General features: G+C 62.9%; 58 protein-coding genes (2 of these 58 running past the window's edge). 19 read left to right on the top strand and 39 right to left on the bottom strand.

Annotated elements, in window-relative coordinates; translation table 11 throughout:
• From PV760_RS04295 to PV760_RS04305, 3 genes are all read left to right on the top strand, one after another.
• Positions 1-355 carry the 3' portion of an SRPBCC family protein gene (locus PV760_RS04295; RefSeq protein ID WP_354627224.1) on the top strand. Its footprint begins 53 nt before the window's first position, so 355 of the gene's 408 nt are visible here — the last part of the coding sequence; its start codon lies off the left edge, out of view; it ends in the stop codon at positions 353-355.
• 69 nt (positions 356-424) lie between these two features.
• Positions 425-985, top strand: coding sequence for a hypothetical protein (locus tag PV760_RS04300; protein WP_055974535.1), 561 nt, complete (start codon positions 425-427; stop codon positions 983-985).
• A gap of 46 nt (positions 986-1,031) precedes the next feature.
• Entirely contained in the window at positions 1,032-1,271 is a 240-nt protein-coding gene (locus PV760_RS04305) for a PLDc N-terminal domain-containing protein (protein WP_064722006.1), read from the top strand.
• A gap of 89 nt (positions 1,272-1,360) precedes the next feature.
• Here the strand turns inward: PV760_RS04305 and PV760_RS04310 are convergent, their stop codons facing one another.
• Entirely contained in the window at positions 1,361-1,666 is a 306-nt protein-coding gene (locus PV760_RS04310; protein ID WP_055974529.1) for a winged helix-turn-helix domain-containing protein, read from the bottom strand.
• A complete protein-coding gene (locus tag PV760_RS04315; protein ID WP_354627225.1) occupies positions 1,663-2,106 on the bottom strand; it encodes a hypothetical protein in 444 nt (147 codons plus the stop codon). The genes PV760_RS04310 and PV760_RS04315 overlap by 4 nt, the downstream gene beginning before the upstream one ends.
• A 179-nt stretch (positions 2,107-2,285) precedes the next feature.
• Here PV760_RS04315 and PV760_RS04320 point away from each other — a divergent pair, with 179 nt between their 5' ends.
• Entirely contained in the window at positions 2,286-3,473 is a 1,188-nt protein-coding gene (locus PV760_RS04320) for a TerC/Alx family metal homeostasis membrane protein (RefSeq protein WP_018777168.1), read from the top strand.
• 135 nt (positions 3,474-3,608) lie between these two features.
• Here the strand turns inward: PV760_RS04320 and PV760_RS04325 are convergent, their stop codons facing one another.
• Positions 3,609-4,976, bottom strand: a complete 1,368-nt coding sequence (locus PV760_RS04325) for an MFS transporter (RefSeq protein ID WP_110505833.1) — start codon at positions 4,974-4,976, stop codon at positions 3,609-3,611.
• A gap of 167 nt (positions 4,977-5,143) precedes the next feature.
• Entirely contained in the window at positions 5,144-5,881 is a 738-nt protein-coding gene (locus tag PV760_RS04330) for an ANTAR domain-containing response regulator (protein WP_354627226.1), read from the bottom strand.
• A gap of 266 nt (positions 5,882-6,147) precedes the next feature.
• Between PV760_RS04330 and PV760_RS04335 the strand changes: the two genes are divergently transcribed.
• Entirely contained in the window at positions 6,148-6,564 is a 417-nt protein-coding gene (locus PV760_RS04335; protein WP_354627227.1) for a hypothetical protein, read from the top strand.
• Between the two features lie 40 nt (positions 6,565-6,604).
• Here the strand turns inward: PV760_RS04335 and PV760_RS04340 are convergent, their stop codons facing one another.
• Genes PV760_RS04340 through PV760_RS04355 form a run of 4 tightly spaced genes read right to left on the bottom strand, consistent with a single transcriptional unit; the run spans position 6,605 to position 10,493 of the window.
• Entirely contained in the window at positions 6,605-7,627 is a 1,023-nt protein-coding gene (locus PV760_RS04340) for a LacI family DNA-binding transcriptional regulator (RefSeq protein ID WP_354627228.1), read from the bottom strand.
• A gap of 25 nt (positions 7,628-7,652) precedes the next feature.
• Positions 7,653-8,399 (bottom strand): cupin domain-containing protein, encoded by a 747-nt coding sequence (locus PV760_RS04345; RefSeq protein ID WP_354627229.1) that lies wholly within the window; start codon positions 8,397-8,399, stop codon positions 7,653-7,655.
• Position 8,400: 1 nt separating this feature from the next.
• A complete protein-coding gene (locus tag PV760_RS04350; protein ID WP_079581152.1) occupies positions 8,401-9,363 on the bottom strand; it encodes a DUF6807 domain-containing protein in 963 nt (320 codons plus the stop codon).
• Between the two features lie 23 nt (positions 9,364-9,386).
• The gene (locus PV760_RS04355; protein ID WP_079581153.1) at positions 9,387-10,493 is read right to left on the bottom strand and encodes a Gfo/Idh/MocA family protein; all 1,107 of its coding nucleotides are present in this window, start codon (positions 10,491-10,493) and stop codon (positions 9,387-9,389) included.
• Between the two features lie 196 nt (positions 10,494-10,689).
• Between PV760_RS04355 and PV760_RS04360 the strand changes: the two genes are divergently transcribed.
• Both PV760_RS04360 and PV760_RS04365 read left to right on the top strand, forming a co-directional pair.
• On the top strand, positions 10,690-13,035 hold the full coding sequence (locus tag PV760_RS04360; protein WP_354627230.1) for a glycoside hydrolase family 3 N-terminal domain-containing protein: 2,346 nt from the start codon (positions 10,690-10,692) through the stop codon (positions 13,033-13,035).
• A 158-nt stretch (positions 13,036-13,193) separates the two neighbouring features.
• A complete protein-coding gene (locus tag PV760_RS04365) occupies positions 13,194-13,694 on the top strand; it encodes a GNAT family N-acetyltransferase (RefSeq protein ID WP_354627231.1) in 501 nt (166 codons plus the stop codon).
• A gap of 14 nt (positions 13,695-13,708) precedes the next feature.
• Here the strand turns inward: PV760_RS04365 and PV760_RS04370 are convergent, their stop codons facing one another.
• Complete coding sequence (locus PV760_RS04370) at positions 13,709-14,398, bottom strand: hypothetical protein (RefSeq protein ID WP_018777157.1); 690 nt, start codon at positions 14,396-14,398, stop codon at positions 13,709-13,711.
• 257 nt (positions 14,399-14,655) lie between these two features.
• Between PV760_RS04370 and PV760_RS04375 the strand changes: the two genes are divergently transcribed.
• From PV760_RS04375 to PV760_RS04385, 3 genes are read left to right on the top strand one after another with little or no spacing between them, the layout of a single operon-like run.
• Positions 14,656-15,411, top strand: a complete 756-nt coding sequence (locus PV760_RS04375; protein WP_179128332.1) for an SDR family oxidoreductase — start codon at positions 14,656-14,658, stop codon at positions 15,409-15,411.
• A gap of 35 nt (positions 15,412-15,446) precedes the next feature.
• Entirely contained in the window at positions 15,447-15,878 is a 432-nt protein-coding gene (locus PV760_RS04380; RefSeq protein ID WP_079581157.1) for a VOC family protein, read from the top strand.
• A complete protein-coding gene (locus PV760_RS04385; protein WP_079581158.1) occupies positions 15,875-16,360 on the top strand; it encodes a DinB family protein in 486 nt (161 codons plus the stop codon). Before PV760_RS04380 ends, PV760_RS04385 begins: the two co-directional genes overlap by 4 nt.
• 83 nt (positions 16,361-16,443) lie before the next feature.
• Here the strand turns inward: PV760_RS04385 and PV760_RS04390 are convergent, their stop codons facing one another.
• From PV760_RS04390 to PV760_RS04425, 8 genes are all read right to left on the bottom strand, one after another.
• A complete protein-coding gene (locus tag PV760_RS04390; protein WP_354627232.1) occupies positions 16,444-17,025 on the bottom strand; it encodes a hypothetical protein in 582 nt (193 codons plus the stop codon).
• A gap of 29 nt (positions 17,026-17,054) precedes the next feature.
• Complete coding sequence (locus tag PV760_RS04395) at positions 17,055-17,327, bottom strand: matrixin family metalloprotease (RefSeq protein ID WP_354627233.1); 273 nt, start codon at positions 17,325-17,327, stop codon at positions 17,055-17,057.
• A 9-nt stretch (positions 17,328-17,336) separates the two neighbouring features.
• The gene (locus tag PV760_RS04400) at positions 17,337-17,708 is read right to left on the bottom strand and encodes a hypothetical protein (RefSeq protein WP_354627234.1); all 372 of its coding nucleotides are present in this window, start codon (positions 17,706-17,708) and stop codon (positions 17,337-17,339) included.
• A gap of 116 nt (positions 17,709-17,824) precedes the next feature.
• Positions 17,825-18,442, bottom strand: coding sequence for a DUF624 domain-containing protein (locus tag PV760_RS04405; protein WP_229778614.1), 618 nt, complete (start codon positions 18,440-18,442; stop codon positions 17,825-17,827).
• Between the two features lie 74 nt (positions 18,443-18,516).
• Complete coding sequence (locus PV760_RS04410; protein WP_079581160.1) at positions 18,517-20,166, bottom strand: ABC transporter substrate-binding protein; 1,650 nt, start codon at positions 20,164-20,166, stop codon at positions 18,517-18,519.
• A 4-nt stretch (positions 20,167-20,170) separates the two neighbouring features.
• Positions 20,171-21,040: a carbohydrate ABC transporter permease gene (locus tag PV760_RS04415; RefSeq protein ID WP_026267080.1), complete on the bottom strand. Its 870-nt coding sequence runs from the start codon at positions 21,038-21,040 to the stop codon at positions 20,171-20,173.
• Between the two features lie 56 nt (positions 21,041-21,096).
• On the bottom strand, positions 21,097-22,077 hold the full coding sequence (locus PV760_RS04420) for an ABC transporter permease (protein WP_354627235.1): 981 nt from the start codon (positions 22,075-22,077) through the stop codon (positions 21,097-21,099).
• On the bottom strand, positions 22,068-24,149 hold the full coding sequence (locus PV760_RS04425; protein ID WP_354627236.1) for a beta-galactosidase: 2,082 nt from the start codon (positions 24,147-24,149) through the stop codon (positions 22,068-22,070). Before PV760_RS04425 ends, PV760_RS04420 begins: the two co-directional genes overlap by 10 nt.
• Positions 24,150-24,536: 387 nt before the next feature.
• On the opposite strand from PV760_RS04425, the gene PV760_RS04430 reads away from it, so the two are divergent.
• Positions 24,537-25,289, top strand: a complete 753-nt coding sequence (locus PV760_RS04430; protein ID WP_026267078.1) for an ArsR/SmtB family transcription factor — start codon at positions 24,537-24,539, stop codon at positions 25,287-25,289.
• A 70-nt stretch (positions 25,290-25,359) separates the two neighbouring features.
• Here the strand turns inward: PV760_RS04430 and PV760_RS04435 are convergent, their stop codons facing one another.
• Positions 25,360-26,352, bottom strand: a complete 993-nt coding sequence (locus PV760_RS04435; protein ID WP_354627237.1) for a nucleoside hydrolase — start codon at positions 26,350-26,352, stop codon at positions 25,360-25,362.
• 77 nt (positions 26,353-26,429) lie between these two features.
• A complete protein-coding gene (locus PV760_RS04440) occupies positions 26,430-27,881 on the bottom strand; it encodes an MFS transporter (RefSeq protein ID WP_354627238.1) in 1,452 nt (483 codons plus the stop codon).
• Between the two features lie 136 nt (positions 27,882-28,017).
• On the opposite strand from PV760_RS04440, the gene PV760_RS04445 reads away from it, so the two are divergent.
• Together PV760_RS04445 and PV760_RS04450 are read left to right on the top strand one after the other, a co-directional pair.
• The gene (locus PV760_RS04445; protein WP_018777144.1) at positions 28,018-28,791 is read left to right on the top strand and encodes a GntR family transcriptional regulator; all 774 of its coding nucleotides are present in this window, start codon (positions 28,018-28,020) and stop codon (positions 28,789-28,791) included.
• A 33-nt stretch (positions 28,792-28,824) separates the two neighbouring features.
• Entirely contained in the window at positions 28,825-29,733 is a 909-nt protein-coding gene (locus PV760_RS04450) for a ribokinase (RefSeq protein ID WP_354627239.1), read from the top strand.
• Here PV760_RS04450 and PV760_RS04455 read toward each other — a convergent pair.
• On the bottom strand, positions 29,679-30,659 hold the full coding sequence (locus PV760_RS04455) for an SDR family oxidoreductase (RefSeq protein WP_354627240.1): 981 nt from the start codon (positions 30,657-30,659) through the stop codon (positions 29,679-29,681). The two genes, PV760_RS04450 and PV760_RS04455, sit on opposite strands and share 55 nt — an antisense overlap.
• A gap of 77 nt (positions 30,660-30,736) precedes the next feature.
• Positions 30,737-31,339, bottom strand: coding sequence for a TetR/AcrR family transcriptional regulator (locus PV760_RS04460; protein ID WP_354627241.1), 603 nt, complete (start codon positions 31,337-31,339; stop codon positions 30,737-30,739).
• Positions 31,340-31,426: 87 nt separating this feature from the next.
• Between PV760_RS04460 and PV760_RS04465 the strand changes: the two genes are divergently transcribed.
• Complete coding sequence (locus PV760_RS04465) at positions 31,427-31,693, top strand: type II toxin-antitoxin system Phd/YefM family antitoxin (protein WP_039240147.1); 267 nt, start codon at positions 31,427-31,429, stop codon at positions 31,691-31,693.
• Positions 31,690-32,082: a type II toxin-antitoxin system VapC family toxin gene (locus PV760_RS04470; RefSeq protein ID WP_018777139.1), complete on the top strand. Its 393-nt coding sequence runs from the start codon at positions 31,690-31,692 to the stop codon at positions 32,080-32,082. The genes PV760_RS04465 and PV760_RS04470 overlap by 4 nt, the downstream gene beginning before the upstream one ends.
• Positions 32,083-32,088: 6 nt before the next feature.
• Here PV760_RS04470 and PV760_RS04475 read toward each other — a convergent pair whose 3' ends face one another.
• The 3 genes from PV760_RS04475 to PV760_RS04485 all read right to left on the bottom strand — a co-directional run bounded on the left by PV760_RS04475 (position 32,089) and on the right by PV760_RS04485 (position 34,551).
• Positions 32,089-32,373 (bottom strand): acylphosphatase, encoded by a 285-nt coding sequence (locus PV760_RS04475; protein ID WP_064722033.1) that lies wholly within the window; start codon positions 32,371-32,373, stop codon positions 32,089-32,091.
• Between the two features lie 92 nt (positions 32,374-32,465).
• Positions 32,466-33,374: a pullulanase X25 domain-containing protein gene (locus tag PV760_RS04480; protein WP_039240145.1), complete on the bottom strand. Its 909-nt coding sequence runs from the start codon at positions 33,372-33,374 to the stop codon at positions 32,466-32,468.
• Between the two features lie 145 nt (positions 33,375-33,519).
• Positions 33,520-34,551, bottom strand: a complete 1,032-nt coding sequence (locus PV760_RS04485) for an adenosine deaminase (protein ID WP_354627243.1) — start codon at positions 34,549-34,551, stop codon at positions 33,520-33,522.
• An 83-nt stretch (positions 34,552-34,634) separates the two neighbouring features.
• Here PV760_RS04485 and PV760_RS04490 point away from each other — a divergent pair, with 83 nt between their 5' ends.
• From PV760_RS04490 to PV760_RS04500, 3 genes are read left to right on the top strand one after another with little or no spacing between them, the layout of a single operon-like run.
• Positions 34,635-35,549, top strand: a complete 915-nt coding sequence (locus PV760_RS04490; RefSeq protein WP_354627244.1) for an MSMEG_6728 family protein — start codon at positions 34,635-34,637, stop codon at positions 35,547-35,549.
• Between the two features lie 30 nt (positions 35,550-35,579).
• On the top strand, positions 35,580-35,972 hold the full coding sequence (locus PV760_RS04495) for a DUF1622 domain-containing protein (protein ID WP_055974461.1): 393 nt from the start codon (positions 35,580-35,582) through the stop codon (positions 35,970-35,972).
• Positions 35,969-36,988, top strand: coding sequence for an alpha/beta hydrolase (locus tag PV760_RS04500; RefSeq protein WP_018777133.1), 1,020 nt, complete (start codon positions 35,969-35,971; stop codon positions 36,986-36,988). The genes PV760_RS04495 and PV760_RS04500 overlap by 4 nt, the downstream gene beginning before the upstream one ends.
• Before the next feature lie 110 nt (positions 36,989-37,098).
• Here the strand turns inward: PV760_RS04500 and PV760_RS04505 are convergent, their stop codons facing one another.
• The 3 genes from PV760_RS04505 to PV760_RS04515 all read right to left on the bottom strand — a co-directional run bounded on the left by PV760_RS04505 (position 37,099) and on the right by PV760_RS04515 (position 40,628).
• A complete protein-coding gene (locus PV760_RS04505; RefSeq protein WP_354627245.1) occupies positions 37,099-39,537 on the bottom strand; it encodes a Tex family protein in 2,439 nt (812 codons plus the stop codon).
• Positions 39,538-39,636: 99 nt separating this feature from the next.
• Positions 39,637-40,071 carry a CBS domain-containing protein gene (locus PV760_RS04510; RefSeq protein ID WP_018777131.1) on the bottom strand — a complete coding sequence of 145 codons (435 nt, stop codon included), beginning with the start codon at positions 40,069-40,071 and terminating at the stop codon, positions 39,637-39,639.
• A 101-nt stretch (positions 40,072-40,172) separates the two neighbouring features.
• A complete protein-coding gene (locus PV760_RS04515) occupies positions 40,173-40,628 on the bottom strand; it encodes a nucleoside deaminase (RefSeq protein ID WP_026267077.1) in 456 nt (151 codons plus the stop codon).
• Between the two features lie 109 nt (positions 40,629-40,737).
• On the opposite strand from PV760_RS04515, the gene PV760_RS04520 reads away from it, so the two are divergent.
• Positions 40,738-44,361: a TM0106 family RecB-like putative nuclease gene (locus PV760_RS04520; RefSeq protein WP_354627246.1), complete on the top strand. Its 3,624-nt coding sequence runs from the start codon at positions 40,738-40,740 to the stop codon at positions 44,359-44,361.
• Here the strand turns inward: PV760_RS04520 and PV760_RS04525 are convergent.
• From PV760_RS04525 to PV760_RS04580, 12 genes are all read right to left on the bottom strand, one after another.
• Positions 44,348-45,142, bottom strand: coding sequence for a triose-phosphate isomerase family protein (locus tag PV760_RS04525; protein WP_354627247.1), 795 nt, complete (start codon positions 45,140-45,142; stop codon positions 44,348-44,350). The genes PV760_RS04520 and PV760_RS04525 overlap by 14 nt on opposite strands.
• A 17-nt stretch (positions 45,143-45,159) precedes the next feature.
• Positions 45,160-46,509, bottom strand: coding sequence for an MFS transporter (locus PV760_RS04530; RefSeq protein ID WP_018777127.1), 1,350 nt, complete (start codon positions 46,507-46,509; stop codon positions 45,160-45,162).
• Positions 46,510-46,665: 156 nt separating this feature from the next.
• The gene (locus tag PV760_RS04535) at positions 46,666-47,430 is read right to left on the bottom strand and encodes an SDR family NAD(P)-dependent oxidoreductase (protein WP_189075992.1); all 765 of its coding nucleotides are present in this window, start codon (positions 47,428-47,430) and stop codon (positions 46,666-46,668) included.
• A 15-nt stretch (positions 47,431-47,445) separates the two neighbouring features.
• The gene (locus PV760_RS04540; RefSeq protein WP_055974447.1) at positions 47,446-48,444 is read right to left on the bottom strand and encodes a 3-hydroxyacyl-CoA dehydrogenase family protein; all 999 of its coding nucleotides are present in this window, start codon (positions 48,442-48,444) and stop codon (positions 47,446-47,448) included.
• 2 nt (positions 48,445-48,446) lie between these two features.
• Positions 48,447-48,929, bottom strand: a complete 483-nt coding sequence (locus PV760_RS04545; RefSeq protein ID WP_354627249.1) for a ribose-5-phosphate isomerase — start codon at positions 48,927-48,929, stop codon at positions 48,447-48,449.
• Positions 48,926-50,680, bottom strand: a complete 1,755-nt coding sequence (gene dhaL / locus PV760_RS04550) for a dihydroxyacetone kinase subunit DhaL (RefSeq protein ID WP_354627250.1) — start codon at positions 50,678-50,680, stop codon at positions 48,926-48,928. Before dhaL ends, PV760_RS04545 begins: the two co-directional genes overlap by 4 nt.
• Positions 50,677-51,684 carry a sugar phosphate isomerase/epimerase family protein gene (locus PV760_RS04555; RefSeq protein ID WP_354627251.1) on the bottom strand — a complete coding sequence of 336 codons (1,008 nt, stop codon included), beginning with the start codon at positions 51,682-51,684 and terminating at the stop codon, positions 50,677-50,679. The genes dhaL and PV760_RS04555 overlap by 4 nt, the downstream gene beginning before the upstream one ends.
• A gap of 271 nt (positions 51,685-51,955) precedes the next feature.
• A complete protein-coding gene (locus PV760_RS04560) occupies positions 51,956-52,654 on the bottom strand; it encodes a GntR family transcriptional regulator (RefSeq protein WP_039240132.1) in 699 nt (232 codons plus the stop codon).
• Positions 52,655-52,827: 173 nt separating this feature from the next.
• Positions 52,828-53,898 carry an alkene reductase gene (locus PV760_RS04565; protein ID WP_354627252.1) on the bottom strand — a complete coding sequence of 357 codons (1,071 nt, stop codon included), beginning with the start codon at positions 53,896-53,898 and terminating at the stop codon, positions 52,828-52,830.
• Between the two features lie 79 nt (positions 53,899-53,977).
• On the bottom strand, positions 53,978-54,664 hold the full coding sequence (locus PV760_RS04570) for a hypothetical protein (RefSeq protein ID WP_354627253.1): 687 nt from the start codon (positions 54,662-54,664) through the stop codon (positions 53,978-53,980).
• A 55-nt stretch (positions 54,665-54,719) separates the two neighbouring features.
• Positions 54,720-55,304, bottom strand: coding sequence for an SIS domain-containing protein (locus tag PV760_RS04575; protein ID WP_039240495.1), 585 nt, complete (start codon positions 55,302-55,304; stop codon positions 54,720-54,722).
• 60 nt (positions 55,305-55,364) lie between these two features.
• On the bottom strand, positions 55,365-55,431 hold the 3' end of the coding sequence (locus tag PV760_RS04580) for a hypothetical protein (protein WP_055974429.1). Its footprint extends 461 nt past the window's final position; the window shows 67 of its 528 coding nt (coding positions 462-528); the start codon falls outside the window, past its right edge — the gene reads right to left on this strand; the stop codon is at positions 55,365-55,367.

Below are 55,431 nucleotides of genomic sequence, written 5' to 3' on the forward strand. Positions count from 1 at the left end.
AGTGTGGGCCGCCCTCACGACGCCGGAACTGCTCGCCCGTTGGTGGGCACCCGGGGATATCGCGCCCGTCGTGGGGCACCGCTTCACCATGGACATGGGCGCCTGGGGCCAGCAGCAGTGCGAAGTCACCGCCGTCGAGCCCGGCGAGTCGATCACTTTCGTCTTCGCCGAAGGCAGCTTGGATACGACCATCACCTGGACGCTGGAAACGGTCGACGCCGGGACAACACTTCACTTCGAACACGCCGGCTTCAACCTGGACTCACCCATGGGACGGCAGGCCATCGAGGGCATGGGCAACGGCTGGCCGGGCCTGCTGGGGCGGATCGAGCAGGTGTTGGTGAGCGTGGGCTAGGATCGCCGCGGTGACGGGTTCCCGCCTATGGCTCGAAGTAGGTGGAGAATCACTCGTATGGGTGGATCTATGTATCAAGCGGCAAACGACTATTCAGTATCGGAGGATGCCCGCCGAGCTCGCAGCTCCCGCGCGGAGGAATTCGGCCAGTTCGCCTACGGATTCTCTGCTACCGCGCCGAGCCCGCTCTCGATCTCGGGTCCATCGGAAGTCGAGACAGGGCTCGTGGTCGATGCACGCTTCGACCATCCGCCTATTGAAGGTGAAACCAGCCCACCGACAGAATGGCTGATCACCCTCAAGCCCGTTCTCAACCATCCACTGGGTGCCGGGCAGCTTATTGACCTTCTAGCCAAGGAACTTGTTCGATTTGGTCTTGGTCAAATGGTTGCCACGAATCCCACGGAACTGCTCCGGGCACTCGCCAGCGCCAGCGCCCAGCCGACGTCCATAACCATCAACGGCGTCGCAACCGTCGGGTGGAGTCTTGAACTTGCTGAAGTCCGGGGGTTAGTCGCCGGTTCCCATGGTCGGGTGTTCATGTGGCTCGCCACGCGAGTCTCATCAGCTCCCAAGCTCTTGGTCACGAAAGACCTGGGCTCATATGTGCGGGCACTGCTCGGCACCTAGACCGGCTGCTACATTGCAGGGAACCGCATGTTCAAGGGGGAACGGCATGGAAGCTTTGCAATGGATACCAGCGATCTTGGCGGGAGCCGCGGCACTCTTTGTCATGGGATCAATCATTTGGGGCTTGTTCGACGTTCTTGGTGACAAGCGCCTTGACCAAGCAACGCGAACTGTATGGGCGCTACTGATCTTCGCCCTGCCGCTCATTGGCATCTTGGCATGGCTTTACACCAAACCCCAGATCGCCGGCGGCAGTGACCACGTCCGCCTGAAAAAAACCCTTTAGGGGCACTTAGCCGCCGGGCGCTTACCCGCCGGGCGCCCGGCCCCCGCAAGGCGCGTCTCGCCGTCGCACGCCTTCCGACGGGCCGGCCGTCACCCGCCCGCAATCTCCCGCAGCGTCTGCAAGTGCGCAGCCCATACGTCCCGGCCCAATGCCGTCAGACTGGCCGACGTCCGCGGCATTTTCCCCGCGAAGCTCTTCTTGATCTTCACGTACTCGGCCTTCTCCAGGATGGCCAGTTGCTTGCTCAAGACGGAATCGCTCACCTGGATGGCATCGCGGATGTCCTTGAAGTCCATCGATTCCGCGCCGGCGAGCGCAGCCATGATGGAGAACCGGACGGGTGAATGGACCAGTTCGTTGAGCTTGTGGCGCGGGTGTTCTGCGGGGGTGGTCATGCGCGCAGCTCGCGGAAGGCCGCTGCCAGGCCCACTGCACCGAGAGCAATGGCCGCCGGGAGGTAGAACCACAGGTTGCCGTCCCGGAAGAACGAGGAGCCCACCACGAGCGCCACTATGTAAAGGGCAAAGTACGCAAACAGGGACGTGAGGAAGCGCCTGGTGTAGCCGGCCTTGGTGGACCGCTGGAACATGGGCCAGACGGAGGCTGTGACGGCAGCCCAGGCACCCACCGAAATGGCTAACAGGGCTGCGCCGTAACCGGTCACGAGCACGATGTGCATACCGATCATGAGCAGCGATCCAATGATCGCGAGGCTGGTAAAGGTGACGGCAACCGGCCAGGCCGCTGCGTTGGTTGAGGTGGCGCTGATGGCCTCTGCCTTGGCAAGGAGCTCGCGTGCTTCTGCAGCGGAAGGGCCGCCTGTGGTGTCGTTCATGGTTCCCCCAAAGATGCGTTTACTTGATAGAGCAACTCTAGAAAGTACTTTCCACTCTGTCAAGTACTTTCCACTGCCCTCCCGTTACCACCAGCCCCACCAGACCCGGTAAATTTGATTCCACGAGTTTGACCCTCGGTGAGCAACACCACTCGCGCGCCTCACGAAAGCAGGATCATATGACCGTCTCTCCCCTCATCTGGGGCATCACCATCGTCGTCATTCTGGCGCTCTTGGCCTTTGACTACTTCTTCCACATCCGCAAGGCCCACGTTCCTTCCCTGAAGGAAGCAGCCATCTGGTCGTCCATCTACGTAGGCCTGGCAGTCGTCTTCGGCATCCTGGTACTGGTCTTTGGCGGAGCACAGATGGGTTCGGAGTACTTCGCCGGATACATTACGGAGAAGGCCCTCTCGGTCGACAACCTGTTCGTCTTCCTGATCATCATGGCGAGCTTCCGGGTGCCGCGTGAAGACCAGCAGAAGGTCCTGTTGTTCGGCATCGTGTTCTCACTGATCGCCCGCACCGGCTTCATTTTCCTCGGCGCCGCGCTCATCAACTCGTTCGCCTGGGTCTTCTACATCTTCGGCCTCATCCTGCTCCTTACGGCCGGCAACCTCCTCAAACCCGGCGACCACGGCGACGACCAAGCGAACAACTTCATCATCCGGCTCGCCAAAAAGCTCTTCCACACCACGGATAAATACGACGGCGACAAGCTCTTCACCATGGTCAACGGCAAGCGTGCCCTGACTCCCATGCTCCTGGTGATGGTGGCCATCGGCGGCACGGACATCCTCTTCGCCCTCGACTCCATCCCCGCTATCTTCGGCCTGACGCAGAACGTCTTCATCGTGTTCACGGCGACGGCGTTCTCGCTGATGGGCCTGCGCCAGCTCTACTTCCTGATCGACGGACTGCTGGACCGCCTCATCTACCTCTCCTACGGCCTGGCGGCCATCCTCGCGTTCATCGGCGTCAAGCTGATTCTCCACGCGCTGCACGAGAACAACCTGCCGTTCATCAATGGCGGTGAACACGTCAACGTCATCGAGATCACCACAGGCCTATCGCTGAGCGTCATCATCGGCGTCCTGGTCATCACCGTGGTGCTCTCACTGATAAGCCCGGCAGGCAAGGCCCAAACTGCCATCAACAACGCCCGCCGCCACGCCGTGGACTACTTGGACCTCGACTACACCGCCGACGCCAATGAGCGCGAGCGTATCTACCGGGCATTGACCGCGGAGGAAGCCCAGATCGTCCAGATGCCCCTGAAGTATCGGAACAAGGCAAAGGACGTGGAGAAGATCCGCGAACAGGTGGCAGAAGCCCACCGCCAGCACGAGGCGTTCCTCAACCGCTAAGCACAGCCCTCGTATCAGCATGAAAACGGGACTCTGGTACCACTGCCAGGGTCCCGTTTCGATGTTCACCTGCACATTCGATGACGGGCAACGTCGAATGCGCAGCGGGCCATCGAATCGGGCCCAACCGATCCGCTAAACGGCCGCCGGTTTCCGCCACATCACCGCGAGCACCAGCACCAAGGCACTAAGCCCGAGCATCACCAGGACCATGATGCCCCAGTTCGCCTGGTTCACACCCGGTCCATACAGCACACCGATCAGCACGGTTGCGGTGATCGCGCCAAGGTAGCGGCACGTCTGGAAGATGCCAGCCGCCACACCCCTCTCCTCGGGACGGGCCGAAACATACAGGCCTTGGTTCGACGCCGTACTGACCACGCCATACGGAACACCCATCAAGGCAGTCAGCACGAACACCACCGGAGCCCACAACGTCATCGTCAGGACGCCAAGTGTTCCTGCCGCGAGCGTCAGGATCCCGACGCCGGCGATCAGCACCGAACGCACACCGAACCGCTCAATGAACCGCACCGTCAGCGGCGTCACCACAACCGACAACGCCGCAAGGGGAAGCATCAGCAGGCCTACCACACCGGCGTCGTAATGGCCCGCTTCCTGCAGCAGCTGCGGCAGGCCGAAGAACGCAAAGTAATACACGCCGCTGAAAACAATGAACAGCATGTAGACCAGCAACAGCGGGCGGTTGCGGCCCAGCAGCCGGAGGTCCAGGAACGGCGGCCTGAACCGCAGCTCGCGCCAGGCAAAAAGAGCGCCAATCACGGTAGCCGCTCCCAGAAGGTACCAGCGGTAGCCCGGCATCACGTTGAGCAGCGCCATCATGGCGAGCATGAGGGAGGTGACGAACGCGAGGATGCCGGGGATGTCGGAATCCCGTATCAGCGTTCCCAGCGAACCGGTCTCCCTGCCCGAATCGGCAGGTGCAGTTTGCCGGACAACAAACAACGCGAGCAGCGCGATGGGCACGTTGATCGCGAACAGCGCCTGCCACCCCACCAGGCTCACCAACAGGCCGCCCACCACGGGACCCACAGCAGCGGCCGAGGTGTTGGCCATCTGGATCCGGCCCAGCGGCCGGGTGGACGGCAAGTTCGCCAGCCGGCTTAGTTCGGTGACCATCACGACGGCGGACGGGTACGCCGTCGCGGTCCCTACAGCCATGAGCGCGCGGGCCACACAAACCAGCGCAAAGTTGGGCAGGAACGGCGCGATCGCACAAGTAACAGCAACCAAGGCCATGCCGAACATGAACAGCCGCCGGGGCCCGAAGCGGTCAGCCAGCCTGCCCATGAGGGGTTGCCCTGCCGCGGACGCCAGATAGAACGAGGTGATCACCCAGGTGACTGTTGCGACGTCGAGCTCAAAATGCTCCCGAAGGACCACCAGTGCAACAGCGATCATGGACGAGTTCAGCGGGTTCAGTGCAGTTCCGAGGCTCAGCGCAGCAATCGCGAGTCCGGGACGGGGTTTCTTGGCGGTCACCCAACCCAGTCTGCTCCATGGTTGCCTCGGGTTACGAAACGGGTTCGGTGGGCGGACTTACTGGTTCGGGCAAATTTTGCTGGATCATCCGGCGTGGCACCGGCACCCAACCCTGGAATTCCGCGGGTGCACCGATGTGCGGGCGACGATGATCCAGCAGAATGTACTCACTCCTCGAAGTGCGTGGTGATCTTCCCGGAAGACACAGCCGCGATGATGGACTTGGCCAGATGCCGCAGCTTGATGTTCCGGTTGCTGGAGGCCGTCCGCAGGATAGTGAAAGCTTCCTCCTGGCTGCAATGGTTTTGCGCCATGATCGCCCCGACCGCGAGGTCGATGACGGTGCGCGACTGCATCGCTGTTGCCAGGTCGTTCCGGGCATCGCTGAGTTGTGCGATTTTCAAGGCGAGACGCAGCGACTTGGAGGCGTGGGAGGCGAAAACCTCGGCCCGCTCCATGTCCTCGGCTTTGAACGCATCCGGTTTCTCGGAGTACAGGTTCAGGGCAGCGCGCGTATCGCCCTCGACCAGGAGCGGAACGCTCAGGATGGAGCGAAGCCCTTGGTCGGAGGCGGCCTGGATATAGGCCGGCCAACGCTGGTCGCTCAGGAGATCCGGGACCAGTACGGGGGTGAGCTTGTCCATGGCAGTGAGGCAGGGACCTTCGAAGGTGCTTTGGAGCTGATCCATGACGCGGGCGCGCTCGTCACTGCTTGCGGCAGTTGCCGACTTCTTGCGACGTAACACTGTGATGCCGCTGTATACGGGGCTCTCCGGGTGAGAGAGGCTCTCGGCTGAGAAAGCCGCGAGGTCGCTGAGAAAAGCCTCAACGTCCTCGCTTCCCAGGACGAGATCCAAAAAGTATCCGTTCTGGAGAGCTTCATGCTCGGGGAGGGGGTTGACCATGCACGTTCCTACTGACTGAAATGCGTCCCCAGCAGACAGCAAAGGAGCGAAAAGGGCCGCCCTCTGCAAAACGGTCTGGCAATACCTTATCGCCCAACGATCGACGGTACAAAGTGCGGCGCAAGAGGTGCTGACCTGCGGGAACAATCACCGGTACAAGCCATTTTGTCAACCCCGTCCGGGCTTTTACACGACAAAGAAAGTAAGTAGGCTTATTATGCAAACGGGGTCCCACCACGGGGCCATTCGCGCAAAGGAGTCATCAGATGGGCGTAGAAGACAGCATCCGCAAAGCCACAGAAAATGCCATGGAAGACCTGGCCGGAACCTCCGACCCCGCAGACAAGGGCCAGGTCCCTGAACCCGGCGGGAAGGACAATGACATCCAGGTCCACTCGTCCATCAGCGAAGGCTCCAACGCCATGGACGAGGACCTCTCCCCGAAGGAGGACCGTCCGACCGGTCGTCGGCGCGCCCCGGGAGAACCCGACGGCGGAACACAGCCCCGCAGGCAAGATGACGACGGCGGGACCCGCCAAGACAGCCAGGAAGACACCGACGTCCCGGCCAGATCAGGCGACGTCCCGGGACCGGCTGGACTACCCAGCGACGATCCCAATGACCTCCGGGCAGACCCTTCCGAAGGCGGCGGCGACCCCTCCACAAGCATGGGCCGTGGCTAGCAGCCCTGCCGTAGATGTCCACAGCCCAAAGCAGTAACGGCTAAGACGCCGGCCCCGCCGTCGAGCCCCTGACCACAAGCTCAGTCCCCAGCTCGATCCGCTGCGGCAGCTCCTCATCTCCTTCGAGGTGACGGAGGAGCGCGCGCATGGCAGTTTCGGCCATCTGCACCACGGGCTGGCGGATGGTGGTGAGGCCGGGCTCTATCCATTCAGCTGCGGGGATGTCGTCAAAGCCGATGATGGAAAGATCCTCGGGAATGCGAAGGCCTGCTGAGCGTGCAGCCCGGTAAGCACCGAGCGCCTGGGCATCGTTGCCGGTAAAGATCGCGGTGGGCCGGTTGGAAAGGGCCAGCAACGCTTCCGTCCCACTGGAACCGGACTCGGTGGAGAAATCGCCCGGCACCATAAGGGAATGATCCACCTCAATACCACCCCGCCGCAGCGCTGCCACGTAGCCGTCCTCACGGGCGCCGCTGCATTGGAGGTCCTCGCGGCCCCCGATCATTCCGATCCGGGTGTGGCCCAACTTCAGCAGATACTCGGTGGCAGAGAAAGCGCCGTCCCAGTTGGCGGCACCCACGGTCATGAGGTCCGGCCCGGGTTGCCCCACAGGATCGATCAGAATGACGGGGATACCCAAGGATTTGATGCGCTGAATCTGCTTCTGGTCCAGACCGAAAACGGCAAGCAGCACGCCGTCGGACTTCCGCTCAGCGAGGTTCGCCAGCCAAGGACGGATCCTGGAACCGTCCAAGGACAGGCTGCTGACGACGGTGCCGTAGCCGGCTTCCTGCGCCACGCGCTCTACGCCTTCGATAATCTCGCAGGCCCATTCGGAGCCCATGCCTGGGAACACAAGATCCACGAGCCCGGCCTTCTTGCTCCGTTTGGCCGGCCGCCGCGCATAGTCACGCTTGGCGATGATCTCTTCGACCCTGGCACGTGTGGCTGCGGCAACATGGGCATGGCCGTTGAGAACCTTGGATACGGTGGGCACCGAGACTCCGGCCTCACGGGCGATCTCGCTGATCGTGGCCCGTCCAGAGTCCTGCTTGGTCACCATGGGTCCCCACCTTTCCAGCCCGGGATCACCCCGCGGCGATGTCTGTTTCGGAAAGTTCCCACGCCTGGATCCGGCCGCACATGCCATAGATCCTGCGGGTTTTCCGTTCGCCCATCGTAGTCCTCGCATCCTGCAAGTAGAAACTTTCCATGGACTCGAGAGACTCCAACTGCCGCCCCGTCAGCTCCGCCTGCCGCGCAGCGCCCCCAACCAAGTAGTCTCGCCAGTTTCCGGTCTTGCCGCTCACCAACCTCGCGGCCGCGGCATGAAATTCCGCCAGCGCCCCGACCCCCGACTCCTGCACGGCCGCCTTCAGGGCCAGATAACCCTCCAAAGCCAGGTCCCGACGACGGCGCGCGGCCGCCTCCGCCGCCGCGTCACCGCCGTCGGCATCCCGGGACGGAAGGGACGCAACACGCGCGTAAGCGTCAACGTCCACCAGGTGCACGGGCGGAAAGGTCATCACCGCGTCGCCGTTCTCCGGAAGGCCGGCGTTCTGCATGACAATCAGCACCCTCAAATCGCCCGAGTCGTTGATGGCACGGTGGACGGTACCCGGCGTGAACCAGACCACCGTTCCGGGGGCCAACGGCGTGGAGGTGAACCCTCGCGAGTCCAAGGTTTCCAAGCGACCAGTCCCCTGCTGCACCACATATGCCTCCGTAGAGGCGGTGTGCACGTGCGGTGAGCCGCCGGCTCTGCCATCCGCCCCTAGCCAGTCATAGATACTGACCTCGGATACGGCGGTGGCCCCCGGAAATGTGTTGCACATGTCAGGCCCAGCCCTCCAGTGCTGCCTTGGCGGCAGCCGCGAGCGCGGCAGCTTGCCCGCCTTCCAGGTCGCCGTCGGCAATCACGACGGCGTACCGGTACGTGAGCGGCTCGGCCTCCGTGAGCGGGACTACTTCGCTGAAGAATGGAGCCGACCCGAGGCAGGCGAACATGGAGGAGCGGGCGAACCACTGGTTGGAGGCACCAGGGTTGGCTTGGTCCTCGACGAACAGGATGCTGGACTTCCGGCATGTGACGTCGTGCTGACCGGTGAACGCGATCCACTCTGAGCGCGTGCCCATGAATTCGTCAGCACCGGTCCCTGCTTCGGAGCGGAATTCCCCGCCTGTGAATGAGCGCGGCCCGCGCCAGAACAGCCCGCCGTAACCTGCGTTGTCGCGACCCTCTGTTGTGGGGCTCCCGATCCCGATCTCGGCGCCGGAGACGTTGCTCATCTCTGTTTCGAAGAGGAGTGCCCACGCATTGAGGGTGGGAAGGAGCTGAATGCCGAACCGGCGCTTCTCGACGATGAGCGGCTGACCATTCTGCCCGTCGCCGGAGGGTTGCGCACTCCAGAGCAGTGTTTCCGCAGCGGTGATGCCTTCGCCGGAGTCTTCAATGGACGTGAATGCCCGGTGGTTCATGGCACCGTTATTGTCCAGGTTCGCGTAGCCGGTGTCCCGGGTGTAGGTGGCACCGCCCCAGAAGTTGTGCTCTCCCACGTTCGGCAGCGCCCAGGACAGGCCTTTGTGCCAGACGTGGTCCCACGGCCTGGAGATGGTAACTTCATCGCCTTCCAGTGTCTTCAGTGGGTGGAAGAAGGGTCGGGGGCTCTCGTACTGCTCATCTACAGGCAGATAGGTGTACGTGGCGATGTCCTGGGCGCCGACCGTGAAGGTCAGGGCACGGCCGTCGTCGGTGTAACCAAGGGTTTGAGTGTAGGAGCTTTGGGCTGTGCTGGTCATGGTGTTCTCCGTTTACGTGGTGGTTAGGCGCGGGCGGTGGCGGCCAGGACGCGGGTCCCCCGGCCTTCCCCGTCCATGCCCTCATAGAAGGCGTGGCCGGGGACGATCTCTCCGCGACGAACGGGGGCACCTGTGAAGGCCGACGCGTAAATCGCGGCAGCGAACTCCAGTGTCTGCCGGGCTGAGTCCGCCCCGGCTGGGAGCGGCAGGCCGGCGTCGAGCGCGTCATACATGGCGAGGAACTGCGCAGAGTGCCCGCTGCCCCGCTCCAACGGTTGGCTGGACCAGGCGGCGGAGACGGCGGCCTCGTGGCCAGGCGCGGGCGTAATGGTCCAGTCCTTGGTGCCGTAACCGTAAAGGTGGCTGAGTTCGACGGTGGCGTATTCGCAATCCACGCGGATGTCCGAGGTTTCGCGCGGCGAGAGCAGCGAGTTGATGACCGTCGCGGCCGCGCCGTTTTCGAAGCGGACGAGCGCGGCGGAGAAGTCCTCGGTCGACGTGGCCCGGGCTTGCCGCGAGGCGATTGCGTGCACCTCGTCCCATGGCCCCAGGAGGTGCAGGAGGAGATCGAACTGGTGGATGCCGTGGCCCATCGTGGGCCCACCGCCCTCCGCTTTCCACGTGCCGCGCCACGGAAGATCGAAATACTCATCCGGCCGGTACCACAGCGTGTCGCAGCGGGCTACGAGGGGTCGTCCGAAATCGCTGCCACCAATCAAACCCCTTGCAGCTGCCGAGGCGTCACCGAAGCGGTGCTGGAAGACGCACGAGAACTGGGCGCCGCCCGTGGCCTCTGCGGTGTTGAGCCTGTCGAAGTCGGCAAGGCTGAGTGCCGGAGGCTTCTCGGACAGGACGTGCACACCGGCCTCAAGGCACTCGATCGCCTGGTCAATGTGCATCATGGGCGGAGTACACAGGTGCACGATGTCCGGTTTGGCCTCGGCCAACAACTCCGTGAGGTTCTGGTAGCGGCCGGCGATCCCATGCTCATCCGCGAAGGCCTGCAAGCGTGCGTCTTCGACATCGCACGCGGCGATCAACGTCGCTCTGTTGTCGGTGCGGGCCAGGTTGGACGCGTGAACAGCTGCGATCCCGCCTGTTCCGATGATGGCCACCCTGTAAGTCTGCATATGGGTCTCTCCGTTGAGCGTAAGCAATTATGTCCGAAAGTTTCTGATTTTTTAGTGAGCAACTTATCCACAACTGCCCACCAATGACACAACGCTATGGAGAAAATCCTCATAAATCAACAGAAAATCTGCCTAGCAAGTTGATTAAAGTTTCTGATACTTTCTAAGAACCAACCCAGATCCCGAGGAGAAGCTTGTGAGCACCGGTGCCGCCGATCAGCACGCACTCGCCCGCGTTCCAGCGTCCGGCATCGTGGAGCATCTCATCCGTGAAATGACTCTGGAAGAAAAGCTGGCACAGTTGGCAGGCGTGTGGGTCAACGCCTCCACAGATGGTGATTCCGTTGCACCTTTGCAGAGCCAAATGGCCGGAGACGACCGCTCCTGGGACGACATCATTGCCGATGGCCTGGGACAGATCACCCGCATGTACGGGACTGTTCCCGTGGAGCCCGCGGAGGGTGCGCGACGGCTGGCCGCAGCCCAGGAACAGATCATGGCCGCATCCAGGTTCGGCATTCCCGCCCAAGTCCACGAGGAATGCCTGGCCGGGTTGGCCGCCTGGAAGGCCACAGCCTTCCCCGTCCCCCTGGCTTGGGGCGCCACTTTCAATCCTGGCCTGGTGAAGGAGATGGCCTCCCGGATCGGTGAAAGCATGCGCTCCCTCGGGGTGCATCAGGGCCTGGCTCCGGTGCTGGACGTTGTCCGTGATCTCCGCTGGGGCCGGGTCGAGGAGACGATCGGTGAGGACCCTTACCTGGTGGGAACTGTAGCAACCGCTTATGTTCAGGGCCTGGAATCAACCGGGATCGTTTCCACCCTCAAGCACTTTGTGGGCTACTCGGCCTCGCAGGCCGGCCGCAACCATGCCCCTGTCTCCATGGGTCCCCGGGAACTCGCCGACGTCATGCTGCCGCCTTTCGAAATGGCCCTCCGGCATGGTGGCGCCAGGTCGGTGATGCACGCCTATACCGACATCGACGGCGTACCCGCCGCCGCGAATCGTGCCCTTTTGACCGGGCTGCTCCGTCAGGAGTGGGGTTTCAACGGCACAGTGGTGGCGGACTACTTCGGCGTCGCGTTCCTCGATGTCACCCACGGCGTTGCAGCAGATTCCGGAGAGGCGGCCATATTGGCCCTCTCCGCGGGCGTTGATGTGGAGCTCCCGACCGTGAATTGCTTTGGCGCGCCGCTCGTCGCCCGTGTCCAAGAGGGCGCCCTGGACGTAGCTGTGGTTGACCAGGCACTCCGCCGGGTCCTGACGCAGAAGGCCCAGGTGGGGCTCCTGTCCCCCGACTTCTCCCCTGCTCCGCCGGCCTTGTCAGCAGCTATTGAACTCGATCGCACCGAAGACCGGGCCCTTGCGCGTGAGTTGGCAGCGCAGTCCTTGGTCCTGTTGAGCAACGGATCGTTCGACGGAGCTCCAGCGCTCCCGTTGCCATCCGGCGGATCTCTGGGTGTGGTGGGTCCCTTGGCCGATGACCCGTTCGCCATGCTGGGTTGTTACTCCTTCGATGCCCATGTCGGCGCATCGCATCCTGATGTTCCCATGGGCATCTCAGTTCCTTCGGTCGCGGCTGTTGCGGCCGAGCGTTTCGATTCTGTGCTCAGTTCCGTGACCGGAAATTGTGAGGTGGCCACGGAGACTGAAATTGCCGAGGCATGCCAGATAGCCGCCTCCGTGGACACCTGTGTGGTGGTGGTCGGTGACAACGCGGGACTCTTTGGTCGCGGCACCTCAGGCGAAGGGAACGACGCCGCCGACCTCCACCTTCCCGGCGATCAGCACCGGATGCTTGACCGGGTCCTTGCGGCCTGCGCGAATTCCGGATCCCGTGCCGTGGTGGTCGTCCTGAGCGGGCGACCCTATGCACTCGGCGACTTCGTCGACCGGGCCGACGCGATCGTTCAAGGGTTCTTCCCTGGCGAAGCCGGCGGCGAGGCACTCTGGGACGTGCTCACCGGCGTCGTCAATCCCTCCGGCAAGTTGCCAGTCTCCGTGCCGAGGTCGTCCGGTGGCCAGCCCGGCACCTACTTGCACTCCCGGCTTGCCGGTCGCACTGAAGTCAGTGCGCTGGATCCCTCGCCGCTGTATGGGTTCGGGCACGGTTTGTCCTACACCAGCTTCGAATTGTCGGATCACCAGAGCAGCGCACCGGCGATGTCGACGTCGGACTCGGTCACCGTCAGCTGTACGGTCACGAACACCGGTCTCCGTGATGGCGCCGAGGTTGTCCAGCTGTATCTGGAAGATCCCGTGGGTGAAGTAGTGCGTCCGGTCCGCGAGTTGATCGGGTATGCGCGGGTGGAGTTGCCGGCGGGAGCTTCTTCCGAGGTGGAGTTCGTGGTCCATGCGGACCGCACGTCCTTTACCGGATTGGACCTGCAGCGTGTCGTGACGCCCGGCCTGGTGAAGCTGCACGTTTCCACCTCCTGCGCCTCAGATGCGGCCACCCACGAAGTAATCCTCCACGGGCCACGCCGTGTGGTCGGGTTCGAACGGGAGATGCTCACTCCGGTGCGGGTGCGGGCTACGGCTTGAACGGGTACCCACGTGGGCTGTCTGTAGGTTCACGACCCACTTTGGCATTCGTTGGCCCCAAATTCAGCCGATTCCGGTTGCATAAGCGTCCAACGGAGTTCAAAGAAGGTAATGGAAGCACGGCCCACGGCGGGGTCGGCTGCCGGTAGGCTTCGGAGATGCTCCCCCTCCCAACCAAACGATTGCGCTTTCGCGAGATGACGCCTGCTGACATCGACGGGATGAGCAGCCTGCTCGGTGACCCCCACGTCATGACGTACTACCCGGCGCCCAAAACCCGGGAAGAAGCAGCCGCCTGGATCGACTGGAACCGGGCGAACTATGCCCACCATGGGTACGGGTTGTGGATCGTGGAAACCCACGACGGCGATTTTGTCGGCGACTGCGGGTTGACGTGGCAGAACGTCAATGGCCGGTCCGAGCTTGAGGTTGGTTACCACGTACGCCTGGATCTTCAGCGGCGGGGCTATGCCACGGAAGCCGCTTTGGCATGCCTCGAATACGCCCGGGATGTGGTGGAAGTTGATCGCCTGGTAGCCATCATCCACCCCGACAATGTTGCCTCCAGGCGCGTTGCCGAACGGATCGGAATGCGGCACCTTGAGGACGACCTTGCGGGCTCCACGGTTCGGACCGTGATGGGTGTCGAGCTCCGTTAGCCGCCTCTCCGGCCTCACGCGAACTTCACGTCCGTGTCCGGGTCCTTCCGGGTATCCAGCATTCCGGCGATCTTGCCTTCCAGCGCGGCAACTGTTGCTTCGGGAAGGACGATCAGGCCGTCGAGTTCCTTGCGTGCGCGCTTGTACGCAGTTTGCCGTTCCGCAGGTGTAGCTGCGGTGTCCTCGGCAATGCGCAGCAGTTTCCGGGCCGTAGCCAGGCGCTGCCGCTCCGGGCCGCTGAAGTTGCCGTCCTTGATGCGCCGGGCCTCCCGCTCCGCGACATCGAATGCCAGTTCGTAGCTGTGGACTGCCGCGCGGTACTCGGCGAGCCGGGCCGGCGTCGAGATCTCCTCCGGCGCTCCGGGACGCAAGCCGTCGGCTTCCTTCTTGGCGCGCAGGAAAGCGACGGTCAGCGGCTCACGGACGTCGGTCATCAGCGGAAAGTCGATGAGATTGCCGACGTCGAGTTCGTACTCCAGCCATCTGTGATTGACCGAATCGTGGGCGGTCATCAGTGAGACCACCTCAGCCTGGTTTGCTTCCTCGTGCACCGCCAGCTGGTTGCGCAACTTCAGCAACTCGACCTTGCGGCGGTGCCGCTCTTCACTCGCTTTGGACCACGATCTCGCCCAGCCGCCAGCCATCCCGCCGATGGGGAAGATGAGCCACCAGTAACTGCCAAGGAAGTCGAAGAGGGGTTCCACCGCTCCATCCTCCCACCGCTGCCGACGGTGCCTCAACAGGCCATGGCGAGTCGCTCAATCATCTGGATTTTTGGGCCCGCAGACGCTGCCACCGATCGGAACTTCAACGTCAAGCAGCCACACTCACTGGCTTGCTTAGAGGACCCAATAAGCACTGAGCATTAGATCCTCTATCTCTAAGCGAATCTAGGCATAAGCCAACCTTGTCCACCGGATATGCTCCTTCCGACCGTGATTACGTCTTGGAAGGACACACCTTGCCTACTACGAATGACCACAACGACGTGGCATCCACACCGGCCCTCAACATTGTGGTGGCAGGATCAACCAGTGCCGCCGGCCAGGCAGCGGTGGCGGCACTGCTCGCTGCGGGAGCCCGGGTTGCCGCCGTCGACCTCGACGCCGCCCGCTTGGAAGAACTCGCCAAGAACCACGATGGCGTAGTCCCCTACACCTGCAACCTGGCAGACCTAGAGTCGGTGGAGAAGCTGGCGGCCTCGGTCCGGAACGACCTTGGTCCCGTTGACGGGCTCATCCACTTGGTCGGCGGTTGGCGCGGAGGCGAAGGAATCACGGGCCAGAGGGACGAGGACTGGGACGTCCTGCACACCAGCATCATGACCACCCTCCGGAATACCTCCCGCGCTTTCTACCCGGATTTGGAGGCATCGCCGCGGGGCCGCCTCGCCATCGTTTCCGCCACGGCGGCAGCGAACCCCACCGCCGGGGGCGCCAGCTATTCGGCCATCAAGGCCGCCTCCGAAGCATGGGTCCTCGGCGTCGCCGACGGTTTCAACGCAGCCCAGTCCGGCCACAAGACTGAGCCCAAGGAACAGACCTCGGCCGCCGTGGTTTTCATTGTGAAAGCCCTTTTGGACGATGCCATGAAGGAGGCCGCGCCGCACCGCAAGTTCCCCGGCTACACGCATGTCAACGAACTTGGCGAACACATCGCCGCGCTCTTCGACGCCCCGGCTTCCCATCTGAACGGCACCCGTCAGCGCCTGAGCTAGCTTCCGGCGTCGTACCCTGTCGCTAGCATGTCCGTATGGACCAGCGACTGCACTTCATCACGTTCGCCACGCCTGACCTCGACCGGGCCCGCGCCTTCTACAAGGACGGGCTCGGTTGGGAGCCGCACATGGACGTGCCCGGCGAAATCCTCTTCTTCCAGGTTGCGCCGGGTTTGATGCTCGGCCTGTTCGACGCCGAAAAGTTCGATCAGGACCTGGCCAGCGGCATCCAAACCCCTGGCGTGAGTGGGGTGACGCTCTCCCATAACGTCGGCAGCCCAGATGAGGTTTCCAAGACCATCGACGCACTTGTGAAGGCCGGCGCCACGCTGATCAAGCCCGCACAGGCAGGTGCTTTCGGCGGCATTTTCCACGGGCACATCAAGGATCCCAACGGCATCGTCTGGGAGATCGCGCACAACCCCGGCTGGCGGATCGACGAGGACGGAACGGTGGTTTTCGCATGAGCGCCTCCACGCAGGACGTCACCCACGACGACATCCGGACGCAATTCGAGGCTTTCCTGGACGAGCACCGCCGCGCGCTGAACGCCAGCTTGGACGGACTCACCGAGGAACAGGCACGACGGCGGCTGGTCCCCTCACGTACGACGCTGCTGGGTCTCGTGAAGCACGCCACCTTCGTGGAGAAGGTGTGGTTCGACGAAGCCATCACCTGCAGGCCTCGGGCCGAGATTGGCATTCCGGCCACACCGGATGAGTCCTTTATCCTCGGTGAAGAAGACACCATCGCCAGCATTCAAGCGGCTTACTCGGCGGCCTGCGAGGCTTCGCGGAAGGCTACGTCGGACCTGGGGCTGGACGACCTTCTCCCCGGCAACCGCCGCGGCCCCCTCCCCTTGCGCTGGGTGTATCTGCATATGCTGCGTGAACTGGCCCAGCACTGCGGGCACGCGGATATCCTGCGGGAACAGGTCACAGAAGATTGAGGGGGCTGCCACCAAGACTGCTTACCCAAAAATCGGATAGGACAGCAGTTCCCGGCGACATGCCCCCTCTGAGTTTTGACGACCTAGGAACCCTTCACCGCCGCGGCGAAGTCTTCCAGGGTGCCCTCAAACTTTGTTCCCTCAGCGTCGAAAGGTGTGACCCTTCCGTTGATGACTTCAAAGCGCCCTGACGGTCCACCGATTACATAAAATAGGCCAGGCTCCGGCTCTTTGAGGAACAGGACGGCATTTTCAGAAATCTTGAACAACGGGTCGTCTGAGATCTGATGAAGAACCCCGTCAACAGACCCGCCGGTCTGTCGCACGGTTATGCGGGTCCCCTCTTTCAGGGTGCCCGCGGGATCATGGATTACTTCGTCAACGGTGAACTCAAAATCCGTGATAGGGACAGTTTTGATCTTGGATTCGTCTATGATTCGCGTGAAGCTTCCCTCGACAGCCAGCGCGCTGTGCGCTTTTAGATCCGTCAAATTGTCGTAGCTCTCCGCCCAACTGGCGTCCATGCCTACGGTATTGACGGAGCTGCTTGAATTAGCCACCTCGGGCGAACCTGCGCATCCCGAGAGACCCGCAATAGTTACTAGGGCGATTACCGTTGAAGCCATACGTGGAAATGCGGTCTTCTTTATGAATTGTGTCCTCATGATTTCAGCATCCTCTCTGAACAGAGCAATTAGTACAGGGCAATAGTGCCGTTGTTGTCATCATTGGTTGGCCCAAATACCCCACAGCTATTTCGTGTGGAGGTGGAGGAAGTCATGAGAATGCAGCCGCCGGCGTGGCCTAGTCCGATAGCGTGACCCAGCTCGTGAGCTGCGACTCCTTGGATCGTGGCCGAAGAGTAGCCTGACGTGTAGTAATAGTTCAGATACGCGTTGGCATAAGCAAAGCAGTTTCCTGTCGAGCAGCTGTGCCAGCTGTAATAGGTGACACCATCCCATCCCACGGTAGAGGCCTACGCATCGTCAACCGTCAGCGCGCCGGGTCCGCTGGGAAGGTAGATGTTGTCCGGAGCGACGTTCCATGCATAACGACCATTATCCCAGCCTGCTATGTTGATGCTGTACATACTTGGCTGGTACTGAATGTAAATGGTTGCGCAACAACCGCTGGTCGGCGTGCCTTCCCACCGAACGCCCTCAAGGACATATGCCTTTGCAGGGCTCATGCCAAGTGCTGTCATCAGAAGTATCACCAACCCTACGGTCAGCGATTTAAGCCAAAGCGACGTCGGCCCTTTTGTGCCGAGTTGAAATTTGATCCGCGGACGCAATTCTCCCTGTTCATATTTTTCCCCATCACTTGCCACAGAGGACGCCCATTGCACCCCCTACTCCTTCTGTGGGGCCGCCCTCGAGAACGTGACGCAGATCTCTTGAAAGAGTGCTGATTGATTTCTGTCGGTTCGGATAGGACACCGCCAGGCAGGATCCTGCGCCGTCCTCAGGTGAACCTGGCTTCAACGAACCTCAGCATTGAAAGGGAATTGAGGCAGACGAGGTACAGCACCAAACCGGCTGTAAAGAGCATCAACCAGACGGTGGTCATTCCCAGAATGAAGGCGGTCACGAACAGGATCCCGGCGGTGCCCAACGACACCCTCTTCTCCACGCCCAAAGCGTAGAGGGACAACCGGTAGACGTCCCGGGCGCGGAAGCTGAAGCGGGAAAGGATGAGCATCGCGTTCATGGCGGCAGTGCAGACCAGGAGCGCGAGACCCACCAGACCTATCCGTGCGGCGAACTGCATCCCGAATCCTGAGGCAGCGTCCGGTGAGCCGGGGAGGACGCTCAGGTTGAAAGCGATGACACCCAGGAACAGCATGTAGGGCAGCCACACGAGCAGTGCCTGCTTGAAGTTCAGACGGTACGAAGCCAGGAAGTCACGGAACACTCCCCTGTCCCCGCCTGCAAGAAGTCGATTGAAGGCATAGCAGGAAGCCACAACAGAAGGTCCCACTAGGACAAACCCCAGCAGCGCACCTGGCCCGAGTACACCGACCAGCAACGGCATGAGAACCGCCGGTGCATTGGCCAACACCAACAGAGCACTCCCGGTCATGATGCCATATACAGTGCCGGCGGCTTTGAACAGTGGTCCCGTTCCGAATTCTGGCTTCCTGCCTGCCATCGGATCTACTTCTTGTCCGCGTACGCTTTGTAGGCCTTGTTCGCCAGCTCCACGTATTTTGTCTGGCCTTTGCTGTCGAGTTCCTTGACGTAGGCGTCGAACTCGCCGAGGGGACGTTGGCCGGTGATGAACTTGAGGGTGTTCTGCTTGACGTGGTCCTTCAGCGGGGTGAGGGCCAACGTGGCTTGTTCGCGATCGACGTCGTTGAATGGGACCGGCGGCGCGACCGGGCGTGGCTTCTTCGACTTCATCGCTTCCTGGAAGGCCAGTTCTTCTTCATTGAACGTGGACTGCAGGAGTTCCGTCGTGCCGCCGTAGGCGAAGTTGCCGCCGGAGAACCCGTAGTCAACACGAAGATCCTTGGTGCCTGCAGGGTTGAGCCCCTGGAAGTTGATGTCGGCCGCAAGCTTGCGCTTACCGCCTTCCTTGGTGAACGTGGTTCCTTCCACACCCCATTTACTGAATTCCTGCCCGGCATCACTGTAGAAAAGCCAGTCGATGTACTGGATAAGCGCCACGAAGCTGTCCTTATCCTTCACCGAGGAGTTCAACATGATGCCGTTCTCCAAGCGACTGCCGCCAATAATGTCGCCCGCAGGGCCTCCTGGAACAATGATCTTGCCGATCTCGAAGTTGCCCTTGCCCAATGACTGTTCCATGGAGGTCCGATAGGTAATGACATTCTGGGAGTTGGCGCTGATGACGAAGGACTTCCCCGAGACAAACTTCTGGATAGCGGAATCGTCCGTCTGGGTGAAGCTTTCGGGATCCATCAGTCCTTCGGATATGAGCGAGTTGAAGTACGTCACCAGGTCTTTGAACTTGTCCGACCCCGCGGCGAATGCGAACTGCTTCTTACCTTCATCGAACTGGAGCCCGTCAACCAATCCCCAACCGGCCACCGTCCCGAACGCTGCGCTGGCGATGTTGAGGACGCTGTCACCCTTGAACCGGTCGGAGAAGGGAACAACGTCCGGGTAGGCCTTCTTCAGCGAGCGCAGCACATCGCGGAACTCGTCCCACGTCTTCGGCTCGGAAAGACCCTCCTTCTTCAGCACATCCTTGCGGAAACACAGGGAATAGTCCGGCCACAATTCCTCATGCAATCCGGGAAGAACGTAGTACTTGCCGTCTTCCTGGGTCAGCGCTTCAATTTCCGGTTCGAGCTTCCACTTCTTCACTTTCTCCTGGAAGTGCGGCATCAGGTCCACATAGTCGCTGACGGGCAGCACCGCTCCCGCGGAGACAAACGCCGACTCCTGTCCCGGGTAGGTCTTGGCGATGATTTCCGGTGCACTGCCGGAGCTGATGAGCAGGCTGCGCTTCTGCTCGTAGTCACTGTTGGGGACGATGGTCGGTTCCAGTGTGACGTTGTTGTCGCTGGCCATCTTGGTGAACAGCAGCCAGTCCTTCTTGTAGGGATAGGTGGGTTGGTCGGAGAACAGGAACGTGAACGTCAACGGCGTCGTCGCCTTGAATGTGTCACCAACCTTGAAACTCTCCATCGCACCGTTGCGGGATTTGGAAGTGTCCACCTTCTCGGAGGTGTCGGAATCACAACTGGTCATCATCAGGCCGATGGTGACAACGGATGCGAGGCCGAGGAAGTCCCTCCTGCGGAACTCTCGTGTGCTGATCATGGGGTTTCCTTTCATAGGTTCATTCCTTGACGGAGCCGAGCATGACGCCCGAGAAGAAGTACTTCTGGACGAAGGGGTAGACGCAAAGGATGGGAATGACGGTGAGCACGATGGTGACCGACTGGATGTTGGCTGCGATCTGCCCGACGTTTTCAGCCGTCCCGCCAGCCGACCCCGCTGTGGTGACACCGGCAATCATGTTGCGCAGATAGATGGTGACCGGGAAGAGGTCCGGGTTGTCGAGGTAGAGGAAGGCCTGGAACCAGGAATTCCAGTTGGCCACCGCGTAGAACAGCACCATGGTGGCCACAATGGCTTTGCTCAGCGGCAGCACTACCCGGAAGAGGATCCCGTACTGGGTAAGCCCGTCAATCGATGCCGCTTCCTCCAGCTCACGGGGCATATTCTCGAAGAACGACTTCATGATGAGCAGGTTGAAGACGCTGATGGCGTTTGGCAGCACCACCGCCCAGATGGTGTCCCGCATTCCCAAGGAACTGATGAGTACGTAGTTCGGGATCAGGCCGCCGTTGAAGAACATGGTGAAGACTGCCAGGCCGATGAACACACTGCGGCCCTTGAGGTCCTTCTTGGCAATGGCGTAAGCGAAGGCCGTGGTCAGCACCATGGAAATAGCCGTTGCCACCACTGTGTACAGGACCGTATTTCCGTAGTTGGTCCAGAACGTGGAGTCGGCCAGGATCAACTTGTAGGTCTCCGTGTTGAAACCCATCGGGAACAGGTTCACCTGCCCGGCGTTGATGAAGCCTTCACTGGAGAACGACTGGGCAATGATGTTCAGGAACGGATACATCGTCAGGAACACCACGAGCAGCAGAAACACCAGGTTGAAGGCCCGGAAGATCCGCATCCCGCGGGAAACCCGCATGTTCTTCAAAAGGACCCCTTGGGCCGCAGCGCCCTTGTTGGCAGTAGCTGACTTGTTCACCACAGGCTCGTTCCTGCGAGGCGCTTGGAAATCGCGTTCGCTGAGAGGATCAGCGTGAGGCCGATGACGGATTCGAACATTCCGATCGCGGCCGCGTAGCTGAAGTTGCTGGATTCCAGGCCTACCCGGTACAGGTAGGTGGAGATGACGTCTGAGGTTGCGTAGTTGAGCGGGTTGTAAATGAGGAGGATCTTCTCGAAACCCACAGCCATGAACGTTCCGATGTTCAGGATGAGCAGGGTGATGATGGAGGGTCGGATGGCCGGCAGGGTCACATGCCAGGTCTGCTGCCAGCGGTTGGCGCCATCGATCCGTGCCGCCTCGTACAACGATTCATCGACCCTGGTGAGCGCGGCGAGGTAGAGGATCGCTCCCCAGCCCATGGTCTGCCAGACTTCCGAGCTGATGTACATCGGCCGGAACCAACCTGGGTCCTGAGTGAAGTTCACCGAAGTTCCGAACAGGGACTCCGCGATCTGGTTTACGGTTCCCGTCATGGAGAAGTTCTGCAGGATCATCCCGGCGATGATCACCACGGACATGAAGTGCGGCAGGTATGCCACGGTCTGGACGAACTTCTTGAACTTCTGCGACCTCAATTCGTTGAGCATCAGCGCGAAGATGATGGGCATCGGGAAGCAGAACACCAGGGTCAGGACACCCAGGACGATGGTGTTCTGGAATGCCTGCCAAAAGCTGGGGTCATTGATGAAGAGGGTGACGTACTTGAGGCCAACCCACTTCTCCCCGAAGATACTGCCACCGGGCTGGAACTGACGGAAGGCAATCACATTGCCGGCCATCGGCAGGTATCTGAAAATCAGAAGATACAGCAGTGGCAGCGCCAACAGCGTGTAGAGTCGCCAATCGCGTTTGAAGGCCAGCTTCCAGCTCCCGGGCTTGTCACGCCGCCTCTTCGCTTTGCCTGGCTGGTCGCCCGGCACCACCTTTGGTGGAACATCCAGTCTTAGTGCCATGGTCCCCGCCTCTCCTGCTGTTCTTCGAGGATCAGCACGTCGTACGCAGGGAGCTCAACCGCCCCCTGAACCGCACGACCGCTGATCAGGTCCGTGCCGCCGTCGAGGACGTCCACCCGGGACGGCGCATCATTATGGTTCAGCACCATGAGAAAGCTTTTGGCGGTGCCGTCGCCGCTGGTGCCGGCACGACGGCGGATCTGGACTCCTGTGGGTGCCTTCAGTTCCGGCTCAACGCCTGCGGTCCGCAGTTCGTCGTCGAGAAGTTGCTTGAGGAGTCCGTCGTCGACGCGGGCCGACACGTACACGGCCGAGCCTTTTCCGAACGAGTTGCGCGTCACTGCCGGTGCGCCGTTCAGGCGACCGGACGCGTACCGGGCCAGGACCTCCGCGGTTTCGGCGTGCAGGTGCTCGGTCCAGTAATCCGCGGAGAAAGTACCGCCGTCGGCCGTGGTCAGCTTCACTTGCTCGCCGTCCCCTGCCAGTGGATGCATCTCCTCGCTCCAGGCACCAAGGACATTTCGCAACGCGCCCGGATACCCGCCCAGGCGGATGGTGTTGTCGCGGTCCACGATGCCGGAAAGGTAGGACACCACCAGGCGTCCACCCTCGGACACGTAGTCTTCGACCTTCTTAGCGGCTTCGTCCGTGAGGAGGTACGACGCCGGCATGAGCACCACGCCGTAGGCGGAGAGGTCGCTGTTGGCATTGACGAAGTCAACAGTGATGTTGGCGTCAAAAAGCGGGCGGTAGAAGCGCAATACTTCCTGCGCGTAGTTCAGGTCCGAGCGGGGGGAGTTACCCAGCTCCAACGCCCACCAGCAGTCCCAATCGAAGACAATGGCCACTTTGGCAGCGGAACGGGTCCCCGTCAGCCCGCCCAGTGCTTTGAGTTCCTGGCCCAGCTCGCACACTTCGCGGAAGATCCTGGTGTTGGGGCCCGCATGGTTCACCATGGCCGAGTGGTAGCGCTCGGTCCCACCCTTCGCCTGCCTCCATTGGAAAAAGAGGATCGAATCGGCGCCTTGGGCAATGGCTTGGTAGGAGCCGAGCCGCATCTTGCCAGGAAGCTTGGACACATTCACGGACCACTGGCTGACCGCGCCCGTGGCTTGTTCCATGACCATCCACGGTTGGCCGTGGCGGAGGGAGCGCATGAGGTCGAAGTTCAGGGCAGCCGCGATGTGAGCGTCTTCTTCCCGCGGGTCCGGGTAGATGTCCAGGGCGGCGGCGTCTTCTTCGGCTGCCCATGCCCAGTAGTCGTTGGTTTTGTAAAAGCGCATGAAGTTGGTGACGATCGGCAAGTCCGGGCTGTGGCGCCTAAGAATGTCACGTTCGGCTTTGAAATGTTCCAGCATGCTGTCCGACGTGAACCGATGAAAGTCCAGACGCCGTGACGGGTTGGACCACGTTCGGGGCTGGGCCGGGACCCGGACCTGGTTCCAGTCCGAGTAGAGCTGGCCCCAGACGGTAGTGCTCCAGGCCTCGTTCAGTTCATCCAGTGAGGAGTACTTCCGCTGAAGCCATTCCCGGAAGGCCTTCTCAGCCCACGGTCCGTAGGAAACGGGCCCATATTCGTTGCCCACATGCCACATTCGCAACGCCGGATGGTTGGCGTATTGCTCCCCCATCCGCCCGGCCAGTGCCAGCGACTTGGCCCGATACACGGGGTGTGACACGTCAAAGTGCTGGCGGGAGCCGAATCCGAAGATGCTCCCGTCCGGGCGTTCCGGCATGATGTCCGGGTGCTGCTCCACCAGCCAGGCCGGCGGGACGGCATCCGGTGTTGCCAGGTCCACGCCGATGCCGTGCTCATGCATGAGATCCATGACCTCGTCCAGCCAGCCAAAGTCGAAAACGCCATCGCTGGTTTCCAAGCGGCTCCAAGAGAAAACCGCAAGCGTCACCAGGTTCACCCCTGCCTGCTGCATGAGTTTGGCATCTTCCAACCAGACTTCGCGCGGCCATTGCTCAGGGTTGTAGTCCCCGCCGTACGCGATACCGCCTAATCGCTGATGCAGGTGCTGCAGCCGCGTTTTTGCGGTCCGCAAGTCCTCAGGGTGGATGGTCATCATTGTCCTTCACTCGGGGTTCGTCGCTCCGACTTACAGTGCGACGCACATCACAGAGAGAAACTATCGTAAAGTTTCAGCAATAACAACAGTCCAGTATCCGAAACTCGCAAGTAACTTAGAGGCCTGAAATCTGGGTTCGAGTACGGCTTTCGGGCGTATGGCCTCGAGTAATTGATTCGAAATCGCGGAATAGTTTTGAAACGAGCAGGCTTGTTTCGACAATAGTTCGGAAACTTTCGGAGGTTGTTAACAACTGTCTTGAATTCGCGGGAGGCCTGCGAGCGACCAGGGGATGTTCAGCGAACTCGACCGAGCACCCGCGATCTCGCCTCTCCCTACGAAAATCCGTTGACACGTGACCAAAAGGTCACCTATCCTGATCCCATGGACGCCGTGTTCAAGGCCTTGGCTGACCCCACCCGCAGGGAACTCCTGGACGAGTTGTTCCGCGCGGATGGCCAATCTGCCACCGCCCTCGGAGCCCGGTTCGAGATGACCCGTTTCGGCATCGCAAAGCACCTCAAACTGCTTGAGGATGCCGGGTTGGTGGTTGTCCGCCGTCGAGGACGCGAGAAGCTGCACTTCCTGAATCCGGTCCCCATCCGCCTCATCCACGATCGCTGGGTGAGTAAATACGCAGAACCATGGGCCGCTGCCCTCAGCGACCTCAAATCCAGATTGGAAAGTCCCATGGAAAAGATCTTCGAGATTTACATCAAGACCACGCCGGAAAAGCTTTGGGAGGCCATCACCGACAGCGATATCCGCAGCAAATACCAGTTCGGGAACACCTTGACATCGGACTGGACGCCGGGCAGCCGCTTCGAGATGCGCAACCCCAAAGCGGACGCGCCGCTGGGTGAAGGCGAGAACATCGAGGTCGATCCCCCACGCAGGCTCGTCCAGACCATGACGGCGCTGTGGGGCGAGGACGTCAAGGCCGAGGGGACGTCGCGGATCACCTGGGAAATCGAACCTGTCGGGGATTCCTGCCACCTTACGGTCACGCACGATCAACTCCGCGAAGGCGCGAACGACCAGCTCTACGGCGGCTGGCCCATGATCCTCTCCGGCCTGAAAACCTGGCTGGAAACCGGGGAAAAGCTCACCACGCCCGGTTCGCTGATGTACGCATAAGCCCCTTAAAGAAGGACGACGACGGCGGGCCGCTGCCGCCGTCGTCGTCGATACCTCAGTCTCCCGCCCGTCAGGCGACGGGCTGTGCTACCTGCTCTTCGCTGAGCCAAGCCGCCTGCAGGGTGCCCAGCAGATGGGGAGCGAAATCCTCGTCGATCTCCAGGACGACGCGGCATCGCGCGCCGCGCTGCTCCGGGAACCCGGCGTACTGTCCTCGGAGATCGCAGACCGTCTGGCCCCGGCCCGGGCCGTCGGTGGTGTCCACTTGGACCCGGACGGTCGGGGCCAGGGTGGGTTCTACTCCCCTGACGGCGATGGCGGCGGCAAGGGGATCGTGCATGGCCGAGCAGGCCCGTCCGAAAATGTCGATATAGAAGCCGAAGTAGTAGCCCAGCATCTCCCCCAAGGCCTGGGACACCGGGTGTTCGGTGGACAGCAGCTCCTGGCGGTGGTTTTCCTCCAGGACGTTGGTCATGGTGACATCCAGGGGAACCAGCGTCACGTTCCAGTCCGCGGCCAGGACCTCGGCTGCGGCCTCGGGGTCGTTGGCGATGTTGGCTTCGGCCACAGGAGAGATGTTTCCCGGTGCCAGCGCAGCGCCGCCCATGATGGTCACCTCGGCAATAAGCTCAGGCAGCTTCGGTTCCAGCCGCAACGCTTCGGCGATGTTGGTCAGCGGGCCGATGGCCACCAACCGCAGCTCCCCGGCGTACTGGTGGGCCAACTGGACCAACAGTTCGGCAGCCGTGGCCTTCACCGGTTCGCGGTCGGACGGAGCCAGGTCCACGCCGCCGATGCCGTTGTCGCCATGGACGTGCGGAGCGCCCCCATGGAAGGTGCCCACCTGGGGATCGTGCGCGCCGACTGCCACGGGGATGTCCGGGTGGCCCGCAAGGTTCAGCAGGTCCAGGGTGTTGCGGGCGCCGCCGGCTGCACTGACGTTGCCGCTCACGGTCCCTATTCCTACGAGCTCGGCCTTGGGTGAGGCCAGGAGGTAGGCGAGGGCGAGGGCGTCGTCGATGCCGGTATCGCAGTCAAGGAAGAAGGGTGCAGGCTGGTTCACAGGTCTCTCGTTTCAGGTGTAGCGGTGATGGGGGTTCTGCTGGGTGTCCGCGCGAACCGGCGGACCGGCGTCGCGCGTTAGATCTTTTCGCCCTTCGGCGCGGCGATGAACAGGCTGACAATGAACGCCAAGGCAGTGATGGACACCGAAATCCAGAGGGCAGCAGAGTACCCGGCGGCGGTGCCTTGGCCTGCGAACGGCGCAACAACCACGACGCCGAGACTCGCCCCGATGCCGAAGGAGGCGCCGTTGATGCCCGGCAGCGCTGCGGGTGCTTCCTTGGGCGAGAGCAGGACGGACAGGCCGTTGATGGCAGTGAGGAAGAATCCGTTGTAGAAGATACCCAAGGCGGCGATGGCGATGAGGACCGCGATCTGGTTGTGGGCGAACAGGGCGGCGATGATCGCGCAGGCGAGGCTGGTTGCGGTGCCTACACGGACGGTCTTGATCCAACCGCGGCGGTCGGCGATCCAGCCGGCCAGCGGAGCGGCGAACACGCCAATCAGTGCTGCAGGGGTGAGGAACAGCAGGGCTGCCACCGACGCGGACAGTCCGAAGCCGTTGTCCTTGTCCTGGCTGAGCAATACCACGGTGAAGTTGATGATGGCGAAGATGCCCGCAAGTGTCAGCACGGTGGTGGCGATGACGGGCCACACCTGGCGGGAACGGAGGTGGTGGACTGCAACCAATGGGGTTTCGCGCTTTTTCTCGATGAGCCAGAAGGCCGTGAACGATGCAACACTGCCGGCCAGCAGTCCGAGGGCTGCCGGTGAAGTCCAGCCGGCAGAGGAACCCGTGGACACGAAGTAGGTGATGAACACCAGGAACACGGACAGGGAACCCGCTCCCCACCAGTCCATCCGGCCCGGAGCCACGCTGGACCTACCGCCCGGGACTACCTTGATGACACAGACGACGGCGATGGCTGCCAGCACCAGCACGGCGACGAAGATCGACTGGAAGCCCAGGGTCTCGGCCATGAGCCCGCCGAAGTAGCCGTCCACGCCACCAACTCCACCGTTGATGGCGGCAATGATCCCAATGGAGGTGCCGAAGAGCCGGGCGGGCAGGTACTCGTTCAAGACGATGTAGGAGAGAGCGAAGATCGCGCTGGAGACGCCCTGCATGAAGCGGCCCGTTACCAGCAGCGGCAAGGTCGGGGCGAAGATGCACAACACGGTTCCGGCGCCCATGATGGCCAGCACCAGCAGCAATGCGTTGCGGCGGCCTATGAAGTCGCTCCACCGGCCAATCACAGGACCGGAGATGGCGCCGGCGAGGAAGAACATGGATTGAACCTGTGCGACGGCTTCCGGGGTCTCGCCGAAGAAGGAGCCGATATGCGGCAGTGCGGGGGTGATCATGCTGGCATTGAGTTGGAACGCCAGGACGGCCAGGACCAGGGTGGTGATCAGCAGTGCGGCAGCTTTGCCGTGCACCCTGCCTTCATCGGGGGCGTCAAGATCGTCGGCCGGGGTTTGCGGGTCTACGTCTGCAGCCTGCTGGCCTGTGGCGGTGGGGATGTTCACATCAAACTCCTTTGTCCAGGGGCGCGGGGCGGCGCCACGAGATGTGAGTTGTTATACAAGCATGTATTACGAGCTTGTGCAACCTGTCACATTCATCCGGTACAGTGTCGGTAACCCATTCCAAGTGAGGCCTCCCTTGACCGACAAAGCCGTCCAGTTCCTGTCCCGCCCCATAGCTACCCAGCCCGGGCAGCCCCTTCGTGTTGCCGCGTACTCGCGCATCGCAGAGGCGATCCGGACAAAGATCCTGCCGCCGGGTTCGCTGCTCCCCACCGAGACCGAGCTGGGCACCATGATGGACGTCAGCCGCACCGTGATCCGGGAAGCGTTGATGTTGCTGGAAGAAGACGGCCTCACCCGGGCACGCCGTGGAGTCGGACGGTTCGTGGCTGATTCACTGCCCAGGATCGGCATTGAACACATCCGCCCGTTCGATCAACTCCTTGGCGGGCCGGACCAGGACATCCAGGTCAAGCGCGTGGCAGCCATCAAACAACCGGCGTCGGAGTTCGTTGCGCCGGGTATCGGAGTGGAGCCCGATGAGGACGTCTGGTTCTGGGAGAGCGTGCTCATCCGCAACGGCGAGCCCGTGGCCCACCTCCAGGAAAACGTTGCACAGAGAATTCCCGAAGCCGACCAACTCGCCGAGGCCGCAGAGGCGCCCACGCTTTCCGCGTCCACACTCCTGGAGGTGCTCAGCGGACTACCCGGCGCTTCCCTGGGACCCGGCGAATGCGAGATCAGCCTCAGTACGGCCGGGCCAAGCCGTGCAAAGCTGCTGGGACTGCGCCCCTCTGATCCGGTGCTGGTCCTCACCCAGTACGTGCGCCGGAACGGCTCCCCGTTCTACCTCGCAAAATGCCTCGTAGCCGCGAAAGCCGGCCACCTCTCCGTCATCCAGTCCTCCTGACATTCAGCTGACTTCTTCCAAAAAGGACCTTCCATGAGCACTCCCCTGCACTCTTCCGCGCCCATTTCCAGCTCCACGCTCACGGTGGTGGGCAGCATCAACCTCGACATCACGGCAACGGCCAGCCGGCTGCCCTCCCCCGGTGAAACCGTCGGTGGAGCAGTCCTCCGCCAGCAGCCCGGTGGGAAGGGCGCCAACCAGGCAGTTGCTGCGGCCCGGCTTTCCGGCCGCTCCCGCATGGTGGGGGCCGTTGGCCAGGACGACGCCGGCCGGACACTTCTGGACGCAATGGCCGGTGCCGGCGTCGACATCCACAGCGTTGCCCGCGTGGAAGCGGCGACGGGAACTGCCTTGGTGCTGGTGGACAGCGACGGCGAAAACCAAATTGTGGTGTGCCCCGGCGCCAACGGCTCAGTGGCCTTGGACGGGGTGTCATTCGGCGAAGAAGAAGCCCTGCTGTGCCAGCTCGAAGTGGACCAGGACGTGGTTCTGGAAGCTGCCCGCCGCGCACCGGGATTCTTCGCACTCAACGCCGCACCGGCTGCGCCGATCCTGCCGGAACTCCTGGAGCGCTGCGATCTGGTAATCGTGAACGAAACCGAATATGAGCTGATCCCCGCCCTCAAGAATGCGCCGCTGGTCGCGGTGACCTACGGCGGCGAGGGCTCGGCAATCTTCGTCGACGGCGAACGCGTCGCCGAGGCTCCGGCGGTAAAGGTGACGGACATCGCCAACACCATCGGCGCGGGCGACGCCTTCTGCGCAGCCCTGGTCCTTGCCTTGCAATCCGGCTTGGACCACAGCCATGCCTTGGCCGTAGCCAACGCCGTGGGCGCTGACGCTGTCCGCGATGCCTCGTCCCAGCCCGCCTTGCAGTCATTGGAACACTACATTGAGGCGACGCGCTTGCCTGATGCAGCGGGTTCCGCCGCCACCAAGTAATCCGCCCACCGCTTCAGGGCAGTCTCCACAGGCGGATGATGCAATCCGTGTGCCTCAGCCAAGGCGAGCGCCGCCGCGGTGGGATACCGCTCTTCCGAGAGGAACGACAACGTCTCCGGATCCGCGCCGGTGAGTTTGGGCGGGAGACTCTTCAGAAGAGCACTGGGGATTCTCAACCACGGGACCCTGACCTTCAGGTGCTTCCCGAGCATGCGCAACAGTTCCGGCAACGGCGGCGTGGCGTCGTCGAGCACCCAGTACGAGGCGTCTTCCGCCTCGGATGTGATGGGGACCAGCGCCATGAATGACGCCAGGTAGTCCACAGTCACCACGGGGACGAACGTGCGGTTGTTCCCGGGCAGTGCGGGCAGCTTTCCACGGGAGAGGTCCATGACGCTCGCCGCGAGGCCCAGACCCTGCTGCGACTCGCCGTTGACGGAATCTCCGATCACGGAGGCCGGATTGACCACGGTGAAAGGGACGCCCAGGGAACGCGCTGTCGCTTGCACCACGGCGTCGGACTCCACCTTGGAGCCTTCATAGGCGCCCAGGTGTTTGTATTCCCTGGCGCGGCGCGAGTCGTCCCACGGCACCTCGTTCGGGTCTTGGCCGCCCACCCGGTAGCCGGACAGATGGACCAGCCTGGTCAGCGCCGGCAGCTGCGAGGCGAAACGAACCACGCGTTCTGCGCTGGTCACGTTCGCGGAGTAGGCATCATCGGCCGTCATGCCAAACGCGAACGCACCGGCGACATTGTGGACTTCAGTCACGGTCCGGAATTCGTCCGACCCAGGATCAACACCCAAGCCGGCGTCGTTGAAGTTCACGAGCACGTGCTTTGCGGTGCCGTCGGCATCGTGACGCGCGAGCCAGTCCGCCAGCCGGTGGAAGGAATCTTCGCTGCGCACCGCGGCTGTGACGGTCACCCCCTAGTGCAGGAGTTCCCGCACCAGCCACTGCCCGATGTGGCCCGTGGCTCCGAAAACGAGGGCATGGCGGAGGCTCATGCGCCTGTTCCGGCCTGGGTTGCTGCCAGCAATGTTTTGAGCGTCCCGGCGGCTGCGTCCATTGGCTGGGTGGACTTGTGGGCGCGGGACAGGATGAGCGAGCCCTCCACCAGGCAAATGATCGATGTCGCCAGGCTATGGGCGTTTCCCTCTTCCACCCCGAACGTGGACAAGTAGCCGGATACGGCCTGGATCCATCCGTCGTAGACGCGGCTGCACGCCTCCCTCAGCGGCTCATTCTCCGATGCCGCGTCCAAGGCGACGGAGGAAACGGGACAACCTGCCTGATAATCGCTGGTTTCCAGGATGTTTTTGAGTTCGGCAATGAGTGCGTCCACTACCGCCGCAGGTGAGGTGGCCGTCGTCGTGGCCTTGCCAATCAGTTCTCCGAAGTGATCGCCGGCCAGCGCCACGGCGGCAACGCCGAGCCCCGTCTTCCCTTCGGGGAAATGGAAATAGAGCGAGCCTTTGGGAGCACCGGACCGGGCCAGGACAGTGTTGAGTCCGGTTCCGTGATAGCCGTGAAGTTGGACCAGATCAAGCATGGACTCGACCAAACGCTGCCGGGTTGCGATTCCCTTGGGGTATGAAGAAGACATATCTAGATAATAGACCAGTCTATATATTACTTCCACAAACAGCCGGGTTAGGTGCTACAGTTGCTACGATTGCTACGGAGGATCATCATGACAACTATTCCCCACCGGGAACTGCGCAACCAGAGCAGCAAGATTCTGGAACGCGTCAAGAATGGCGAAGTCATCGACGTCACCAATAACGGCCAGGTCGCGGCCACCCTCATTCCGCCATCCGCTTCGCCCTTTGAACGATTGCTCCAAGCAGGAAGCATCCGGCCTGCGATCGAGTCACCCGTGGACTTCCGCCTTGTGGCGCGTGTCAGCAGCGATATGACCACGGCCGACATCCTGGCTGACCTCCGCGGGGACCGGTGATCGTTTACGCGGACACCTCCGCGATTCTTAAGCTTGTTGTGGATGAGCAGGAATCTGAAGCTCTGGCCGCGCATCTCCAGGGAGTCCGGTTAGCTGGAGGTCACTTGGTGGCTTCCATGCTCCTCTACACCGAGCTTCACTGCGCTGCACGCCGACGCAGCCTTCCCTTTGACCAAGTCAACGACGTCCTTGCCGGCCTCAACCTTGTTGATGTCACCCGTTCGGATCTAATGTATGCCTCAGCGCTGCCCAGGCAACTTCGGAGCGCAGACGCCATTCACTTGGCAACCGCCATCCGGCTTCAAGTGGACTCCGTGGTGGCCTATGACCAGGAACTGTGCTTGGCCGCGAAGGAATCCGGGCTCACGACCACGTCGCCCGGAACCTAGCCAGACCTACCCCACGATCCGGAAGTCATCGAACTCCCCTGTACCGTCGGAGAGTTCGAAAGCCACCTTCTCAACGTGGCCCGGCGCCTGCGTGGACTGGAGCCACTTCACGAGGCGGTCAACGTCGGCTGCCGAACCCTCGGCAAGCAACCGGACGGAGCCGTCGTGATCATTGCGGACCGTCCCAGTCAGCAGGAGTTCGTCGGCCTTCCGGGCAGTCCAGTAGCGGAAGCCCACCCCCTGGACGATGCCGGTGATGCGGGCTGTGAGCCGAAAGGTCCCGTCAGTCATGGCTCCACTTTAACCAGCCCCGCCCTCGTCCGGCCCGTTCACCGTATAAGGGCGTGCGGGCCTGACAAGGGCGGGATCCAGCAGCAAACAAGCTAGCCGATCACGATGTCGCGCGTTTCGTGGCTGTAGGTGATGGTGACCGTGCCGCCGTCGTGGTTCAACTCGTGGTTGGCGCCGTCACGGACGCCGAACGCACCGTAGTTCTCGTCCCACGAGCGGTTCAGGGCCACTTTGTAGGTGTAGAAGCCGGCAGGCAGTTCAGCCGTCAGCGTCCATACCTGGACCAACGGGTTGAACGTCATCTGGGCTTCGTCATACTGCGGCGCCCAATCCTCGGGGGCGCCAAGGATCTTGTTGAAGTCCCCGGCAATCGCGACGGCGTCCGGCTGCGGCAACGTCTCGACGGCGGTGGCCGCCTTGCCCTTGGCCGGCGCCTTGCGCGTGGTGGCCTTCTTTGCAGCAGGTGCGGCTTTCGCCGCGGCAGCCTTGGTGGCAGTGGCCTTCGGGGCCGACACCCTGGCGGCGGCAACCTTCGGCTCGGCCACGTCGGTGGCCGCTTCCTTGGGTGCGGTCACTTTCTTCGCAGCAGCACGCTTGGTCGCCGCTGCCTTCTTCGCCTGGGGCTTCACCGGCGGCGCGGTGGGAACCGGGACGTCGGCTGGTACCGGCGTTCCGGCGTCGAGCGCTGCTGCAAAAGCTGCAACGTCGCCGAACGCGACCGTCGCACGCAAGCCGTCCTCGGGAATGGTCCAGCCCGAACGTCCCTTGACCAGCCAGCCGGCCTTGACCAACTTGGCCGAGGCGGAGGTGAGCGTCTTGTGGCCGCGCGGAATTCCGCCACTGAGCAGTTCGGCCTCGTGGTCGTTGAAAGGAACGCGCGCAGTCGCTTCGGCCAGCACTTCGCCGGCGTTCAGCGTTGCCCCGGACCATACGCCCTCTGCGAGGATGTCCAGGACGGCCTTCAGACGAAGGTTGGTGTTCTCGGCGGTGTTCGCGCCCATGCTTCTCCTTCTACGGTGGTTATTCCCTTGCAGTTTGCCAATGAATTGTTAATTCCCGCGACTGCAGTTGGTAAACACCGTGTGTCGTGACTGAGTGTGACATCACAATCGCCGCAAGTGATCTACGGGTCTCGGCTGGAGCGGTTCAGGCCCGCGTCACCGATGATTTGACCCACTCTGTGACCTCGTCCAGGAGCTCTGTCTTGCACGCCTCGCTGGCGAAGGATGACCGGATCGAATTGGCAGCCAAGGTAGCCTGCTCGGGCACCGAGAACTTCAGGACCTCAACCAGCTTCCCGAAGTTATCGTCCACGTACCCGCCAAAGTAGGCGGGGTCGTCCGAGTTGACGCAGACGTTCAGGCCGATCGCCAGCATTTCGGGAAGCGGGTGGTCCTCAAGCTTGTCCACGGCGCGAAGCCGGACGTTGGACAGGGGGCAGACCGTCAGGGGCACCTGCTCGGCCACCAACCGCTGCACCACGTCGGTGTCTTCCATGCACCGGATGCCGTGATCGATCCGCTCAACATGCAACACGTCCAGCGCCTCCGTGATGTAGGAGGCGGGGCCTTCCTCGCCGGCGTGGGCGATCCTTCGCAGCCCGGCCTCGCCTGCGCGCTGGTACAGGCGCTCAAATTTCGACGGCGGATTGCCCACCTCGGCCGAGTCCAGGCCGATGCCAGCAATGGGAGCATGCATGGCAAGGAGCTGGTCCAGCACTTCCAGCGCGGATTCCTCGGACATATCCCGCAGGAAGGCGGCAATGAGGAGGGTGGAGACACCAAAGTCCTCTTCCGATGTTGCCAGGGCCTTGGCCACGCCGTTGACGCAGGTCTCCAAGGCCACTCCGCGTGAGATGTGGGCCTGGGGGTCCATCATGATTTCCGCGTGCCGTACTCCTCCGGCGGCGGCGCGCTCCAGGTAGGCGCGGGTCATGTCCGTGAAATCCTGTTCGGTCTGCAGGACGGCCATGTTTGCGTAATAGAGGTCCAGGAAGGACTGCAGGTCGGAGAATTCATACTTCCCGCGCAGTTCTTCGATGTCTTCATAGGGCAGTTCAATGCCATTGCGTTCGGCCAGGGCAAAGATCAGCTCTGGCTGGAGGGTCCCTTCGATGTGCAGGTGCAGTTCGGCAACCGGGGGTGCCGGGGTGGTTGTTTTCTCGCCAATAGTTTCCACCCTGCAACTCTAGGCCCGAACACGGGCACGTGTCCCGGAGCACTCAACTTGGTTCTCACGCCCGGCACCCTCAAACTGAAAGGATGCAGACTTTCCTCCCTTTCGCCGATTTCCGTCAGAGCGCTGCGGCACTCGACACGTCAAGGCTCGGCAAACAGCGCGTCGAAGCACTCCAGGTCCTCCGCGCGTTGGTGATCCCGGAGTACGGCTGGCAGTCCCACCCGGCGGTCCGCATGTGGATGGGCCACGTTCCGGCACTCACCATGTATGGCCTGGCCATGGCCGACGAATGGATGGAACGCGGCCACCCGGACAACACCCGCACCAACATCGCGGAGTTCGCACCGCAGGCCGCCCACCCGGACTACGCGTCCAGGATCATCATGCCGCCGTGGCTGGGACACGAGGACCTGCACCTCAGCCACCGTTCAAAACTGATCAGCAAGGACCCCAAGCACTACACACAGATCTTCCCGGGTACCGAGGAAAAGCTGGAATACGTGTGGCCGGAGCCCAAGCATGAGTTCCACCCGGAAGATCCCGAAGAGGACAGCCTGTGGATCCTGCGCTCCAACGTCGAGGATCTTCGTCCCGAAGAGCTCACCACCGTCAGCATGCCTCCGCATGGCAAGGCCCGTTCCACGGCGCCGGCAGACCCCGACGAGTACCAGTTCGTCTACGCCGAGGAAAAGTCGCGGCGGCAAGTGAAGGGCCCCAAGAAGCGCCCGGTGAAGCAGCTTGAGAAGAAGCCCACGCGCAAGCGCCAGGCCCAGGAGCAGGCGTTCAACACCCTGCCCGGCAAGACCGAACTGGCCGTCCCGTTCGACGGCGGCCAGACCTTCGCCGTCGGCCTTATCCATGGGCGCCCCATCACCGTGAACGGCCGCTTCGCACGCAACTTCGAGGTCACCAGCGTGATCAAACGCTCCGACTTCGACTACCCGGCGCTGTTGCAGGATCCCCGGGTGTTCTTCCCGGTCCCGACACCCGCGCAGTAGCGGCACGTTTCCACCAAGGCAGGGAGGGCCATGGATTTCCAGCACATCATTGAGGCCGTTGGCAGGTACATGGATGCTGCGGGGGTGGCCGTCATGGTGGTTGGAGCTTTGGTTTCCATCCCCATGGCCCTGCGCGGCTACCAGCCGGAACGGGCCAGGGGCTTGGCACCGTTCACCCCGTACCGGGCCTACCGGCAGTTGCTGGGCCGCTCCATCCTGTTGGGCCTTGAGCTCTTGGTGGCGGCGGACATCATCCGTACCGTCGCGGTGACGCCAACTTTCGAGAGTGTCGGCGTCCTGGCGATCATCGTGCTCATCCGGACCTTCCTCAGCTTTTCGCTCGAGCTGGAAATAACCGGCCGCTGGCCGTGGCAGAAGGAAAAAAGCCCGGACGCCGCCGAGCCGCTACGATCGGATGCATGACGCAGCCGTGGGGACCGGACATTCTTGGCGAAGGCTTTGAACAGCAAACGCTGAAGCTCGACGGCGACGCTGTCGCCACCTTGGTGCGTTACGTCGGTTCCGGTCCGCAATGGCTCGATGCTCCGGAGGGCGTTGGCCTCGACGCAGACGTCCTCTACGTTCATGGCTGGTCCGACTACTTCTTCCAACGCCACCTCGCCGAATTCTGGCACCGGGCCGGGGCGCGCTTCTACGCCCTGGACCTGCATAACTACGGCCGCAGCCTGCGGCCTGGACTGGTACCGGGGTTCGTCACCAACCTCACGGATTACGACGCCGACATCGCGGCCGCCTTGGACGCCATGGGGCGTTCAGGTGCGCCGGGTGAAGACCGTCCACTCATCCTGCTGGGACACTCCACCGGCGGGCTGACACTAAGCCTCTGGGCGCACCGCCATCCCGGTATGGCCTCGGCACTGGTCCTCAACAGCCCGTGGCTGGAGTTCCAGGCCACCGAACTTGGCCGCCGCGCGATTGCGCCGCTTGTGGGTCTCCATGCCCGGCTCCACCCGCTGGCGCCGCTGCCGCCCGTGGATCCGGGAATTTACACCCGTGCAGTCTCAGCAGCCCTCGACGGCGAATGGGACTACAACCTCGACTGGCGCCCCGACCGGGGATTCCCCATCACGCCGGCATTCCTGGACGCTGTGTTCCGCGGCCAGGCAACAGTCGCCGCAGGTCTGGGCATCGACACACCCGTGCTCGTGTTGCTCTCCGACAAGAGCTACCTGCAACCGAAGTGGTCCGCCGATGCGCTCACTGCGGACGTGGCACTGAACGTGGACGCCGTGGCCCACCGTGCCCTGTCCCTGGCGGACACAGTCACAGTGAGCCGGCTGCCGAACGCCTTCCACGACATCTTCCTCTCCCCGGAACCCATCCGCAGGGAAGCGTTTGAGCGCATCGGCCGCTGGCTGCCCATGGCCCTGCAACCGGCCGACGCCATGGAGTGGGAAGCCAGGACTGCGGGCTTGTAGCCCGCGCCCGGTCACGCCGTTGTTGGCCCGCTGCAGTGGGCCATGCAGCCCGCAGCAGCACGGAGGGTACGCCAGCGAGGGCAGCACGCGGGGATCCGTAGGCGGCAGGCCTACTTGCCAAGCCCCGCCCGGCGCAAGGCCTCAGCCATGGCGGTGTTGGCCGGAGCTGCTGGGGTCTGCTGGGGTTTGCCCTGACGCGGGTTGCGTTGTTGCGGGCTGCCCTGGTCTTGCCGCTGGCCCGGCTGACCGCCGCGCTGACCCGACTGGCCGCCGCCCCGCTGGCCCGGCTGACCGCCCGAGTCGCGCCCTCCTGCTGCACGCCCACCCGAGGTGCGGCCACCCGCAGAGCCGGGTTCGTCGTCGAGCCTGAGCGTCAGGGAAATGCGCTTGCGCTCCGGGTCGGCCTCCAGCACCTTGACGCGGACCACTTGGCCGGACTTCACGATTTCGCGCGGATCAGAGACGAACTTGTTGGAAAGGGCCGAGACGTGCACCAGACCGTCCTGGTGCACCCCGACATCCACAAAAGCGCCGAACGCGGCAACGTTGGTGACCGTACCTTCCAGGATCATGCCCGGCTTGAGGTCGGAGATCTTCTCGATGCCCTCGGAGAACGACGCCGCCTTGAACGCCGGACGGGGGTCGCGGCCGGGCTTCTCGAGTTCGGACATGATGTCCTTGACCGTCGGCAGGCCGAAGGTACCGTCAACGAACGCCTGCGGATCCAGCGCCGTGGCGGGACCCCCGCCGGCTGCCACCAGGATCTTGCGGGCCACGGAATACGCTTCGGGGTGCACGCTGGAGGCATCCAGGGGCTCCGCTCCCCCGGTGATCCGGAGGAAGCCGGCGCACTGTTCGAACGCCTTGGCCCCCAAACGGGGAACCTTCTTGAGGTCGCTGCGCTTGGCGAACGGACCGTTCTCGTTCCGGTAGGCCACGATGTTTTCGCTCAGCAACGGCCCGACGCCGGCCACGCGGCTCAGCAACGCAGGCGAGGCGGTGTTCACATCCACGCCCACGGCGTTCACGCAGTCCTCCACCACCGCATCCAAGGACCGGTCCAGCTTCGCGGCAGTGACATCGTGCTGGTACTGGCCCACGCCGATGGACTTTGGCTCGATCTTCACCAGTTCCGCCAAGGGGTCCTGGAGGCGCCGTGCGATGGACACAGCGCCACGCAGCGAAACGTCCATCCCGGGAAGTTCCGAAGCCGCCAAGGCAGATGCTGAATAAACAGAAGCCCCGGCCTCGGAGACAACAAGCTTCTGGATCCCCTTGGAGCCGGCAGCTTCAAGGGACTTGATCAGCTCGGTGGCAAGCTTGTCCGTCTCACGGGATGCCGTTCCGTTGCCGATCGCCACGAGTTCCACGTTGTGCTGCTTGGCGAGCCGGCCCAGGGTTGCCAAGGCTTCGTCCCATTTCCTGGCGGGAGCGTGGGGGTAGATCGTGTCCGTGGTGACCACCTTGCCGGTGCCGTCCACCACAGCCACTTTCACACCCGTCCGCAGACCCGGGTCCAGTCCCAGGGTGGCCCGGTTGCCGGCCGGGGCGGCGAGCAGGACGTCGCGAAGGTTGGCCGCGAAGACGCGCACAGCCTCGTCCTCTGCGTCAGCGAACATGCGGCCGCGAAGATCCGTGGTGAGGCGGTCCAGGATCCTGCCACGCCAGGCGAGCTGAGCCGTCTGCATCAGCCAAGCATCGGCGGGACGGCCCTGGTTGGCGACGCCGAGGCACTTGGCCACAGCGTTCTCGTACTTGCCGCGGGCGGCGGCCAGGGCGTCGTCGTCGGCCGGGTCTGCTTCGGCGAGATCCAGCTCAAGGACGCCGTCCTTCTCGCCTCGCAGCAGGGCAAGCACGCGGTGCGACGGCATCCCGGACGGCACCTGCGTGAACTCGAAATAGTCCTTGAACTTCTGGCCCTCGGCCTCCATGCCCTTCTTGACGCGGGAGACCATGCGGCCTTGCTTCCACAGGCGTTCCCGGAGGTCCTCGGCGAGGTCCGGGTCCTGCCCGACGCGCTCCACCAAAATGGCACGGGCACCGGCGAGCGCCGTGGCGGCGTCCTCGATGGAGTGCTCGCTGTTCAAGTACTTGGCGGCTTCGGCGGCGGGGTCCAGCTGCGGGTTGGCGAGAAGGACGTCGGCCAAGGGCTCGAGACCGGCTTCGCGGGCGATCTGCGCTTTGGTGCGCCGCTTGGATTTGAAGGGAAGGTAGATGTCTTCGAGCCGGGCTTTGGTATCGGCCCCGACGACGGCGGCCTCCAGTTCCGGGGTCAGCTTGCCTTGCGAGGCAATCGCCTCGAGGACGGCCTTGCGACGTTCTTCCAGCTCACGAAGGTATCTGAGGCGCTCTTCGAGGTCACGCAGCTGGGTGTCATCGAGCGTCCCGGTGACTTCCTTGCGGTAGCGGGCGATGAAGGGGACGGTGGATCCGGCGTCGAGCAGTTCCACCGCGGCCTTGACTTGCCAGGCTTTGACGCCGAGTTCTTCTGCGATTTGTGCGTGGATGGCGGAGTCGGCTGACTGGTGTTGGAGATTTGAAGTCACCATGACAGTTTGCCTCACGAGGGCTTGCCTGTGGGAACGGGCCGCGAGGCGTTCCCGTGGCGGGAGTGCCTCGCGGCAGCTGGCCTTGCCCTCCGGCGTGGTTTAGTGCGCCATGTGCTCCTTGGCGGAGATGTGCTCCACCATTTCGCCGAGGCGCTGCTCGGCGTAGTGGTTGCGGGCAATGTCACCCTGGCTGATGATGCCCACCAGTTTGTGGTCGCTGATGACGGGCAGGCGGCGTACCTGGTGCTCCTCCATCATGGCCACGGCGTCGTCAACGCTGGCATCGGCGTCCACCCAGTAGGGCTTGCCGCCGGCGAGCTCGCTGGCTAGGACTTGCCGGGCGTCCTTGCCCTCGGCCAAACACTTGACCACGATGTCGCGGTCCGTGATGAAGCCGGTGAGCTTGCCGTCATTGCCGCAGATGGGAAGCGAACCGCAGTCCAGGTCCCTCATCAGCACGGCGGCTTCCTGGAGAGTCTTGTCCTCGGCGATGCACTGGGCATTCGTCGTCATGAATTCACGCACGGCACTCATGGGTCCTCCTTCATCGATTGGGATTATCGACGCGGGGCCCTTCGGCTCCAACGCCGATGATGCCAGACTACGCCCGCCAAGTAGCCGTGACCAGAAGGATTTCAGTCCTCCGCGATGTCCTCGGCCCAGAGTTCCGGATGCTCATCCTGGAAGGTGCGCATCATGTCCACGCAGCGTTGGTCATCCAGCACAATGACCTCCACGCCTCGTGAGCGCAGGAGCTCGAATTCGCCCGGAAACGTCTCGGCCTCACCAACCACCACGCGCGGAATCTTGAACTGGATGATGGTCCCGGTGCACATCGCGCACGGGGCAAGGGTGGTGTACAGGGTGGTGTCGCGGTAACTCTTTTGCCGGCCGGCCGCACGCAGTGCCGACATTTCCCCATGCGCAATGGGGTCGCCGTGCTGGACGCGCTCGTTATGCCCGCTTGCTATGACTTCTCCGGCCCTCGCCAAGGCGGCTCCGATGGGGATTCCGCCCTCGTTGAGGCTCTTCTGCGCGGCTTGGTAGGCGGCTTCGAACGCGGGATCTGCTGTGGGCATTGTTTCGGTCATGGGTGCAGTCTAAATCGGAGGGAGGCTACATTGCCGGGCTATATTGTCGGGGCCCGCTGATAGCTTGGCTTGCAAGGGTATTCACAGCAAGGAAGGCAGGTGGCCCGCGGTGTTCTTTCTCGATCCGGAGCCGGCAGGCGCCCCGCAGGATCTGGTCTTCTCGGCCAGCGATCTGGTGATCGCGGCTACCTGCGAGTACCAATTGCTCCGCAAGCTCGACGAAAAACTGGGCCGCACTCCGAAGCCGGATTTCCCTGCCGATGCCATGCTGGAACGAACTGCGGCACTCGGCGACGTCCACGAACACCGGGTTCTGGAGGAATTCGTGGACCGGTTCGGCCAGTGGGACCCGGCCACGGGAACCGGGGTTTACGACGTCGTTCCCGCCACTGCGATGGACCGCGGCACGCTGAGGGCCAAGCATGCGGAATCCCTCGATGCCTTGCGTGCCGGTGCGGATGTCGTTTTCCAGGCCGCCTTCTTTGATGGCACGTTCCACGGTCGATCCGACTTCCTGGTCAAGCGGCCAGGCGGTCAGTATGCAGTGTTCGACACCAAGCTGGCGCGCCACGCCAAAGTCACAGCCCTCCTGCAGCTGGCCGCCTATGGGGACCAACTCATTCAGGCCGGCATCACACCGGACCCCCAGGTCACCCTGGTGCTGGGCAACCGGGTCCAGAGCGATCATCCGCTTTCCCAAATCCTGCCCGTGTTCAAGGAACGCCGCGAACGGTTCCTCGGAATGACCGCTGCGCACCGTTCAGGCAGCGAACCGGTTGCCTGGGGCGACCCCCGGTACTCTGCGTGTGGCCGCTGCGACTACTGCGCGGAGCAGGTCCAGCTGCACCGGGATCTGCTCATGGTCGCGGGCATGCGTATCAGCAGACGCAAGAAGTTGATCGAGGACGGCGTCACCACCATCGACCAGTTGGCCGCCCTGCCGGCCACGGGCGATCCCACCCTGCTGCGGCTCCGGGAACAGGCGAGGCTCCAAACGGGAACCGGGACCCCGGACGGCACTGTCGAGTACACGGACGCGTCCGGAGAAGCCAAAGCAATCAGTTACAACGTGCTGGCTGACAACACGCTGGGACGCCTCCCGACGCCGGACCCCGGCGACATCTTCTTCGATTTCGAAGGCGACCCCCTGTGGCAGGATCCAGCTACCGGAAAATGGGGCCTGGAATACCTGTTCGGTGTCGTGGAGAACCCTGTTGAGCCCGGCGCATCTCCGGTGTTCCGTCCCTTCTGGGCGCACTCCCGGACGGAGGAAGGCCAGGCGTTCGTGGACTTCCTGGAATACGTCGCCAAGCGCCGCGCACAATATCCGGGCATGCATATCTACCACTACGCTGCTTACGAAAAAACTGCACTGCGTAATCTTTCCCTGACACATGTGGTGGGTGAAACCGCCGTCGACGACCTCCTGCGCGAAGGCGTCCTCGTGGACCTTTACGACACCGTACGGCACAGTATCCGGATTTCCTCGAACTCCTACAGCATCAAGAAACTTGAGCCCTTGTACATGGGCCAGCACCTCCGCTCCGGTGACGTGACCGACGCTGGCGCGTCCGTGGTGGCCTATGCGGATTTCTGTACGGCCCGGGACACCGGACAGGCTGCCGTAGCCGCTGAGATCCTGGAAGGTATCCGGGACTACAACGAGTACGACTGCCTCTCCACGCTGGAACTGCGCAACTGGTTGCTTGCGCGGGCGGCGGAACGCTCCATCACTCCCGGATCGTTCCGCGACGAGACCGGTGACACGCAGCCAGGGAACCCGAAAGACCGGGACGCGAACAGGTACGAGGCCGCACCCGAAGAGACGGCACTGTTCGACTACCTCGCCGGGCTCCCGGAGGCCGAACGAGCCACTCCGGATGCCCTGGCCATCCGCATTGTCGCAGCGGGTGTCGGCTACCACCGGCGTGAAGACAAGCAGCATTGGTGGGGCCACTTCGATCGTCTTGAGAAACCCACCTCCCAATGGGACGACGCCCGTGACTTGTTCATCGTGGACCATGCCGAGTTGCTGCAGGACTGGGCCAGGCCAACGCCCCGCAGCAACCCGGTCCGGATCGTCAAACTGCTTGGACGTTCCGGTGACGGTGCGGGGTTGGATCCGGGCAAGAGCTACTTCAGGATGTACGGCTCCCCGCTGCCGGAGGCCCTGTCAGCGAAGGAATCATCAGTTCTCGGCCGCGCCGGCTGGAGCAACACGAAGGTCACCGAAGTGGGCGAAGACGGGGACTTCGAGTCAGTCGTCATCGCCGAAAGCCTCCGCAAGGACTCCACGGAGTTCACCCAACTGCCCATGGCCTTGACCCCTGACAGCCCCATTCCGACGAACGGTCAGAGGGCAGCGCTGGCAGCTTTGGCCACCAAGCTCCGGGACGGGTTGCCCACATGGCCCAAGGACGCGGCGCTGGATCTGGTCCGCCGACAACCACCCAGGCTGCGCAGCCTCGACGCACTGCCCGCTGTTGGGTCCGGGCCCGACGGATACATTGACGCAATTACCGCCGCAGTGAAGGACCTTGACCATTCCTACCTGGCGGTCCAGGGCCCTCCGGGGAGTGGAAAAACCTACGTTGGCGCGCACGTCTTGGCCCGGCTCGTGGCCGAGGGCTGGAAGGTCGGCGTCGTGGCACAATCACACGCCGTGGTCGAGCACATGCTGTGCGCCGCCGTGGAGAAGGCCGGGGTGGACCCGATGCGGGTGGCCAAAGAGGTCAAACACAACGACCCCGTGCCGTGGAACGGGTGCGGGAAGGCCGACGTGGCGGAGGCGTTGTCCATGCCCGGCGGTGCCCTGATCGGCGGCACAGCCTGGGCCATGGTGGGCAAGGAGGTCCCTGCGGGAGCCCTGGACCTGCTGGTCATCGACGAAGCAGGCCAGTTCTCCCTGGCCAATACCATGGCCGTCAGCCGGGCAACCAAGCGGCTCCTCCTGCTGGGTGATCCCCAGCAGCTCCCGCAGGTCACTCAGGGGACGCACCCTGAGCCCGTTGACGAGTCAGCACTGGGCTGGTTATCCGACGGATACAACACATTGCCGGCTGAGCTTGGCTACTTCCTGGCGCTGTCATGGCGCATGCATCCGGATCTGTGCAGTGCCGTGTCCGAGCTCTCGTACGACTCCCGGCTGGAAGCGGCACCCGCAGCCTCAGAGCGCTGGCTGGAAGGTGCCGGCCCGGGAATTTCGTGCGTTTACGTCCACCACACCGGGAACTCGACATCCTCAGCCGAGGAAGCGGCGGAAGTCCTCCGGCAAGTGCAGGCCCACCTCGGCCTGACATGGCACGACCCCTCCCACTCCCCGAAAAGCCCATCCCCGGAGGGCCGTGCTTTGGAGGGCCGTGCCCTGGACGAGAGCGACATCCTGGTGGTCGCGCCCTACAACGCGCAGGTACAGCTCATCAAGCATGAACTCCACGCTGCCGGCCTGAACAAGGTCCGGGTAGGGACAGTGGACAAGTTCCAAGGCCAGGAAGCTCCCGTGGTCATCGTGTCCATGGCTGCATCCGCCGCCGGAGAAGTCCCTCGCGGCATGGAGTTCCTGCTCTCACGCAACCGGATCAACGTGGCGGTCTCCCGCGGACAGTGGCGGGCCGTCGTCGTGCGTTCTCCCGAACTGACCAACTACCTGCCGACACATCCGGAAGGACTGGAAAACCTGGGCGGCTTCGTGGCCCTCTGCCAGCGGAGTTTTTGTACACTTACTGCCCTTTAGAGGACGTCTTAAGGGCGTCTGCTGTACAAAAACTCAGGGCCTCATCCAGGACACGGCCAAAGTTCGCTGCGTCGTGCGCGAAGCGGCCAAGGAAGAGGCCGGAAACACCCGTAAGTCGGGGCAGGAGGCCGGGTTTCGCCGAGCCCCCGTAGATCACGGGAAGGCCCGGCAAAGCGTGCTGCGCCAAAGCCTCCCGCAAGGCGCCGACCACCTGGGAAACGTATTCGGCCGAGGCCGGTTCGGGAGCGCCAATGGCCCACACCGGCTCATACGCAATCACGAGCCGGGCAGCCACGGCCCAGTCGCCGGACACGGCCGCCTTGATCTGGTGGAAGACAATCTCTGCTGCGGCCTCCGGCGCGCAGGCCTCGGTCTCGCCAACGCACAAGAGCGGAATAAGGCCGGACCCGACGGCGGCGCCCACCTTCAGTGCCACCACCGCATCGTCTTCGGCAAAGTGCCGGCGGCGTTCGGCGTGCCCGATTTCCACCAGGCCAACACCAAGCTCAGCGAGCATCGACGGCGCTACCTCACCAGTCCAGGGCCCGTCGGACCAACCACAGTTCTGCGCGCCGAGGACCAGCGGCGAGTCAGCCACCAGCGCAGCCGCTGCAGGGAGGACCGGGAACGAGGGGATGACAAACGGGACTACCCGCCCGGCCGCGAGGGCCGGACGGGCGTCCACTTCTGCCACCAACTGCTCCAGCCACGCGAGGCTGCGGGCGTACCCCATGTACATCTTGGTACTGACTCCGATGTACAGGGCGTCCTGAGAGGTCATGGCTGCTGCGTTCATTACTACTTGTCCAGCAGCTCGTCGGCCTTGTTGGAGAAGACGCGGGTGCCGAACATCATCACCGCGGCCAGGAAGGGCAGGACCCCAAGGGCGTAAACACCCATGGTCCCCGTGTCCGAGGCCGTCATCTGGTTGACTGAGGTGCGCAGGATCGGTGCGACGAAACCGCCCAGGTTACCCAGGGAGTTGATGAGGCCGATGCCTGCAGCTGCAGCCGTTCCGGTGAGGAACGCCGTCGGGTATGACCATGCGATCGGACCGATCGCCAGGAAGCTGCACACCGCCAGGGTGATAAAGATGATGCCGAGGACCGGCTGGTGGTTGGCGCCGGCCCAGGCGGAACCGAAGATGCACAGACCTGTGGAGACGAACAAAGCCGTGCCCCAGCGGCGCCGGCGGAGGACCGTGTTGGCTGCCTTCCCGATGAAGAAGCAGGCAAAGATGCCAAAGAACCATGGGATGGCGGTCAGCAGTCCGACGGCGAGCCCTACCTTTTGTCCTGTCAGCTGGGACACCTGTTGGGGAAGGTAGAACGTGACACCGTACACCGCGATCTGCAGGCAGAAGTAGATGACGGTGAAGTACCAGACCTTGCCATTCTTCATCGAAGCCATGACGCCGCGGGGGCCGGATTCTTCCTTCACGGTGTCTTCCAGCGCCATGACATCGGTCAGGGCCACCTTTTCTTCCTTGCTCAGGAACTTGGCATCCTGGGGGCTGTTGATGAGGAAGAAGAAGGCAGCAATACCTGCCAGGACAGCGAGCATGCCTTCGACGAAGAACATCACCTGCCACCCGGCAACCCCCGGAACCTGGTCACCAATGTTGATGAGCCAGCCCGAGAGCGGGGCGCCGATCATCTGCGAGAACGGCTGGGCAAGGTAGAAGATGGCGAACATCTTCACACGGACCTTGTTGGGGAACCATGCGGCGAGGAACATGATCACGCCGGGGAACAGCCCGGCTTCAGTCACGCCCAGCAGGAACCGGAGGATGATGAACGAGGTTTCACCCTGCACGAACGCGAAGCAAGCGGACACTATCCCCCACGTGACCGCAATGCGTGCAAGCCACATTTTCGCGCCGAACTTGGTCAGCAGCAGGTTGCTGGGGATTTCAAACAGGGCGTAGCCGATGAAGAAAATACCGGCACCCAGGGCGTAGGCCCCGGCGGTGATGCCCTTGTCCACACCGAGTGCCGCTTCGGCGAAGCCCACGTTGGTGCGGTCAAGGAAAGCTACTACGTACAGGATGACCAACATGGGCATCAGCCGGAATGAAGCCTTGGATATGGCCGATTTCAGGACCGGCGAATCCAGCAATTCCTTGGTGGAACTCGAGGCAACAGACATCGAAACTCCTCTTTGAGTAGTCAATTGGGGGGAGATAACCTCAGCGCGGGCTATCAGCGCGGGAAGAAAATGAGCACCAGGCCCACGACGCAGACGACGACGCCCACGGCAAGGTAGATCTTTCTTTCTCGGGTCCAGGTCTTCATCGGCGAAGGCCTAGTGCATGTACAGTCCGCCATCCACATTCAGCGTCTGGCCGGAGATGTATCCGGAGTCCTCGCTGATGAGGAAGGCGATGGCGGCGGCGATGTCACGCGTGGAGCCCACGCGGTTCACTACCAGGTCCTTGGTGAGTTCATCTTTGCGTTCCTGGCTCAGCGTGCCACCCATGATGTCGGTGTCGATGGGCCCCGGTGAGATGGCGTTGACGGTAATGTCGTACTCCCCCAGCTCGCGCGCCGTAGCACGGGTCAGTCCGATGACGCCCGCCTTTGCTACGGAGTACGGGGTCTTGGAGAACGTGCCGCCGCCACGCTGGGCGGAAACCGATGAAATGTTGACGATTCGGCCGATGCGGTTCTTCACCATGGACTCGGCAACGCGCCGGGTGGCGTAGTGGACGCCGTTGAGGTTGATGTTCAGCACGCGGTCCCACTCGGCCGGCTCGAGCTCGAGGTAGCCGATGGGCGAGCTGACGCCGGCAACGTTGGCCAGTGCCACGATCTGGGGCAGTTCTGCCTCAAGCTCGTCAATGGCTGCACGTACTTCGGATTCGCTGGCAACGTTGGCGCCTACGCCGTGGGCTAGGACACCGTATTCGGCGGCGATCTCCTTCGCGGCAGCCTTGCAAGCAGCGTCGTCGAGGTCGATGATGCCGATGTTCCAGCCCTGCGCGGCGAGGTAGTTGACGGTGGCGCGGCCGATGCCGCGCTCGGAAACAGCACCCGTGACGATTGCGGTGCGTTCTGCGGGGAAAGTCATGTGGTTTCTCCTGGATTAGTTGATCGGGGCCGGGCCAAGCTCTTCAATGAGCTTCTGCATGGCGACGTAGGCCTTGTTGCGGTAGGCGATCAGTTCCGGGGTGCGTTCTGCCGGAACATTGAGGAAGCCCGCACCGGTCTTGGTGCCGAGCTTGCCGGCCTCCACCAAGTCGGAGAGGATCTTCGGCGTCGCGAAGCGCTCCGGGAATCCGGTCTGCAGCGACTTGTAGCAGAAGTTGTAGACATCCAACCCGGCCATGTCCGCAATGGCGAACGGACCGAAGAAGGGCAAACGGAAGCCGAACGTCGTGCGCACCAGGGTGTCGACGTCGTCGGCTGTTGCGATTCCCTGCTCCACCAGCTGTGCCGCCTCGTGGAACAGCGCGTACTGCAGGCGGTTGAGGACAAAGCCGGTGACGTCCTTCACGACGGCGGTCTGCTTGCCGGCCGCGTGGACGAGGTCACGCGAAGCGGACACCGTTGCCGCGGAAGTACCTGCGTGGGGAATGACCTCCACGCCGGGAATGAACGGTGACGGGTTGGAGAAGTGGACGCCCAGGAAACGCTCCGGGTTTGTCACGGCCTCGGCCAGCGCCGCAATGGAAATCGTTGAGGTGTTGGAGCCGATCACTGCATCCGGACGGGCTGCGGCGCTGATCCGTGCGAGCGTCTGGTGCTTGATCTCCAGCACCTCGGGAACGCATTCCTCAATGAAGTCGGCGTCGGCAACAGCTTCCTCGATGTCCTTGGCAGCCCACAAGTTCTGCTTGAGGATCTCCGTGGAGCCTTCAGGGAAAAGGCCGTCCGCGATGAACTGCTCGGACTCCACCAGGAGGCGGTCGTAATTCTTCTGCGCAACTTCGGCGGACACGTCAGCCAGCGCAACGCGTGCTCCACCGAGTGCCAGGACCTGCGCGATTCCGCCGCCCATGTAGCCGGAGCCAACGACGGCGATCTTCCGGGCTGCGTTGTTTACAGCGGCTTCAGTGGTTTCAGTGTCTTCGGAAACGGTCATGATCAGACTGCCTTTGTGTAGTCGGGCTCGTACGAGCAAATGGCGTCCACCTTGGCGGCGGAGGATGAGTTTTCGTCAAAACGGTGGCTGAGCCACTCTCCGACCAGCTTCTTGGCCAGTTCACGGCCAATCACCCGCTGGCCGAGGGTGAGGACCTGTGCGTTGTTGCTCAGGACTGAACGTTCCACGGAGTAGCTGTCGTGCGCGGTGACTGCGCGGATACCGGGCACCTTGTTGGCTGCGATGGCCACACCCAGTCCCGTTCCGCAGATCAGCAGTGCCCGGTCCGCTTCGCCTTCTGCCACCTTGCGGGCAGCGTCAACGGCCACGTGCGGGTAGGCAGTGGAATCGTTGGGACCCACGCCGACGTCGGTCACTGACGCAACACGCGGGTCAGCTTCCAACAGGGCCAGGAGGGCGTTCTTGTATTCCACTCCGGCTTCATCGTTGCCGACGATGATGCGCCAGCCTGGTGTGTTGCTCATTCTGATGCTCCGTTTCCGGCCGCTGTGGAGGGAGCCGCGGCGGCCAGTTGTGAATCGATGTGGTGGGAGATCCTTGCGGCGATCAGGCCGAAGGACACTGCACCGGGATCAGGGTGGCCGATGCTCTTCTCGGCGAGGGGACGTGCGCGGCCCTTGAGCGGCCGGAGGTCAGCGGTATTGGCGGCAGCGGACTCGGCCGCTGCAGCGGCGACTGCCAGTGCGCGGTCAACTGGAGCTCCGCCGTCGAGTTCTGCAAGGAAGGCGTCCCGGAACGGCAGGAGGGCATCCACCATGGTCTTGTCACCGGGATCGGCCTTGCCGAGTTCGGTGATGGCGCTGGTGAAGGCTTCCACCGCAGCGGCGGCATCCTTGGAACTGTAGGACTCCCGGTTTCCGAGCGACAACCCGGCTGCGATGACTGCCGAACCCCACAGCGCCCCCGAAGTGCCACCGGCCCGCTCACTCCACGCCTCACCGGCGCTGGCAAGAATCCGCGCAACGGAAGAACCGCTCGCAGCTTCTCCGGCCTGCGCGGCGGCATCCACGCCGCGGCGCATGCCGATACCGTGGTCGCCGTCGCCGGCGATTGCGTCCAGCTTGCCGAGCTCCTCTTCATGCTCGACGACGACGTCCCGCACCTGGGCGAGGACCGCAATGGCCTGCCGCCCGAGTTCGGCGGCAGCCGGGGTGGGCTGTTCGACGTCGGCGGTTTCGGCGTCGTCGATGGCCGCAGCCGCGCGGGCTGCGCGCGGTGCCATGCTGCCCTTTCGGAAGGCGGGAGTGTCGGCGGGTGCTGCCCAATACTGTTCGAGTTCTTCGTCCAGCCACAGCAGCGTCAGCGAGAGTCCGGACATGTCCAGGCTGGTCACCAGCTCGCCGCATTCAGGTTCAACGACCGTCAGTCCTGCGGCACTGAGCAGTTTTTCGATCTTCCCGAACAGCAGGAAAAGTTCGTCGTATTTGACGGTGCCCAGTCCGTTGACGATCGCTACGACGCGGTCCCCTGCGTCCTCCGGCTTGTCGGCCAGCAGCTTGGACACCAGGAGATCGGCGAGCTCGGAGGCCGTGGGCATGGGGTGCTCGGAGATGCCGGGTTCGCCGTGGATCCCCAGGCCGAGGGACATCTGGCCGGCAGGGACATGGAACAGCGGATCCGTGGCTCCCGGGAGCGTGCAACCGTCGAACGCCACACCGAGGGAACGTGTGCGGTAGTTGGTCTTGATGGCCAATCGCTCGACGTCGTCGAGGTTCAGTCCTGCTTCTGCGGCGGCGCCGGCGATTTTGAAGACCGTGAGGTCCCCTGCAATGCCGCGGCGCTTTTCGATCTGCTCAATAGGCGCACTGGCGATGTCGTCGGTGACGGTGACCGTGCGGGTTTCGATGCCCTCGGCGTTAAGCCGCAGCTGGGCCTGGCCGAAGTGGAGGACGTCGCCGGCGTAGTTTCCGTAGCTGAGGAGGACTCCCCCGCCCGCATTGGCTGCCTTGGCCACGCGGTAGACCTGGCCGGCCGCCGGGGAGGCGAACATGTTGCCGCACGCCGAACCAGCCGCAAGGCCGGGTCCGACGAGTCCTGCGAAGGCCGGGTAATGCCCGGAACCTCCACCAACCACCAGCGCCACCTGGCCGGCGGGTACTTCGGTGGAGCGCACCACTCCGCCGTCCACCCTGGCTACGTAGCCGCGGTTGGCAGCGACAAAACCGTCGAGGGCTTCGTCGGCGAAGTCTGCCGGGTTGTCAAAGATCTGTGTCATTTCGCGGCTCCTGCCAACGCTGCCGCGGGCTGCTGCCGTCCCTGGGCGACCTGGCTCGTGCCCAGCGCATAGCCATCGGACTTGGGGAGGACGTGCCGGCGGAGGTAGTCCTGGTTGCTGGCGGTCACGCTGAGGCCGTCTCCGCCGTAGTGCTCAGTGCAGAGGATGCCCTGGAAGCCCACCGAAAGCGCCACTTTGAAGGCCTCGCGGTAGTTGATGAGTCCGCTTTCCATCGGGGCAGGCATGGTGATGTAGCTGTCGCGGGCTACGTCTTCGTCGCGGATGTAGTTCTTCATGTGCCAGTAGTTGGAGTACGGGAGGGTCTTGGCCACCATTTCCCGCCAGTCCTCAATGGGCCTGTGCAGGCGGATCAGGTTGCCAAGGTCCGGATTCAGGCCAACGTTGTCCAGGCCGATGTCCTGGACCAACTGGACGGAAGAGTCGGAGGTGCCCAGGTAGGTGTCCTCATACATTTCCAAGGAGAGCAGGATGCCGGCCTCTGCTGCGTGCTTTCCGAGTTCCCGGATACGGGAGACCGCGTTGCCCCATGCTTCCTTGTCCCCGACCGGATCCTTGTAGCCCTCCACGGTCCAGAACCACAGTTGTTTCTGCTGCTCGGCAGTGATGGCCTGGTGGAGTCCGATGGAGACAACTTCGCAACCGAGCTCTGCGGCGGCGTCGATGGTGCGGTGGCTGTAGGCGAGGTTGTCGGCCCAGTCCGTGCTGTGGATGACGCTGCGACGAATTGCTGAGATCACCGGCATCCCGATGCCCACATGGTCCGCGATCTGCTTGAACTCGGCGAGGCGGTCCTTGCTGAGGTCTCCCGGACGGACCCAGCTGTCGGTCAGGTCGGCGTTCGCGAACCCTGCTTCCTTCACTTCCTGAAGGACTTCGGCCCAGACGGAAGCATCGGCGTCGTTGATGTCCCGGCCCGTGCTGTCGGTGCCCGGGAACTGCAGGAGGGCCGCTGTAATGGGCCAATTCTCGGCGGTATACGCCATGATGATCACTCCTTCGTGGAATCCTGTTTCCTATAGGATTTACGAACAGAGAGGAACTGTCAAGCCTTTTCGGAAACTTCCTAGATCCTATATGTCATACATATGTCTGTGAAGGGGGTCACAGGATCTGGTGACGGGGCGCACGGGGCTCTGCGGGCATGCGCGTGCGGTCAGCGGGCAAGTCCGCGAACCAGACGCGGGCTGGTTAGGCTGCCGGCGTCGGCTGGTTAGGCTGCCGGCGTCGGCTGGTTAGTCTGCCGGCGTCGGCTGGTTAGTCTGCCGGCGCGTCCGCGATCGCCCGGCCGCGCACCTTTTCCACGTGCTCGGTCATTTTCCGCGCGGCTTTCTCCGGGTCGCCGCTCATCATCGCATCCAGCACGGCCTGGTGCTCGGAGATTGCCTGCTCAGCATCGGTGATGCCCACTCCCCCGAACAGCCTGAAGCGCTGAATCTGTCCGCCCAGGGTGTTATAGGCCGCCAAGAGGAACTGGTTGCTGGCCTGGGCCGCGATGAGCTGGTGGAATCGCTCGTCTGCTTCGAGATAGTTGCGGTATTCAGCGAACGTCCCGCCCCTGGGAGCTGTCTTCAAGTCCTCCACAGCCTGCTTCAGCGCTTCCAAGCCCTCCGGGGTCATGCGGGCACACGCCAGGCGGGCGTTGACGGGCTCAATTGAGAGCCGGGCTTCCATCAGTTCGGCGAAGTCTTCGCGGGTGAAGACCGGCGCCACCCGGTAACCCTTCAGCGCGACACGACGCACCATCCCCGTATGCTCCAAGCGGGCCAGCGCCTCACGCACCGGCGTCGGCGAAACGTCCAGTTCCCGCGCCATTCCGTCGATGCTGACGGCAGCTCCGGGCTCCAACCGGCCGTCCATGAGCCATTCGAGCAAGGCTTCATATACGTGGTCGGCCAGGACTTGGCGACTGACAGGAAAGCCGGGGCGGGCGACTGCCGGCGAAGGTTGAGACATGCCACAAATCCTATAGGAACGCGGACCCATGGCCGATAGGGAGACGTCGTCACATTGCGCTGGATGCCGGTAGTTACAGGTGACCGGTACTTAAGCACGACTACTTAAGGCACGACGCCGGCACGCACCACTGGAAACGAGTGGTGAGTGCCGGCGTCGTGGCGTGCTGTGGGTTAGTTCGCGTAGAACGGGTAGTCCGTGTAACCCTCGGCGCCGTCCGCGTAGAACGTCGAAGCGTCCGGTTCGTTCAGCGGCAGGCTTTCACGCCAGCGGCGGGCAAGGTCCGGATTCGCGATGGCGGGACGGCCAACCACCACGGCGTCGGCGAGACCTTCTTCGATGATGGCGAACGCTTCATCGCGGGTAGTGATCTCGCTGAAACCGGTGTTGACCAGGAAAGTGCCGTTGAAACGCTCGCGAAGATCCTGGACCAGCGCACCCTTGGGCTCGTGGTGCAGGATGCTCAGGTACGCGAGGTTGAGCGGAGCGATGGTGTCCACCAGCACTTCGTAGGTGGCCCGGACATCGGTGGCATCCGTCTCGGCGATCCCCTGCACGTTGTGCTCCGGGGAGATCCGGATGCCGACGCGGTTGGCACCCAAGGCTTCCACCACAGCGTTGACGGTCTCGATCACGAAGCGTGCGCGGTTCTCGGGAGAACCACCGTAGCTGTCGGCACGGACGTTGGAATTCGGGGCAAGGAACTCGTGCAGGAGGTAACCGTTGGCGGAGTGGAGCTCAACGCCGTCGAAGCCTGCCTCAATAGCGTTCTTCGACGCTGTGACGATCTCCTGGATCACTCCCGGGAGCTCGTCAGTGCGGAGTTCACGCGGCACGGGGTAGGCCTGCTTGCCCTGCGGGGTCCGTACCTCACCGTCAATGGCTACCGCGCTGGGAGCCACGATCTCGTGGCCACCAGTGATGTCGGCATGCGAAACCCGGCCGCCGTGCATGATCTGGGCGAACATCCGGCCACCCTCTGCGTGAACGGCATCAGTCACCTTTTTCCATCCGGCAATCTGGTCCTCGGTCACGAGGCCAGGCTGCCCCGGGTAGGACTGGCCTGCCGGCGTCGGGTAGGTTCCTTCGCTCACGATCAAGCCCAAGGAGGCGCGTTGACGGTAGTGCTCGGCGATCAAGGAACCGGGCACACCCTGTTCGCCGGCGCGGAGTCGCGTCAGCGGGGCCATTACCAGTCGGTTGGAAAGTTCAAGCTCGCCGAGGGCCAAGGGGGAAAACAGCATGCGCAGTTCCTTTCAGAATGAAACAGGTTCATTGCGCACAACTGCATGGCGTCTGCAACTATTCCGACTGAGTGGCAGATCACATCCTCGTTGCCGCTCCTGCTTCGCCAGGTCCCCCCGCTTGCTGATCCAGCAGCGCATTCACCCTGCGGAAGTAGGAGCCCCAGTAACGGCGGCATTCTTCTCCTTCCAAGGAGAAGTCACCAGAGACTTCAAGGTCGCTCTCAATGGTCAGCCGGGATCCGCCTCCGATGCCCTCCAGCCTGTACCTCGTGAGCATGTCAGGGCCGACCGGCACCCGCGGGCGGGTGACGGCCATCTGCTCCGGAACCTCTTCGACGACTTCCAGTACGCCGATGTAGCCGTTGCGGTGGAAGAAACACTGAAGTTCGCCCGGCCCATCCGGAATAGCCGGCACGGACAGGGCGTGGTACACGCCGTCCTCCAAGGAGAGGGACGATTCAGCAGGGCGAATGACGGCCCACACGGCGGACGGTGAGTGTGCAAAATCCTCGGAGGCAACGACGGTGGTCGTCGTCGACTCCCGCGCGATGGCCCCGGGAGACCCAACAGCGCTCCCGGCCTTGCTTTTCCGCCCAAGCATCACCCCCTGAACGAAGGTCAGCAACAGGCCACCGACCACCAAGGCAAGAACAGGGATGCCCCGGTTGTCGTTGCGCTGCAGCATGGATGCACCAAGGACACTAAGGGACACCAGCCCTGAGAGCGCCAGCACCGCAAAATAGCCAATAACAGTACTTTTCACAGGGATAGAGTGTCACGGCCACGCGCCCAGCCCGGGCTGACACACGCCGCCGCTGTTACTTGGTCAGCTCCCGCATGGACTCGTCGAAGCACTCACAGAGGGCAAGGACGGCCACCAGGTGCGCTTCCTCGGCATGTGGGGGGTCCGTGTTGATGTTGATGGCTTCACTGACGGATTGGGCCAGGTCCTTGGAGTCCCTGCCTGTCAGAGCCCACACCTTGGCGCCGGCGGCTTTGGCAGCGGTCGCGGCGTTGCGGAGATCGTCCGTAATCCCCTTGGCAGCCAGCAGCACCACGATGTCTCCCTGCCTGACCACTGAGGGAATTTGGTCACTGATGGTTTCCCCGGTTTCCTTGCTGGCGACGATGGCCGTGAACGAGCCGGGGCTGCCGTCGTGAGGATGCGCAGCGCCATGGGCGGTCAGCTCGGAGGTAAACCGGTCGGCTTCGTGGGCTGAGCCGTCGCTTCCGGCAGCGAACACACTGCCTCCCCGCAGGCGGACACGGGCCAGCTCTTCGCCCCACTCGGCGAGCCTGGACGACTCCCGGCGCAATGCCGCCACGGCCGGGCCGATCTCACCAAGGTGGCCAAGGACGACGTCGACCGCATGCCGGTTCGCCTTCGACTCCGTACCGCGGATCGCCTGACCTGTCCGTCTCACCACAATGCTCACTTTCCTACCTCCGCTTCGTCGTTGAAACTACAGGTTCCTTTCATCCTCACGCGTCGAGCCGTCGCGCCTGCTCCGGTCGCGTGTGAGTCGCTCA

Source organism: Paenarthrobacter sp. CC6 (assembly GCF_040560085.1).
Lineage (GTDB): Bacteria > Actinomycetota > Actinomycetes > Actinomycetales > Micrococcaceae > Arthrobacter > Arthrobacter nicotinovorans.

What these genes read in the sequence shown, in the direction of transcription:
- PV760_RS04300 (WP_055974535.1), top strand. Translation starts at nt 425, where the DNA reads ATGTATCAAGCGGCAAACGACTATTCAGTATCGGAGGATGCCCGCCGA.
- PV760_RS04305 (WP_064722006.1), top strand. Translation starts at nt 1,032, where the DNA reads ATGGAAGCTTTGCAATGGATACCAGCGATCTTGGCGGGAGCCGCGGCA.
- PV760_RS04310 (WP_055974529.1), bottom strand. Translation starts at nt 1,666, where the DNA reads ATGACCACCCCCGCAGAACACCCGCGCCACAAGCTCAACGAACTGGTC.
- PV760_RS04315 (WP_354627225.1), bottom strand. Translation starts at nt 2,106, where the DNA reads ATGAACGACACCACAGGCGGCCCTTCCGCTGCAGAAGCACGCGAGCTC.
- PV760_RS04320 (WP_018777168.1), top strand. Translation starts at nt 2,286, where the DNA reads ATGACCGTCTCTCCCCTCATCTGGGGCATCACCATCGTCGTCATTCTG.
- PV760_RS04330 (WP_354627226.1), bottom strand. Translation starts at nt 5,881, where the DNA reads ATGGTCAACCCCCTCCCCGAGCATGAAGCTCTCCAGAACGGATACTTT.
- PV760_RS04335 (WP_354627227.1), top strand. Translation starts at nt 6,148, where the DNA reads ATGGGCGTAGAAGACAGCATCCGCAAAGCCACAGAAAATGCCATGGAA.
- PV760_RS04340 (WP_354627228.1), bottom strand. Translation starts at nt 7,627, where the DNA reads ATGGTGACCAAGCAGGACTCTGGACGGGCCACGATCAGCGAGATCGCC.
- PV760_RS04345 (WP_354627229.1), bottom strand. Translation starts at nt 8,399, where the DNA reads ATGTGCAACACATTTCCGGGGGCCACCGCCGTATCCGAGGTCAGTATC.
- PV760_RS04350 (WP_079581152.1), bottom strand. Translation starts at nt 9,363, where the DNA reads ATGACCAGCACAGCCCAAAGCTCCTACACTCAAACCCTTGGTTACACC.
- PV760_RS04355 (WP_079581153.1), bottom strand. Translation starts at nt 10,493, where the DNA reads ATGCAGACTTACAGGGTGGCCATCATCGGAACAGGCGGGATCGCAGCT.
- PV760_RS04365 (WP_354627231.1), top strand. Translation starts at nt 13,194, where the DNA reads ATGCTCCCCCTCCCAACCAAACGATTGCGCTTTCGCGAGATGACGCCT.
- PV760_RS04380 (WP_079581157.1), top strand. Translation starts at nt 15,447, where the DNA reads ATGGACCAGCGACTGCACTTCATCACGTTCGCCACGCCTGACCTCGAC.
- PV760_RS04385 (WP_079581158.1), top strand. Translation starts at nt 15,875, where the DNA reads ATGAGCGCCTCCACGCAGGACGTCACCCACGACGACATCCGGACGCAA.
- PV760_RS04390 (WP_354627232.1), bottom strand. Translation starts at nt 17,025, where the DNA reads ATGAGGACACAATTCATAAAGAAGACCGCATTTCCACGTATGGCTTCA.
- PV760_RS04405 (WP_229778614.1), bottom strand. Translation starts at nt 18,442, where the DNA reads ATGACCGGGAGTGCTCTGTTGGTGTTGGCCAATGCACCGGCGGTTCTC.
- PV760_RS04410 (WP_079581160.1), bottom strand. Translation starts at nt 20,166, where the DNA reads ATGAAAGGAAACCCCATGATCAGCACACGAGAGTTCCGCAGGAGGGAC.
- PV760_RS04415 (WP_026267080.1), bottom strand. Translation starts at nt 21,040, where the DNA reads ATGCGGGTTTCCCGCGGGATGCGGATCTTCCGGGCCTTCAACCTGGTG.
- PV760_RS04420 (WP_354627235.1), bottom strand. Translation starts at nt 22,077, where the DNA reads ATGGCACTAAGACTGGATGTTCCACCAAAGGTGGTGCCGGGCGACCAG.
- PV760_RS04425 (WP_354627236.1), bottom strand. Translation starts at nt 24,149, where the DNA reads ATGACCATCCACCCTGAGGACTTGCGGACCGCAAAAACGCGGCTGCAG.
- PV760_RS04430 (WP_026267078.1), top strand. Translation starts at nt 24,537, where the DNA reads ATGGACGCCGTGTTCAAGGCCTTGGCTGACCCCACCCGCAGGGAACTC.
- PV760_RS04450 (WP_354627239.1), top strand. Translation starts at nt 28,825, where the DNA reads ATGAGCACTCCCCTGCACTCTTCCGCGCCCATTTCCAGCTCCACGCTC.
- PV760_RS04460 (WP_354627241.1), bottom strand. Translation starts at nt 31,339, where the DNA reads ATGTCTTCTTCATACCCCAAGGGAATCGCAACCCGGCAGCGTTTGGTC.
- PV760_RS04465 (WP_039240147.1), top strand. Translation starts at nt 31,427, where the DNA reads ATGACAACTATTCCCCACCGGGAACTGCGCAACCAGAGCAGCAAGATT.
- PV760_RS04475 (WP_064722033.1), bottom strand. Translation starts at nt 32,373, where the DNA reads ATGACTGACGGGACCTTTCGGCTCACAGCCCGCATCACCGGCATCGTC.
- PV760_RS04480 (WP_039240145.1), bottom strand. Translation starts at nt 33,374, where the DNA reads ATGGGCGCGAACACCGCCGAGAACACCAACCTTCGTCTGAAGGCCGTC.
- PV760_RS04490 (WP_354627244.1), top strand. Translation starts at nt 34,635, where the DNA reads ATGCAGACTTTCCTCCCTTTCGCCGATTTCCGTCAGAGCGCTGCGGCA.
- PV760_RS04495 (WP_055974461.1), top strand. Translation starts at nt 35,580, where the DNA reads ATGGATTTCCAGCACATCATTGAGGCCGTTGGCAGGTACATGGATGCT.
- PV760_RS04500 (WP_018777133.1), top strand. Translation starts at nt 35,969, where the DNA reads ATGACGCAGCCGTGGGGACCGGACATTCTTGGCGAAGGCTTTGAACAG.
- PV760_RS04505 (WP_354627245.1), bottom strand. Translation starts at nt 39,537, where the DNA reads ATGGTGACTTCAAATCTCCAACACCAGTCAGCCGACTCCGCCATCCAC.
- PV760_RS04510 (WP_018777131.1), bottom strand. Translation starts at nt 40,071, where the DNA reads ATGAGTGCCGTGCGTGAATTCATGACGACGAATGCCCAGTGCATCGCC.
- PV760_RS04515 (WP_026267077.1), bottom strand. Translation starts at nt 40,628, where the DNA reads ATGACCGAAACAATGCCCACAGCAGATCCCGCGTTCGAAGCCGCCTAC.
- PV760_RS04525 (WP_354627247.1), bottom strand. Translation starts at nt 45,142, where the DNA reads ATGACCTCTCAGGACGCCCTGTACATCGGAGTCAGTACCAAGATGTAC.
- PV760_RS04530 (WP_018777127.1), bottom strand. Translation starts at nt 46,509, where the DNA reads ATGTCTGTTGCCTCGAGTTCCACCAAGGAATTGCTGGATTCGCCGGTC.
- PV760_RS04535 (WP_189075992.1), bottom strand. Translation starts at nt 47,430, where the DNA reads ATGACTTTCCCCGCAGAACGCACCGCAATCGTCACGGGTGCTGTTTCC.
- PV760_RS04540 (WP_055974447.1), bottom strand. Translation starts at nt 48,444, where the DNA reads ATGACCGTTTCCGAAGACACTGAAACCACTGAAGCCGCTGTAAACAAC.
- PV760_RS04545 (WP_354627249.1), bottom strand. Translation starts at nt 48,929, where the DNA reads ATGAGCAACACACCAGGCTGGCGCATCATCGTCGGCAACGATGAAGCC.
- dhaL (WP_354627250.1), bottom strand. Translation starts at nt 50,680, where the DNA reads ATGACACAGATCTTTGACAACCCGGCAGACTTCGCCGACGAAGCCCTC.
- PV760_RS04555 (WP_354627251.1), bottom strand. Translation starts at nt 51,684, where the DNA reads ATGGCGTATACCGCCGAGAATTGGCCCATTACAGCGGCCCTCCTGCAG.
- PV760_RS04560 (WP_039240132.1), bottom strand. Translation starts at nt 52,654, where the DNA reads ATGTCTCAACCTTCGCCGGCAGTCGCCCGCCCCGGCTTTCCTGTCAGT.
- PV760_RS04565 (WP_354627252.1), bottom strand. Translation starts at nt 53,898, where the DNA reads ATGCTGTTTTCCCCCTTGGCCCTCGGCGAGCTTGAACTTTCCAACCGA.